Genomic DNA, 54,992 nt, shown 5'->3' with positions numbered 1-54,992 from the left:
CCGGCTTCACGACGTGGCGCAGAACCGCAAACTGCGCCGGCAGCGCGACCAAGAGGTGCAGGCCGGCATAGGCAAAGCATGCGTCGCGCCAGCCGATATGCGCGATCATGTATGCGCTGAGCGGCCAGCAGATCGTACTCGCGAAGCCGCCGAACAACGTCAAATTGGTGATCGGGCCGCGCGCGGCTGCGCCATACATGCGGCCGAGGGCGGCGAAAACCGCATCATAGAGTCCGGTGCCCATGCCGAGGCCGATCAGCACCCAGGCGCAAAGGTAGAAAGGCAGCGACGGCGCGAGGCCGACGCCGATCAGCCCGGCGGCGTAGAGCAGCGAACTCGACAGCAGCACCGGCTTGCCGCCATGCACGTCGATGATGCGGCCGACCTGCGGCGAGATCAGCCCGGCGATAAGCAGGCCGATCGAGGTGCCGCCGACAATGAAGCCGAGCGGCCAGCCGGTGTCATTGAGGATCGGCTCGGCGAAGACAGCGGGAAAATAAAACGAGGTGCCCCAGGCGAGGATCTGGGCAATGCCGAGCGCGGTGATGACGATCCGGCGGTCAGGGAGCCCGGATTGCACGTCTGACGTCACTGAACTCAGCTCCCCGGCGACGGCATCAAATATAGCCGATGTGACGGGCCGACAGGAACAGAGGCGTCGGCCATCCCGTTGCCATGCCGAGGGACCTTCGGTGGGTCATCAAAATCAAGGAGTTGGAACCATGGCACAAGCCACGGGTAAAAAGGTGCTCATCCTCGCAGCGCAAGGCTTCGAGCAGTCGGAGCTCGAAGTTCCGCGCGACAAGCTCAAAGCCGCCGGAGCGACGGTCGTGATCGCCTCGCCCGAGAAGGGCGAGATCAAAGGCTGGGACAAGAAAGACTGGGGCCGAGCGGTGAAGGTCGACAAGACGCTGGATGAGGTGAAAGCCGACGACTTCGACGCCATCGTGCTCCCCGGCGGCCAGATCAATCCAGACCTGCTGCGCGCGAACCCCAAGGCGCTGAAACTGATCAAGGACTTCTACAATCAGAAGAAGGTCGTGGCGGCCGTCTGCCATGCGCCTTGGCTTCTGGTGGAGACCGGCATCGCCAAGGGCAAGAAGATGACCTCGTACCATTCGATGAAGACCGACGTGATCAATGCAGGCGCTGCATGGGAGGATTCGCCGGTGGTCGTCGACCAAGGGGTCATTACCTCGCGAAATCCGGGCGATTTGGACGCCTTCTCGGCAAAAATCATCGAGGAAATGGCCGAAGGCAGCCATTCTCACCGGTCCGCTGCATAATTCTCTCGCATACGCAGCAAAAACGGCGGGCAGTTTGCCCGCCGTTTTTCGTCAAACAGGCCTTTATTGTTTTATTTCAGAGGCTTGAGCCATGCATTTTTCGCTTAGCTGCGGCGCAACATTGGCGCTTTTCAGGGCAGCGCAAATCCCTATTTTCCGGGCAGCGAATTCGACCGGCCCCGGGCCGGGACTAGACCGAAGAGGAACTGCCATGTTTGCCGCACTTGTCCGTCTGATCCGCGAATGGAAGCGCTATAACCGCAGTGTTCTGGAACTCAGCCGCCTTGGCGACCGCGAACTCGCCGATATCGGCATCAGCCGCTCGGACATCCAGCGCGTCGCCTGGAACGCCGCCCACCAGGGCTAAGCGCTCCCCGCAACTGTTTCGATGAACCGCCCGTGCGATCCGCGCGGGCGGTTTTGCTTTTACGGGGACGTTGCCCGCCTGCCCCTGTCCTCCTAGTTTGCCGCCCATGACCCTGAAACCTGTCCACGTCGTTGGCGGCGGCCTCGCCGGTTCCGAAGCTGCCTGGCAGCTGGGAGAGGCCGGCGTGCCGGTCGTGCTGCACGAAATGCGGCCGCTGCGCGCAACCGATGCGCACAAGACCGACGGCTATGCCGAGCTCGTCTGCTCCAACTCCTTCCGCTCCGACGACGCCGAGCACAACGCGGTCGGCCTGCTGCATGAGGAGATGCGCCGGCTCAGCTCGCTGATCATGCGCTGCGGCGATACCAATCAGGTGCCCGCGGGCGGCGCGCTCGCCGTCGATCGCGACGGCTTCTCGCACGCCGTGACGGCGGCGCTGGAAGCGCATCCTCTGATCGCGCGCGAGCGCGGCGAGATCGCCGTGCCGCCGGCCGACTGGGACAGCGTCGTCATTGCGACCGGCCCGCTCACCTCGCCGGCGCTGGCCGAGACGATCCGCGCGCTCACCGGCGAGACCCAGCTCGCCTTCTTCGACGCCATCGCACCGATCGTGCACCGCGAGTCGATCGACATGGGGACCGCCTGGTTCCAGTCGCGCTACGACAAGGCCGGGCCCGGCGGCTCCGGCGCCGACTACATCAATTGTCCGCTGACGCGCGAGCAATACGAAGCCTTCGTCGCCGCGCTGATTGCCGGCGACAAGACCGAGTTCAAGGACTGGGAAGCGGCAACGCCCTATTTCAACGGCTGCCTGCCGATCGAGGTGATGGCCGAGCGCGGCGTCGAGACGCTGCGGCATGGGCCGATGAAGCCGTTCGGGCTGACCGATCCGCGCGCGCCGGGCGTGAAGCCCTACGCGGTGGTGCAGCTGCGGCAGGACAACAAGCTCGGCACGCTCTTCAACATGGTCGGCTTCCAGACCAAGCTGAAGCACGGTGAGCAGGTGCGCGTCTTCCGCACCATTCCCGGGCTGCAGAACGCGGAGTTCGCGCGCCTCGGCGGCCTGCATCGCAACACCTTCCTCAACTCGCCGGTGTTGCTCGACGAGACGTTGCGGCTGAAGAAGAACCCGGCCTGGCGTTTCGCCGGCCAGATCACCGGCTGCGAAGGCTATGTCGAAAGCGCCGCGGTCGGTCTCATGGCCGGGCGCTTCGCCGCCGCCGAGCGCCGCGGCGAGCCGATCGTCGCGCCGCCGCCGAGCACCGCGCACGGCGCCATTCTCGCGCACATCACCGGCGGCCATATCGAGACGATCGACAACGGGCCGTCGTCGTTTCAGCCGATGAATATCAATTTCGGTCTGTTTCCGCCGCTGGCGCAGGCGCCCGACTTCGACCGCAAGAGCCCGCTCGGCCGCGGTACCGCCAAGGCGCTGGCGAAGAAGAGCGCGATCACGCGCCGCGCGCTCGCCGATCTCGACGCGTGGCGCAGCGCGCAGGCGCAGGCGGCGGAGTAGTCAGATTGCGAAGATGCGGCGCGAATCCCGCGCCGCGCGCCAAATAAGCCATTGCCGCCCGAGGCGCGACAACGGCTCCGGCGCGAACGGCTCGTAGCCGCGGCGGTCCATGCGCTTGAGCAGCGGCCCGATCAGCGCGACCGGCAACAGCGCCGGCATGATGCCGGCCGGCACCTCGCTCGCCTCCAGTCTCGCCGCCTGCAATTGCCGCCGCGCATGGCGCCGCAATTCGGCGAGCGCCGCGCGCAGTTTGTCGCTGTCCTGCCCGGCGAACAGCGTTTCACGCTCGACGCCGTGCCGCTCGAGCACCTCCAGCGGAATGTAGAGCTGGTGGCGCGCCGCATGCGTCGGCAGCGCCAGCAGCAGGCGCTCGATCGTCAGCGCGATGCCGGCGTGACGCGTGACCGCCTCGATGGCGTAGTCCTCATGGCCGAGGATCTTCGCCGCCGCGCTCAGGAGCAGGCCCTCGGTCAGTGCCGCGTGATTGTCGAGGTCATCCAGCGTGTTGAACGGCTCGTCGTAGAGATCGAAGGTGTGCGCGTCGATGAAGGCGGTCAGCCGGGCGACATCGAGCTTGTGTCGCGCGACGGTTGCGACAAGCGCCGCGGCGACCGGATGCGCGGCCGCCTCGCCATCGCGCTTGCCCTCCAGCACCTCGCGCCACCATTGCAGGCGGATCTCGCCCGGCATCGGCTCGCGCGCCAGGTCGCGCACGCGGCCGATCTCCAGCGCGAAGGCATAAAGGGCATTCAGCGCGTCACGTTTGGGCGCCGGCGCGAACAAGGTCGCGATATAGCGGTCGCGGTCGTGCTCGCGCACCAGCGCCGCACAGTGCTCGAAGCTGTTCATGCGGTCGCTATCAGCGCCGCACCGACGCGGCGGTTCTCGGCGAGCAGCACGTTCCAGGTGCGCACCGCCGCGCCTGTCGCCATCGCGTCGACGGAGAGCGACGCGTCGCGGAATCGCTGCCGCAGCAGCTCAGGCAGCACGAAGGGATCGCGCCCGCCGCCGATGAGGAAGAAGTCGAGCGCATCGGCACGGGCGAAAGCCGGCGCCAGCGCCGCCGGTGTCAGTTCGGCAATGCTTGTCACCGGCCAGGCCCAGATGCCGTCGGGGAAACACAGCAGCGAGCCGCGATGCGACAGGCCGCCGAAGCGGAAGCCGCCATTGCCATAGGCCTCGATCGGGGCCGGCTGCGGCAGATGCCGGCCAGTGTCGCTCTCGCTGTCCACCATCTGGCTAGGGAATTCCGTGCCCCAAACTCCGTTCACTCCCACGAAAGCGGGAATCCAGAAACCCAAGCGCTAACGTTCAATTCGTTCTCTGGGTCCCCGCCTTCGCGGGGACGACCGGGTGAGCTCACGGCTTCTCGTCTTTCGGCTCCCTGCGCGACAGCGCATCGGAGCCGCGGCCGACGCCGAGATAAATGAGGATCGGCGAAGCGATGAACACCGAGGTGTAGGTGCCGACCAGCACGACGCCGAACATCATGGTCGCCGTGAACGAGTGGATCGCCTGGCCGCCGAACAGGAGCAGCGCCAGCAGCGCCAGCGACACGGTCAAGTGCGTGATCACCGACCGCGACAGCGTCTGGTTGACCGAGGCGTTGAGCAGGTCCGGCATCGACAGCTTTTTGTAGCGCCGCAGCATCTCGCGGATACGGTCGTAGATGACAACCGTATCGTTGAGCGAATAGCCGAGGATGGTCAGCAGCGCCGCGATGCTGGTCAGGTCGAAGTCGACGCGCGACAGCGACATGAAGCCGATGGTCAGCACCAGATCGTGCACGTTGGCGATCATGGCGCCGAGCGCGAACTGCCATTCGAACCTGAACCAGAGATAGATCAGGATGCAGAAGATCGCGAGCATCAGTCCAACGACGCCGTAGGACAACAGCTCGCCCGACACGCGCGGACCGACCACCTCGACGCGGCGATAGGTGATGTCCTTGCCGAGCGACCCGCGCACCTTGTTGACGGCAGCCTGCTGCGCCTCGTCGCCGCCCGGCTGCTCGCCGATGCGGATGAGGACGTCGTTCGGCGCGCCGAACTGCTGCAACTGCACGTCGCCGAGGCCGAGGCCGCCGAGCGTCGCGCGCATCTTGGCGAGGTCGGCGGGGCCAGCCGTGGTCTGCACTTCCAGCAGCAGGCCGCCCTTGAAGTCGATGCCGAAATTCAGGCCGTGCGTGAAATACAGCGTGATGGCCAGGATCGACATGATGGCGGACAGCGGAAAGCTGATCCGCCGGAAGCGCATGAAGTCGAATTTGGTGTCGTCGGGGACGATGCGAAGCAGGCGCATGATCAATTTTCCTGGCGCATGATCTTACCCGAAAACCGGTACCCACTTTTCAGGATCACGCGCGCGCCCCTCAGATCGGAACGCGTTGGGGACGACGCCACCGCACCCAGGTCGCGACGATGAGCCGCGTCATGGTGAAGGCGGTGAACACCGTGGTGATGATGCCGACCCCGAGCGTCACGGCGAAGCCGCGCACCGGGCCGGTGCCGATGTAGAACAGCACCGCGGCGGCGATGAACGTCGTGATGTTGGAGTCGAGAATGGTCGCCAGCGCGCGCGAGAAGCCGGCGTCGATGGCGTTGATCGGCGTGCGCCCGCCCCTCACCTCTTCGCGGATGCGTTCGTAGATCAACACGTTGCTGTCGACCGCGATGCCGACGGTGAGCACGATGCCGGCGATGCCGGGCAGCGTCAGCGTCGCGCCGAGGAGCGACAGCACGCCGAAGATCATGGCGACGTTGATCGCCACCGCGACGTTCGCGAACAGGCCGAACAGGCCGTAGGTGACCATCATGAACAGCACGACCATGGCCGCGCCGACATAGGACGACAACTTGCCGCTGGCGATCGAGTCGGCGCCGAGGCCGGGGCCGACGGTGCGCTCCTCGATGATGGTCAGCGGCGCCGGCAGCGCGCCTGCGCGCAGCAGGATCGCGAGGTCGTTGGCGCTCTGCACCGTGAAGTTACCGGAGATCTGGCCGGAGCCGCCGAGGATCGGCTCGCGGATCACCGGCGCCGAGATCACCTCGTTGTCGAGCACGATGGCAAAAGGCTTGCCGACGTTCTGCTGCGTCGCCTCGGCGAAGCGGCGCGAGCCGGCGGTGTTGAAGCGGAACGAAACGATCGGCTCGTTGGTGCGCGGGTCGAAGCCCGGCTGCGCATCGGTCAGATCGCCACCTGAGACCAGCACCCGCTTCTCGATCACGTATTGCTGGCCGGCATCCTTGCCGGTGCCGTGCAGCAACTCGTCGTCTGACGGCATACCGCCCTGCTGCGCCTGCTCCGGCGATACGTTGCTATCGACCATGCGGAAGTCGAGCTTGGCGGTCTTGCCGAGCAGTTGCTTGAGATGCGTCGGATCCTGCAGGCCGGGCACCTGCACCAGGATGCGGTCGGTGCCTTCGCGCGCGATCAGCGGCTCGACCGTGCCGAGTTCGTTGATGCGGCGCTCGATGATCTGCATCGACTGGTCGACCGACTGGCGCACGCGCTCGAGAATCGCCGGATCGGTCAGCGTCAGCCGATAGAGATTGTTGGGCTCGGCGGTGATGTTGATGTTGCGATCGCCGGTGGTGCCGAGCAGGCCGCCAAGCGGCTGCGACAGCGTGTTGAGCTTCTCCTGCGCCTGGCCGGAATTGGCGCCTTCGCGGACCCGCACCTCGACGCTGTTGTTGCCGCGCACGACGAGCCCGGTGTAGCCGATGCGCGCGTCGCGCAGCACACGGCGGACGTCGTCGCGCAGCGCCTCGAGCATGTCCTTGCGCACCGACTTGGTGTCGATCTCGAGCAGCAGGTACGAGCCGCCCTGCAGGTCGAGGCCGAGCACGACGTGCCGCTGCGCCCATTTCGGCAGCGCGTCGAAGACAGAGGCGGGCAAGAAGTTCGGAACCGCGCACAGGCAGACGACGAGCGCCGTGAGGATGATCGCCGCCGCCTTCCAACGCGTGAAATAGAGCATGACGTCCTGACTGAAAGTGTGGAACCGGCTCGCGCGATCAGCTCGCGGCGTCGTCCTTGACCGGCTCGCCCTTGGCTCGCACGTCGGTAATCATCGACCTAACCTGGCGGATGCGCACGCCGTCGCCGATCTCGACCTCGATCTGGTCGTCATCGATGACCTTGGTCACCTTGCCGATCAGGCCGCCATTGGTGATGACGGTATCGCCGCGCCGCACCGCCTTGATGAGCGCCTGGTGCTGCTTCACCCGCTTCTGCTGCGGGCGCAGGATCAGGAAGTACATGATGACGAAAATAAGCGCGAACGGCAGCAGCGACATTAGCATGCCACCCTCGCCGCCTGCTCCGCCGCCGAAAATCCCTTGCGCAAACGCAGACGTGCTGAACATCCAATGGTCCTCTTGCGTCACCGGCGGCCTCGAGCCAAGGAGACCTAAAGCCCCTCGCCGGCACCGTAAATTCGCGCGGACTATAACCGCCGCCGCCCCAATTGCAACGCCGCGGGACGCCCGAAAACCCGTCCTTTCGGGGCTTTTCCGGGGCCGCGCGCTTGCCGGGGGACCCTTGCCCCGCTAAGAGCAGCCGCACCATCCGAAAGCCAAGCAAACGACCCATGGCCAAGCCGAAATCCAAGAAGAAATCCGCGGCCCGGCCGCGCGCTCCTCTCGCCCCCGACGTCCTGGAACGGATCGCCGTCGCGCTGGAGCGCCTGGCGCCGCCGTCCAAGGCCGCGCCCGACCTTGAGGCGGCCGACGCCTTCATCTGGCACCCGGACGGCCGGCTCGCGCCGGTGCCGCACGTCAACCGCGTCGAGATGTCGCTCTTGAAGGGCGTCGACCGCGTGCGCGACATGCTGGTCGAGAACACCGAGCGGTTCGCCCGGGGCCTGCCCGCCAACAACGCGCTGCTCTGGGGCGCGCGCGGCATGGGCAAGTCGTCACTGGTGAAGGCCTCGCACGCCGCGGTCAACGCCGCCTTCGCGCGCAAGAGCGAGCGCGGGCCCTTGAAGCTCGTCGAGATCCACCGCGAGGACATCGAGAGCCTGCCCGAACTGATGGCGGTGACGCGCGCCTCGCGCTACCGCTTCATCGTCTTCTGCGACGACCTCTCCTTCGACGCCGACGACACCAGCTACAAGTCGCTCAAGGCCGTGCTCGAAGGCGGCATCGAAGGCCGGCCGGAGAACGTCATCTTCTACGCCACCTCGAACCGGCGCCACCTGCTCTCGCGCGACATGATCGAGAACGAGCGCTCGACCGGCATCAATCCCGGCGAGGCGGTCGAGGAGAAGGTGTCGCTGTCGGACCGCTTCGGCCTCTGGCTCGGCTTCCACCGCTGCAGCCAGGACGAATATCTGGCGATGATCGACGGCTACGTCAGCCATTACGGCATCAAGGCCGAGGCCGACGATCTGCATCGCGACGCGCTGGAATGGTCGACGACGCGCGGCTCGCGCTCCGGCCGCGTCGCCTGGCAGTTCATCCAGGATCTCGCCGGCCGCCTCGGCGTGGCGCTGAAGGATTAGCCTCGTGCCCCGGATGCGGCGCAGCACGTAGCGAAGCGAAGTGTTGCGCTGCTGATCCGGGGCCCCGGTTCACAATCAGGAAAAGCGGGGTCCCGGGTCTGCAGCGCGCCACTGCGTGCTGCGCTGCGCCCGGGACACATCCCGAAATTCGGTCGCTCAATTGCTGGCGAGATATTTGCGCGGATCGACCGGGGTCGAACCCTTGCGGATTTCGAAGTGCAATTGCGGCGAGGACACGTTGCCGGTCTGGCCGGCGCGCGCGATCACTTGCCCGCGCTTGACCGTATCGCCGCGCTTGACCAGCAACTCGCTGGCGTTGGCGTAGGCCGAGACGAAATTGTCGGCGTGGCGGATGAGCACGAGATTGCCATAGCCCTTGAGCTCGTTGCCGGCATAGGCGACGACGCCGTCCTCGGCCGCCTTGATCGGCGTACCTTCCGGCACCGCGAGGTTGATGCCGTCATTGGTCGTGCCGTTCGGGCGCGACCCGAACGCTTCGATGATGTGGCCGGTCACCGGCCAGCGGAATTGCGGCATCTTGTTCGCCGCAACCGCCTCCGCCTTCTTCACCGGGTTCTCAGCCGCAGCAGCGGGCGCCGGCTCCGGCGTCGCGACGCGGGCGTTCTCGACCGGCACCGAGCCGACATTCTCGACCGGCGGCGCGCCGCGCGGACGTTCGACGCGCGCGGTCTGCATGCGCGGGGCCGACTGCTGCACCGGCACCTGCCGCTCTGCGACCCGCGGCTGACCGCGCACCGGAATGGTGATGCGATCGCCAATACTGACCTTGGTCGTGACCTGCATGTGATTGGCGCGCGCGATCTCGGCGAGCGTCAGGCCGTGGCGGCGCGCGATGCCGATCAGGCTTTCGCCCGGCTGCACGACGTGAATGTCTCCCGAAGCCTGGGCGCGCGGCGCCTCGGCGACACGCTGCGGCTCGATACGCGGCGCCGCGATGCGCGGCGGCTCGACCCGCGCGACCTGATTGCGCGGCGCCTCGGACGGGCCCGCGCCGACGACGTAGCGGGGAATGACCAGCCGCTGGCCGGCATGGATCGCCACGCCCTCGCGGATGCCGTTGGTCTGCAGGATCGCCAGGGCCGGCACGCCATAGCGGCGGGCGACGCTGTCGATAGTGTCGCCGCGGCCGACCACGACCGGCATGCCGCCGTTCCAGGTCCAGTGTCCGGCCGCCTTCGCGGCCTCATGAGCGACCGGCACGGAACCGGTGTATTCCGGAGCGCGCTGCTGGGCCGGACGATAGGCGGCAAGCCCGCCCGCCCCGCCGGAGACGCCCGCCGGCACGCTGTAGGGGCGAACCGGGGTCGGCGGCGGCAGGGTCTGCGCCTGCACGTGGCCGCTCGGCCTCGACGAGATCGACCCGGTGACGTCCGCCGGCGGCGTGCGGTTGGAAGAGGTGGTGAACCGACCGGAGTCGGCACAACCGGCGGCGGTCACGCCGACGACGGCAAGGATGGCGAAGCGCGGCCAGTGACGAGACCGGGACGGCACGGTGAGACGCGGCATAGGCTTACTCACTCACACGCATGAAACGGAGAGTTTGAATAAACACGCCGCAGGTAAAAAAGGCTTTAAGTTTACCGGATCGTTATCCGGAGGGCCGCGGTCACAATTCGCGCGCCTGCCCCGGCAGGAGCGGCACGAAGCGCACAGGGATCAGGTCCTCGCGCGAAAGGCCCGTAGAGGTCTTGGTAAGCTTGACGATGTGTTGCGTACCGCCCTGGGGGCCGAGCGGAAGCAGCATCACACCGCCTTCCGCCAGCTGGTCGACCAGCGTTTCCGGCATCCGTTCGGCCGCCGCGGTGACCATGATGCGGTCGTAGGGCGCCCGCTCCGGCCAGCCGGCCAGGCCGTCGCCGACGACGATTTCGACATTGTCGTAGCCGAGCTTCGCCAGCCGCGCCCGCGCCGCTTCGGCCAGCGTGCGATAGCGCTCGATGCTGACCACCTCGCCGGCCAGCCGCGACAGCACCGCCGCCTGATAGCCGGAGCCGGTGCCGACCTCGAGCACACGATTGTCCCGCGCGACGCCGAGCTTTTCCGTCATGTAGGCGACAACATACGGCTGGCTGATGGTCTGGCCGCAGGCGATCGGCAGCGCCCGGTCCTCATGCGCGGCGGCGCTGAATTCGTCCGCGACGAAGACAGCGCGCGGCACCTCGTCCATCGCCCGCAGCACCGCCTGATCGGCGATGCCCCGGCGCCGCAGCGTCAGCAGGAACTCCATGCGGCCGACGTCCTCAGTCGCTCCCGATGTCACGACATCAGCCCCCTTGCGCCCCACTTTTAGCATGTTTGGGCCGGATGGATTATAGGTACCGCTGCATCTACCATGGAACCCGATGGCGGGTGTCGGACTTGTGGTGGGACTTTGGGGAGACGGCGATGACGCAATCCTCGGCGGGGTCACCACGCGTTCTGGTGGTCGAGGACGAATACCTGATCCGGATGTTGCTGGAGGACATGCTCGACGACCTGGGCTACCGGGTCGTCGCGGCCGTCGGCACCATTGCGGAGGCGCGCGAGGCCGCCGCCACCGGCGACTTCCACGCCGCGATCCTCGACGTCAATGTCGACGGCGAACAGATTTTCCCGGTCGCCGAGATCCTCGCCAAGCGCGGCCTGCCCTTCGTCTTCGTCACCGGCTATGGCGAAGGCTCTCTGCCCGAGACCTATCGCAACCGTCCGGCGCTGCAGAAGCCGTTCCAGGCCGACCGCCTCAAGAGCACGCTCGACGGCCTCGTGCCGAGCGCCTGAGATCAATCAAACACGTCCGCCAGCTTGGTCATGAACGGCTCGTCGGTGAGATCGAGCCTGAGCGGCGTCACCGATATGCGGTTCTGATTGAGCGCGGCGAGGTCGCTGCCGGGCGCCGCGCCGGCGATGCCGCCGCGGCCGAAGGCGATCCAGTAATAGGGATTGCCGCGGCCGTCGTGGCGCGCGTCGATGCGCAACAGTTCCTGGTCGCGCTTGCCCTGCACCGCCACCGAAATGCCGGCGACCTCGTTCGGCGCGCAATCGGGGAAATTGATATTCACCAGCACGTCCTTCGGCATGCCGGTCTCGAGAATGCGGCGGATGACGCCGGGCGCGTGCGCGATCGCCGTCGGCCACGGCGGCAGGCGCTTGGTCGAGAACGAATAGGCCTGCGACAGCGCGAACGACGGAACGCCGAGCACCGTGCCTTCCATGGCGCCGGCAATGGTGCCCGAATAAGTGACGTCCTCGGCGCAGTTGCGGCCGCGATTGACACCCGACAGCACCAGGTCCGGCTTCTCCGCCATGATGTGCCGCACGCCCATGATGACGCAGTCGGTCGGCGTGCCCTTCACCGCGAAGCGCCGCTCGCCGGCCTCGCGCAGACGCAACGGATCGTTGAGCGACAGCGAATGCGACACGCCGGACTGATCGATCTCCGGCGCCACGACCCAGATTTCGCCGCCGAGCGCCTCGCCGATCTCGATACAGGCGTCGAGCCCGGCTGCGTGAATGCCGTCGTCGTTGGTGACTAAAATGCGCATCTCGCTCCTTCGTGCCCCGGGCGCCGCGCACGACGAAGTGGTGCGCTGCAGACCCGGGACCCCGGTTAGTTCAAAAGAAAGCTGGGTCCCGGATCAGCGGTGCACCGCTGCGCGCTGCACCGCATCCGGGACACGAGGCCTACTTCTTCTCGATCTTGTTCACGCCGCCCATGTATGGCTTGAGCGCGTCCGGCACCGCGATGGCGCCGTTCTCGTCCTGATAGTTCTCCATCACCGCGATCAGCGCGCGGCCGACGGCGACGCCGGAGCCGTTGAGCGTATGCACGTAGGCCGGCTTGCCGTCCTTGCCCCGGAAGCGCGCGTTCATGCGCCGCGCCTGGAAGTCGCCGCACACCGAGCACGACGAAATCTCGCGGTACATGCCCTGCCCCGGCAGCCAGACCTCGATGTCGTAGGTCTTCTGCGAGGCAAAGCCCATGTCGCCGGTGCAGAGCGTGACGACGCGGTAGTGCAGGTCGAGCTTCTTCAGCACCGCCTCGGCGCAGGCGAGCATGCGCTCGTGCTCTTCGCGCGACTTGTCCGGCGTGGTGATCGACACGAGCTCGACCTTGGTGAACTGGTGCTGGCGGATCATGCCGCGCGTATCCTTGCCGGCGGCGCCGGCCTCCGCGCGGAAGCACGGCGTGCAGGCGGTCAGCCGCAGCGGCAGTTCGTCCTCGGAGACGATGGACTCGCGCACGAGATTGGTGAGCGGCACTTCGGCGGTGGGGATGAGCCAGCGGCGACTGAATTCTTCGTATCGAGCAAGGCCTTCGGAATTCAGATGGTACCTCGTTTCCGTGGTGCCAGATTCTGTTTTCTTAGGCGCAGACGGCACCCAAAATCTCTCTTCTGGCTCAAGCTGCTCAATGAACTGTTCGGTCTCTTCGTAAGTCAGTGGGGCTCGAGTCAAAAATTGATCCTGAGAAAATTTTGGTAGCTGCGCAGTGCCGAACATGACGTCGTCGCGCACCATCAATGGCGGGCTGACTTCCGTATAGCCGTGCTCGCCCGTATGCGTGTCGAGGAAGAACTGGCCCAGCGCGCGCTCGAGCCGCGCCAGCCCCTTCTGCAAGACGACGAAGCGTGCACCCGAGAGCTTGGCCGCGAGCTCGAAGTCCATTTGACCGAGCGCCTCGCCCAGTTCGAAGTGCTGCTTCGGCTTGAACGTATAGTCGCGTTTCGTGCCGCTCGTGTGATGCTCGACATTACCGTGCTCGTCGGCGCCGTCCGGCACGTCGGGCAGCGGCGTGTTCGGGATCTGCGCCAGTTCCTTGTCGAGCGCCTCGGCAAGCGTCTTCTGCTCCTGCTCGAGCGCCGGCAGCGTGGTCTTGAGCTCGCCGACCTCGGCCATCAGCCCCGACGCGCGCGCCTCGTCCTTCGCCTTCTTCGCCTCGCCGATCTCCTTCGACGCCGCGTTGCGCCGCGCCTGCGCCTGCTCGAAGGCGGTGATCGCCGCGCGCCGCTTCTCGTCGAGCGCCAGCAGTGTGGCCGACAGCGGCGCCAGCCCGCGCCGCTTCAGGCCGGCGTCGAAAGCCTGCGGGTTCTCGCGGATCGATTTGATGTCGTACATGGGCAATCACTCGGGGGTCGGAATCGGCGGTCTTATATAGCAAGGCGTCGCCGCGCGTGACCCTCTCCCCTCGTGGGAGAGGGTGGCGAGCAGCGCAGCTGCGAGCCGGGTGAGGGGGTGTCGCAGTGAGGGAAAAGCCCCCTCACCCGCCCTCGCTCGGCTTCGCCTCGCGAGGGCACCCTCTCCCACAGGGGGAGAGGGAAAGCGAGTCCGCGGCGGCGCTCTGCCCTACTCCGCCGGCTTGGCGTCCGCCGCCGCCTTTGCAGCGGCCTTCTCCGCCGCCTCGCGCGCCGCGCGTTTTTCGACCATGCGCACCGACCAGATCGAACCCTCGAACAGCAACAGCAGCGGCACGGCGAGCGACATCTGGCTGATGACGTCGGGCGGCGTCAGCACCGCGGCGAGGATGAAGGCGCCGACCATGAAATAGCGCCGCTTCGCCTTGAGCTGCGCCGAGGTGATCAGCCCGATGCGGCCGAGCAGTGTCAGGATGACAGGCAACTGGAACGCCGCGCCGAAGGCGAGCACGAGGGTCATCATCAGCGACAGGTACTCGCCGACCTTCGGCATCAGCGCGATCGAGGCTTCCGTGCTCGTGCCCGGCTGCTGCATGTGCAGAGAGAAGCGGATCAGCATCGGCAGGACGAGAAAATAGACGACCATCGCGCCGAGGGTGAAGAAGATCGGCGTGGCGATCAGATAAGGCCGGAACGCCTTGCGCTCGTGCTTGTAGAGGCCGGGCGCGACGAACATGTAGATCTGCGCCGCCACGATCGGGAACGACAGGAAGGCGGCACCGAACATCGCCAGCTTGATCTGCGTGATGAAATATTCAAGCAGCGCCGTGTAGATGAATTTGGAATTCTCCGGCCCCGCCACCCAGACGAAGGGCCAGACCAGCACGTTGTAGATGTCTTTCGCGAAAATGAAGCAGATCGCGAACATCACGCCGAAAGCGAGCAGCGCCTTGATCAGGCGCGACCGCAGTTCGATCAGATGCTCCATCAACGGGGCCTTGGTGGCCTCGATGTCCTCGTGGCTCATGCGCCGTCCCCGGCGCGCTTCGGCGCCTCGGCGGCGGGCAGCTCGGCCGCGGCTGCGGCCGGCTCGGCAACGGGAGCCGGCGCGGCCGGCGCGAAATCGGCGTTGGTGACCGGCGGCAGCGGCTCCGGCATCGGCAGGTCGATCGAGGTCGCGGCCACTTCAGGCGCGTGCGTCTCGGCCGCGTGCATCTCGCCCGTGGCCGTTCCCGCCGTCGCCATGTCGGCCGCGGCTGCCGCAGCGACCGCTTCGGCGGTCCCGCCCTCCGCCGGCGGCGTATGCACCGTCGTGTCGGCCATCGGATCGAATGACGTGAAGTCGCTGACCGTGCTCTTGAGGTCTTCGGCGTGCTTCGTCAGGTCGCTCAGCTCCGCCTCGCGCAGCGCCTCCTGGAACTGGCCCTGGAATTCGGCGGACATGCGCTTGATCTTGCCCATGTAGCGGCCGACCGTGCGCAGCACGGCTGGCAGCTCCTTGGGCCCGATCGCGACCAGCGCGACGATGCCGATGACGACGAGCTCGCCCCCGCCAATATCGAACATGGGTGAACCAACTCCCCGGCGCCGGCACGCCTTACATGCGGCCGGCCGCCGTCTCCCCCGCCGCGCAGCCTATCAGGAGCGGACGCTCTCGGCGCGGTTCTCGGTCGGCGCCTTTGGCGCGGCCGAGGTCTCGATGCTCTTGGGCGGCTCGGTCTTTGCGGGCGCCGAATCGTCCTCGGCCATGCCCTTCTTGAAGGCCTTGATGCCGCCGGCGACGTCGCCCATCAGGTCGGAGATTTTGCCCCGCCCGAACAGCAGCATCACCACGACGATGACGATCAGCCAGTGCCAAATGCTCAACGAACCCATCGGGCAAATCCTCTCCAGGGACGGGTTTAAAGCAACCGCTCTTCCCGCCTGTGTTTCCCATTCAAGCTAGGCTCCGGAAGCGGCAAAAACAAGGACCTCGGCCGCGGCATCGCCGCGCGCGCCCTTTCCCGAGGCCGGCAAGTTAACCTTTGCGCTGAAGCGCTTAGCCGGCGTCCTTGTCGCCTTCGGCCGTGTCCGATGCGGCCGCCGCCGGCTCAGCGGCAGCATCCGCCGGTTCCGCCGCGGGGGCCAGCGCCAGATCGAGATCGCCCGGATCGAGCGGATCTTCGTCGTCCCGCAGCGTGCTGTCGTCGGACGGCACCGGTACGCCGAAGCCGGTCGGCAGGCTGCCTTCGATGAGGCCTGCGCCCTTCAGCTCCTCCAGCCCCGGCAGGTCGCCGACTTCCTCGAGCCCGAAGTTCGACAGGAACGCTTCGGTGGTGCCGTAGGTGATCGGCCGGCCCGGCGCCTTGCGGCGGCCGCGCGGGCGGATCCATCCCGTCTTCAGGAGCACGTCGAGCGTGCCGGCCGCCGTCTGCACGCCGCGGATGTCCTCGATCTCGGCGCGCGTCACCGGCTGGTGATAGGCGATGATGGCGAGCGTCTCGATCGCGGCGCGCGAGAGCTTGCGCGTTTCGGTCGTCTCCTTGGTCAAGAGCCAGGCGAGATCGGGAGCGGTGCGGAAGGTCCACTTCTTGCCGACGCGCATCAGGTTGACGCCGCGCGAAGCGTATTCGGCGCGCAGCAGCGCCAGCGCCTGCTTGATGTCGACGCCGTCCGGCAGCGGACGCGCCAAAGTCGCCTCGTCGAGCGGTTCGGAGGCGGCGAACAGCATCGCTTCGAGAAGACGCAATTCGTCCGGACGCGCGGACGGCTCCGTGCTCTGGTCGTCGTTCATCGGCGCCGGCTCGTCACTGCTGACGATCTCAAGCTTGGGGGCCACGCTCGGCATCGACTTGGTCTCCTTGTCCGTTTTTTATCCGCGCTGTCGCGCATCGTCATGCGGGGCGCCGGCAGTCGCGTTGACACGCTTGCGCATGTAGAGCGGCGCAAACGAATCTTTCTGATGGAGCTCGGCCACGCCCTCGCGCACCAGCTCGAGCGCGGACGCGAAGGACGAGGCAAACACCGTCGTCGCCTGCGACGGCTCGACGACGTACTGGATGAGAAACTGGTCGATGCGCGACCAGTCCGCGGATTCCCCGATCAGCCGTTCCAGCGTGGCGCGCGCCTCGGCGAGCGACCAGACGGTGCGCTTCTTGAAGCGCACGCGCGACAGCGCCGTGCGCTGGCGCTGCTGCGAATAGGCGGTGAGCAGATCGTAGAGCGTGGCGGTCCATTCCGGCCGCTTGATCTCGGCGATCGGCTCCGGATCGCCGCGCCCGAAGATGTCGCGGCCGAACTGCGGCCGGTCCATCAGCTTGCCGGCCGCTTCGCGGATCGCCTCGAGGCGGCGCAGGCGGTTGGCGAGCGCCAGCGCCATGTCCTCGGCCGACGGCCCTTCCGCCGGCGCCGCTTCCGGCAGCAGCAGACGCGATTTGAGATAAGCGAGCCACGCCGCCATCACCAGATAGTCGGCCGCAAGTTCGAGGCGCAGCTTGCGCGCTTCCTCGATGAAGCCGAGATACTGGTCGGCCAGCGCGAGGATCGAGATTTTGGCGAGATCGACCTTCTGCTGCCGCGCCAGCATCAGCAGCAGATCGAGCGGCCCTTCGAACCCCTCGACGTCGACGATCATCGCCGGCTCGGTCGAGGCGCGATCGGCTTCGAGTGAGTTGTCGAACGCTTCGCTCATGATCTCGCCATCGCTTGCGTCGCGGCCGAGCCGACGAGCGCGTTGAACATGCGCCGCGCCTCGGCGACGTCGAACTCTTCAGGTGCAGCGCGCTGCGCCAGCGCCGCATCGGCGCGTTTTGCCGCCTCGCCGGCAAGCGCCGGCGACGCGGAGGCGACCTGCATCATCTCGTCGAGCTTGCCGTTGCAGTGGAGCACCACGTCGCAACCGGCGGCGAGCGCGGCGCGGCTGCGCTCCGCGATCGTGCCCGACAATGCGCCCATGGAAACGTCGTCGCTCATCAAGAGGCCCCGGAAGCCAATGAAGCCGCGAATCACCTGATCGACTATTGTGACCGAAGTTGTCGCCGGTTGGACCGGGTCGATGGCGCTAAACACAACATGTGCGGTCATGCCGAGCGGCAGTCCGGCCAGGGGCCGGAAGGCGGCGAAGTCGGTCTTTTCGAGCGTTTGGCGGTTGGTATCGACCACGGGAAGTTTGAGATGGCTGTCGGCGGTGGCGCGGCCATGGCCCGGGAGGTGCTTGAGCACCGGCAGGACGCCGCCCGCGAGCAGCCCCGCCGCCACCGCGCCGGCGATCGCCGCGACCTTGCCCGGTTCATGACCGTAGGCCCGGTCTCCGATGACATTGTCGCTCCCCGGCACCGGCACATCGGCCAGCGGCAGGCAGTCGGTGTCGACGCCGACCGCCCGCAGGTCCGAGGCGATCAAATGGGCGCCAAGGCGGGCCGCGGTCAGGCCCGAGGCCGGGTCGCGGTCATAGAGCGCGCTGTAGACCGCCCCGGGCGGATAGGCCGGCCAGTGCGGCGGGCCCAGCCGCTGCACGCGGCCACCCTCCTGATCGACCAGGACCGGCGCCTCGCGGCTGACGATATCGCGGAAAGAGCGAACCAGCGCAGCAACTTGTTCCGGCGTATCGATGTTCCGCTTGAAGATGATGAGGCCCCACGGCTCGGCCTCCCGCAGGAAGGCGCGCTCGTTGGCCGAGATTTCGCGTCCGGCCAGCCCGGTAATGAATGCGCGCACCGCCATCGGCGCGGATTAGCCCGCGCCGAACGGCAGGGTCAAGGCGCGGGGCGCTAATTCCTCTGGACGAGGCAGCTTCCGCCGGCGGATTTCAGGCTGGAGCAGAGCTTGATCGCGTCCGCCTGCGCCGTGAAGGGACCGACCATGGCGCGGTAGTAGGTGCCCTTGGCGCCGAGCTCAACCTTGTGCACGAACATGCTGCGGCCACTGAGCACGCTGCTGTATTTGCCCTGCAAAGCGCGGTAGGCCGTCTGCGCCTCGGCCTCGCTCCGCTGCGAGGTGACCTGCACGGCGTAGCCGCCGCGCGCCGCGCTTGCCGGATTTGCCGACGGTGCGGCCGCCAGCGACACCGGCGCGGCGTTGGCGACGCGGGTCGGCGCCCGAGGGGCCGGCGCCGGCGCTGCATTAGGATTGAGGGACAGCGGCGCATTGGCGGCCTGAGGCTGCGGCCGTGGCGCCTCCTGCCGCACCGTGGTTTCGCGCGGCGCAGGCGCGGCGGCGCGGGCGGGCATCAGCGGCGGTGCGGGCCTCGTCGGCTGCGGCTCAGGCATTGACACCGGCGACGGCGCCGCCTGCGGCATGGAGGGAGCCGGGGCCGCGTCCGCGACCATCGGCTGGTCCGGACGGATGACGATGGTGTGGACCTTGTGCGGCTCGGTATCGATCACGCCGCTGCCCTGCGCCGGCATCGCCGAGGCGGACTGCGTCCCGGCCGCGCCCGGCGGCGGGAACACCGGCGTGGCGATCTTGTCCTGGATGTCGACCGGCCTCTCCTCGCGCGAAACGACCTTTTCGCCGGCGCCGTTGACGCGCTCGGTCATGACCTTGCTCGCGTCCTTGGCGGACTTCTCCGGCACGATCTTGCTTGGCGCGGTGTCGGCCTTGATCACCGGCGGCGGCATGTGTGTGCCGCTGCCGAACACGGCGCGATAACCGAACGCGCCCGCGGCGCCGACGACCGCCAAAGCGAGCACGCCGGCGATGGCGAGCACGCCCAGACGCCGCCGCTGCGGCGGCAGGTCGTCGTACAAATCCTGGTCCTGCGCTCCGATCTGCGGAGCACCCGGATAGGCCTGCTGCGCGTAGGATTCCTGGTCATAGGCCGGCTGCTGCGCGTAGCTCTGCGCGGCGCCGCGCTGCATCAAATAGGCGGGAATCTCCGGCTCGCTTTGATAGGCAGCCGGGCCGGCTTGCGGCGGCAGTGCGCCGGCATTGGCGTGATAGCTCGGCTGCGGCTGTGCATAGGCTTCGGCCGGCGGCGCATTCCAGTCCATCGCCGGCTCGGGCGCGGGCTGCGCAGCGCGGCGCGACGGCTCACGGCCGAAGTCGCCGAAGGGATCCTCTTGTCCGATCAGCCGCGCCAGTTCGGCGAGCGGATCGCTGGCGGGTTGCGACGATCCCCTCGCCTGTCCACTACGGGCGATGGTTTCATTTGATCGGTATGATCGCGGGCTGTGCTCGTCGGCCATTCGGTTCCCGGTTCGTGATCGCGCCGCTCACAAGCGGGGCGGCGACTGGCGCCCCGCGCGGGGCGGTCCGGCGGGCGGGGCCTAACGCATTTCGTCGGGCGCCCCGACCCCCAATAGCGCGAGCCCGGAAGAAAGGACGGTGACGATCCCCTGCACCAGAGCGAGCCGCGCCGCGGTCGTTTGTGGATCATTCTGGATAATGAAGCGTAAATGAGGCAAGTCCTTTCCCCGCGTCCATTGCGCGTGGAACTCGCTGGCCAATTCATAAAGGTAAAAGGCCACCCGGTGCGGCTCGTGCGCCGCAGCCGCGGCCTCGATCAGGCGCGGATAGAGCGCAATCCGGCGCAGAATTGACAGCTCGCCCGCGTCGTCAAGTCGCTCCACCGGCGCCTTGGCGAGCCAAGCGCGGCGCTCGGCGTCGCCCGCCGGCAGCTCCGGCACCTCCTCGCGCGCATTGCGGAAGATCGAGGCGCCGCGCGCGTGGCCGTACTGCACATAGAAAACGGGATTGTCGCGCGAGGCTTCGATCACCTTGGCGAGATCGAAATCGAGCGCCGCGTCGTTCTTGCGATAGAGCATGTCGAAGCGCACGGCGTCGCGGCCGACCTCGTCCACCACCTCGCGCAGGGTGACGAACTCGCCGGCCCGCTTCGACATCTTCACCGGTTCGCCGTTGCGCAGCAGGCGCACGAGCTGCACCAGCTTGACGTCAAGCGTCGCCTTGCCGGCGCTCACCGCCTTCACCGCCGCCTGCATGCGCTTGATGTAGCCGCCGTGATCGGCGCCCCAAACGTCGATAAGGTTGAGGAAGCCGCGCGCGACCTTCGATTTGTGATAGGCGATGTCGGAAGCAAAATAAGTGTAGCTGCCGTCCGATTTCTTCAGCGGCCGGTCGACATCGTCGCCGAAGGCGGACGAGCGGAACAATGTCTGCTCGCGGTCCTCCCAGTCCTCAAGATTGCCGCCCTTCGGCGGCGGCAGCCGGCCCTCGTAGACCTCGTCCTTGCCGCGCAAGGCTTCGATCGTGGCGCCGACCTGATCGCTGCCCTCGATCAGCGAGCGCTCGGAGAAATAGACGTCGAAGCGGATGTTGAGCGCGGCGAGATCGCCGCGGATCATCTCCATCATCATGGCGATGGCCGTTGCGCGCACGACCGGCAGCCATTGCGCCTCGGGCATGGTCGTCAGCTTTGGCCCGTGATCGGCCGCAAGCTGCGCGCCCACCGGCTTGAGGTAATCGCCGGGATAAAGGCCTTCGGGTACGTCGCCGATCTCCTCGCCGAGCGCCTCGCGGTAACGCAGATAGGCCGAGCGCGCGAGCACGTCGACCTGCGCACCGGCATCGTTGATGTAGTACTCACGCGTGACGTCATAGCCGGCGAAGGCGAGCAGGTTGGCGAGCGCGTCGCCAAACACGGCGCCGCGGCAATGGCCGACATGCATCGGTCCGGTCGGATTGGCCGAGACGTACTCGACGTTCACCTTCTCACGCCCGCCCAATTGGCTGCGGCCGTATTTGCCGCCTGCGGCCAGTACGGTGCACAGCTCCTCGCCCCACACCGCGGTCTTCAGCGTCAGATTGATGAAGCCCGGGCCGGCGACGTCGACCTTCACGATTTTGTCGTCGTTGCGCAGCACGGCGGCGATCGCCTCGGCGAGGTCGCGCGGCTTCTTGCCCGCCTCCTTGGCCAGCACCATCGCGGCGTTGGTAGCCATGTCGCCGTGCGTCGGGTCTTTCGGCGGCTCGACGACGACGCGCGCAAGGTCGGCGCCGGGCGCGAGCGGCGCGGCCGCGGCGCGCACGCGCGAGAGCATGTCGGAGAAGAGATGTTGGGGGGCACTTGCAGCGGTCATGACGGGCTGCGGGTAGTGGATTTTCCCCGCCAAGTCAAAACGCCGGCCGGCTCACACCTTGCCAGGCGAGACGATGCCGGGCGACCGTTGCGTGAGGGGCGCCTCGATCACGCAAACGAGCCCCTCGCGGTGGAAGTCGGTCGTCACCTTGCCGTCGAGGTCGTGCGCCAGGCTCCGCTCGAGCAGGATCGAGCCGAAGCCGCGCCGCTGCGGCGGCTCGACCGGCGGACCGCCCTCCTCCCGCCATTCGAGGCGCAGGAGCGGCGGATCGCCGGCCTGCACCGACCAGGCCAGCGACACGCGGCCTCCCTCGTTCGACAGCGCACCGTACTTGACGGCATTGGTGCCCAACTCGTGCAGCGCCATCGCCACGGCGAGCGCCGCGCGCGGCGTCAGCAGCACGCGCGGGCCGGCAAGGTGCACGCGGCCGGCATTGGCGTCGTCCGGCTGCAGGCTGTCGCGGGCGATGTCGTTGACCGCCGCGCTTTCCCAGTTGGACTGGGTCAAGAGATTGTGCGCGGCGGCGAGCGCGAACAGGCGGCCTTCGAAGGCCGCCTTGGCCTCATCCGCATCGACGTTGCGGAAGGTCTGGTGTGCAAGGCTTTGCACGACGGCTAACGTGTTCTTCACCCGGTGATTGAGCTCGGCAAGCAGCAGTTCGCGCTGCGCCAACGCCCGCCGCTGCTCGCTCACGTCGATGTTGACGCCGATCATGCCGAGAAATTCGCCGTCCGCCGAATGGCGCGGCCGCGCATGCGTCTCCAGGACGTGGTATTCGCCGTCGGTGCTGGTGTAGCGGCCGAGGATCGTCGCGCTTTTGCGCGCGACAAGCGCACCGCCAATCTGCCGCACGATCTCGTCGGCATCGTCCGGATGCATCGTCTCCCGCCAATTGAACCCGGCGATCTTGTCCTCGGCGACGCCCCAGAACTCGCGCAGCATGCGGTTGAGATGCAGACAGCCGCCTTGCGGGTCGCTCATCCAGATCATCACCGGGGCGTGCTCCGACATCAGGCGGAAGCGCGCTTCCGACTCGCGCAACTCCGCCTCGGCGGCGCGGCGCGCCGCATCGGCGCGCATGCGCTCGAGGCTGAAGCCGACCTGGCGCGCGATGGTGACCGCAAGCTCTGTCTCGTGCGCGGCGAAGTCGCGCCGCTGCGGATAGTAGCTCATGAACTTGCCGACGACGACGCCGTCCGCCACCAGCGGAATGAAGCCGAGCGCGCGGATGCCTTCGGAGGCGATCATCGCCTTGACCGCATCGCTCTCGTCGGTGTCCTCGATGTCGGAGACGAAGATCGGGTTGGGATCGTGGTCGCCCGGCTTCCATGGCGAGTGCCCGCGCAAGGCCGTCCGATAATGCTCCGACAGGCCGCGCCAGGCGACGAAGCTCATGACGCCCTGATCGTCGAACAGGAGAATTGATGCGCGCTCGCAGCCGAGCGTGCCGACGATGGCGTCGAGCGCCGCGTCGTACACATCCTCGGCAGATCGGGCGCGATAGAGGCGATCGGTCAACCGATACAGCGCCGTCAACTCGTCCACCCGCCCGGCGGCCACCAGTTCGATCGCACCCGCGATCGCCGCGTTTTGCATCCCAACCCCTTTGCTCGCCTCGCGCCGAGATTACGCGAGCGCCCCGCCGCCCGGAAGCCGCTTATGAAAAGCCGCACCGCGCTGGCATACGTCCCGCTGTGCCGAAAGTTCCACGGTCGGATTTGCGACAAAGGGCGTCAATGGCCGTTGCGCAGCACGACACAGGCCGCGCCGGCGCGGCGGATCGTGCCGCAGAGGTCGTTGGCCGCCAGCCGTGTCTCGGCGCCGATACGCGCCTGATAGAGCGGCCGCGTGCCACGGCTGCGCAGCACGTGCGCCGCGATGATCGGATCGTGCGCGCCGATCAGTCGCGACAGCCGGTGCATCAGCCGCGCGTAGACGTCCAGCACGCGCGCGCGCGAGAAGCCGGCCGCCAATTCGACGCCCCACGGCTTGCCCATCGCGGACGCCACGCGCTGTTCGAGCTCATAGAAGAAGCGGCTCGGCCCCTTCTGCAACGAAGCGACCAGCGTCGGGCAATCCTCTTTCGCGGCGAGCATGTCGACCCCGCCGGCCTGCTTCCAGTCGTCGACGGTGCGGCCGGTGATGGCGGCGACATAGGCGCGCGTCTCGCCCGGAATGGTGCGGGTGCCATCGAGCCAGCCCTGCACGCGCGCCGGCCCGGCATTGTACGCCGCCGCCGCCAGCCCGAGATTACCGAAGCGGTCGCGCAACGACGCCAGATAAGCGGCGGCCTTCGGCAAGGCCTGCACCGGATCGAACGGATCGGCGAGATCCTGCTCCGCCGCGGTGCCGGGCATGAACTGGGCGATGCCCTGTGCGTGCGCGCCGCTGCGCGTCTTTGGCCCGACCGCGTCCGGATCGAAGCGGCTCTCACGCCAGATGACGCGGGCGAGAAACGGCAGCGGCAGTCGGTTGGCGGTCGCCGCCGACTGCAGCATCAGACACAGCGAGGTCCGCACCGGCCCCTCGGCGGCATGGCTCACCCCGCCGGCAGCGAGAATTACGATGAGCGTGATCGCGAAGGCGCGCATGGCTCAGGGCACAAGCCCGGCGCCGGCTCACTCGTTCCGCGGTGCGGCGGTATTGCGGGCGATGCGCTTGGGACTGGCAGGCGGCACGGTCGCCGGGTCGGTGCGCGTCTGCAAGGCGTCGATGCCGGACTGGAACATCGGCGGCAGCGGCGGGCGGTCCGCTTCCCAGAACAGCCAGCCGAGCAGCAGCGGCGTCGCGACGAGGAGGTAGATCAAATATTGCATGGGCGGAATAACGCGGGAGAGACTCTGCCGTTCCGAAAGATCAGCGCAATTCGGGCGTCGCTGGAAACAGCCGCGCGTGCTCGATCAGCGCGTAGCGATCGGTCATCCCGGCAATATAGTCGGCAATCCGGCGCGCGCGCGTCGCCGCGTCGTTTAGTCCTTCGCCCCATTCGGCCGGCAGGTCGGCCGGGTTTGCGGCAAAATGTCCGTAGAGGTCGCGCACCACCTGCTCGGCGTCGTCCATCACACGCATGACCCGTTCGTGCCGGTACATGCGCGGATAGAGGAAGCCCTTGATCGCCTTGTCGCCCGCCTGCATCGCCGGCGAGAACGCGATCACCTGCTCGGAGGCGGCGCGGATGTCGGCCACCGACTGCGGCATCAGCGCCGCGAGGCGGCGCAGGCTCTCCGCCGTCACCTCCTCGATCATGCGCGTGATGAGGCGGCGGATGAGTTCGTGCACGCGCCGGGCCGGATCGAGGCGCGGCGCCTGACGGTCGATCTCGACGACGATGGCGCCGACGAGCGGCACCGCGGCGATGTCCTCGAGCGTGAACAGATCGGCACGGAGACCGTCGTCGATGTCGTGCGCGTCGTAGGCGACGTCGTCGGCAATCGCCGCCACCTGCGCCTCGGCGCTGGCGAAGGAGGCAAGCTCCAGCGGCTGCACCCTGTCGTAGGCGAGGATCGGCGCCGGCACGCCGCGCGCCGCATAACGCGCCGTCGGCCTCCCGTCGCGGGTCAAGAGCGGGCCGTTGTGCTTGACCAGGCCCTCCAGTGTCTCCCAGGTCAGATTGAGCCCGTCGAAATGCGCGTAGCGGCGCTCGAGATCGGTGACGAGACGCAAGGCCTGGGCATTGTGGTCGAAGCCGCCGTAGTCGTGCACGCAGGCGTCGAGCGCGCGCTCGCCGGCGTGGCCGAAAGGCGAATGACCGAGGTCGTGCGCCAGCGCCAGGCATTCGGCGAGGTCCTCGTCGAGGCCGAGCGCGCGGGCCAGCGACCGCGCAATCTGGACCACTTCCAGAGTATGGGTCAGCCGGGTGCGGTAATGGTCGCCTTCGTGATAGACGAAGACCTGCGTCTTGTGCGCAAGGCGGCGGAAGGCGGCGGAATGGATGATGCGGTCGCAATCGCGGCGGAAGTCGTTGCGCGAGCGGCTTTCCGGCTCCGCGAACCGGCGGCCGCGGCTCGCCAGCGGATCGGCGGCGAACGGCGCCCGCGCGATGGGGGTGGAAATGGCCATCCTGAGCCCTGCCCGGCCGGTTACGTTGATTTTGCCGGCCGGCGCACTTAACTAATTGCGTGGGTGAATGCCAATAGGATGCCTGCGGAAATGACCGAGAACGTCACAGTCAGCGACCGGGCGCTACGGCGCATCGGCGAGATCCTCGGGAACGAACCCGCCGGCACCATGCTGCGCGTCTCGGTCGAGGGCGGCGGCTGCTCCGGCTTCCAGTACAAGTTCGACATGGAGCGCGCGAAGGCGGACGACGACCTCGTCATCGCCCGCGACGGCGCCGTGGTGCTGATCGATCCGGTGTCTGTCGGCTTCATGGCCGGCTCCGAGATCGACTTCGTCGAGGACCTGATCGGCGCCTCGTTCAAGGTGAAGAACCCGCAGGCGAAAGCCTCCTGCGGCTGCGGCACCAGCTTCGCGCTGTAGGCGCCACGCGCGGGCTCAGGCCCGCGCATGGCGACGACACCTCACCACGTCTTGCTGCCGGCCGCCTGACGCGTCGTGACGTTGACGCGATTGAAGAGGTTGGTCAGCCCGATCCACATCACCAGGCCGCCGAGCTTCCTCTCGTCATAGTGCTTCGCCGCCGCGTCCCAGATCTCGTCCGAAACGGACTCCGGATTGTCGGCCATCCGCGTCGCCGCTTCGGCGAGCGCGAGCGCCGCGCATTCGGCGTCATCGAAATGCGGCGACTCGCGCCAGGCGGCGACCGCATGCAGCCGCTCGTCGCTCTCGCCGGCCTGCTTGGCGTGCGTAACGCCGCTGTCGACGCAGAAGGCGCAGCCGTTGATCTGGCTGGCGCGCAGGTGCACGAGGCCGAGCGTCTTCGGCGGCACGCCGCTCGCCTGCACAATGCCATACAAGGTCTGCAGCGGCCGTACCGCCTCGGGCAGTATGTCGGCCGGATTTTTCATACGTGCGGGTAACATAGGCCAGTCTCCTCTGTTGGAACTTGCGGATGGCCTCGCCCGCCCGGCTTCTGTCACACCGGCGGGGTGTCATCCGTCATCCCCTATGACGAGGCCGAATGCGGAGATGTGACCGATGCAGGACAAGGATTTTCTGGCGCGCCAATTCGAGAGCCACCGGGCCCACCTAGGCGCCGTCGCCTATCGCATGCTCGGTTCGCGCGCGGAGGCCGAGGATGCCGTGCAGGAAGCCTGGCTGCGGCTCGCGCGCAGCGACTCCGCCACGATCGGCAATCTCGGCGGCTGGCTGACCACCGTCGTTGCCCGCATCTGCCTTGACATGCTGCGCGCGCGCAAATCGCGCCGCGAGGAACCGCTGGCGCCCGGCACGCCGGAGCCGGCGGCCGAGGCGACCGATCAGGAGGCGATGCTCGCGGACACGATCGGCGTCGCGCTGCTGGTCGTGCTCGACTCACTCAAGCCGGCCGAGCGCGTCGCCTTTGTCCTCCATGACATGTTCGACCTGCCCTTCGAGGACATCGCTGCGATTGTCGGCCGCACGCCGGCCGCGGCACGGCAACTGGCGAGCCGGGCGCGGCGGCGCGTCAAAGGCGCGCAGCCGGATCAGGAAGCCGACGCGGCGCGCCGGCGCGGCATCGTCGAGGCCTTTCTCACCGCCGCGAGGGACGGCGATCTCGCCGGCCTCCTGCGCGTGCTGGATCCCGAGGTGGTGTTCAGCCCCGATGCCGCCGCCGAGCGCATGGGCAATGTCGGTGAAGTGCGTGGCGCGGACCATGTCGCGGCTCTGTTCAAGGGCCGCGCGCAGGCGGCGAAGCCGGCGCTCATCGATGGTGTGGTCGGAATCGCCGTCGCGTTCGGCGGTCAACTGCGTATCGCGATGCGCGTGACCTTTGCCGGCGACCGCATTGCCGGCCTCGAGGCGATCGCCGATCCCGGCCGGCTGGCGGCGCTGTCGATGACGCCGCTCGAGACGTGACGCCTACTCCGCCGCCACCGCGGGCTTGTCCGGATAGGTCTCCACCTCCTCGAGCTGCGGCTCGAGCTTGCGCTTGATCATGCGGTCGACGCGGTCGAGATAGAGATAGATCACCGGCGTGATGTACAGTGTCAAAAGCTGCGACATGCACAGACCGCCGACCACCGCGACGCCGAGCGGCTGGCGCAGTTCGGCGCCGGCGCCGGTGCCGAGCGCGATCGGCAGCGTGCCGAAGATGGCGGCGAAGGTCGTCATCATGATCGGCCGGAAGCGCAGCACCGCCGCCTCGCGGATCGCCACCTCCGCCGACAGACCGACGCGCCGGCGCTCGATGGCGAAGTCGATCATCATGATCGCGTTCTTCTTCACGATGCCGACCAGCATGACGATGCCGATCATGGCGATGACCGACAGATCGAGGTGGAACAACATCAGCGTCAGGATGGCGCCGATGCCGGCCGACGGCAGGCCGGAGATGATCGTGATCGGGTGGATGAAGCTCTCGTAGAGGATGCCGAGCACGACGTAAGCGGCGAAAATCGCCGCCAGAATCAGAATGCCCTGCCCGCGCAACGAGTCCTGGAAGACCTGCGCCGTGCCCTGGAAGCCGGTGGTGATCGAGGCCGGCAGCCGCTCGTCACGTTCGAGCTTCTGGATCGCATCGACCGCCTGGCCGAGGGAAAAGCCGGGCCGCAGGTTGAACGAGATCGTGACCGAGGGCTGTTGGCCCTGATGGTTGACCTGCAGCGGACCGACCGTGCGCACGAATTTCGCGACCGCCGAAAGCGGCACCACCGTGCCGCTCGAGGTCTTCAGGTAGATCGTGTTGAGGTCGTTCGGGTTCTGCTGGTACTCCGGCAGCGTCTCGAGGATGACCTGGTAGTCGTTGGCCGGCGTGTAGATCGTTGCCACCTGCCGCGAGCCGAACGCGTTGTAGAGTTGCTGGCGCACCTGATCGACCGTGACGCCGTAGACCGCCGACTTCTCGCGGTCGACCTCGATCGTGACCTGCGGGTTCTTGATATAGAGGTCGGTGGTGACGTCGAGCAGGCCTGCGATCTTTGCTATTTTGTCGCGCATCTCGGGCGCGGTCTTGTAGAGTGCGTCGGTGTCGTTGGATCGCAACGTGTACTGGTACTGGCTCTTCGCCAGCTTGCCGCCGAGATTGATGTTCTGGATCGGCTGGAAGAAGATCTCGATGCCCGGAACGACGTTGGCCTTCTGCCGCAGCCGCGCCAGAATCGCCGGCAGACTGTCCCGCTCCTCGCGCGCCTTGAGCGCCACAAGCATGCGGCCGCTATTGAGCAACGGGTTCGGGCCGCCGGAACCGACCGTCGAATTGACGTAGGCGACCGCCGGATCCTTGCGCACGATATCGGCCACCTGCCGCTGCAGATTGGTCATGGCCGGGAAGGCCACGTCAGTATTGGCCTCGGTGATGCCGATGACATAACCGGTGTCTTCGGTCGGGAAGAAGCCCTTCGGCACGATGATGTACAGCCAGATCGTGGCGACGAAGGTGGCGAGCGTCACCATCAGCATGATGAATTTCACCTTCAGCACGCGGTCGAGCGAATACGTGTATGCCGCGAGCATGCGCTCGAACAGCCATTCAAACGTGCGCAGGACGACGTTCTGTTTTTCCTCCTCGCCGGGATGATGACCCTTGAGCACGCGCGCGCACAGCATCGGGGTGAGTGTCAGCGACACGAAGCCGGAGACGACAATCGCGACCGAGACCGAGACCGCGAATTCCCGGAACACGCGGCCGACCATGCCGCCCATCAACAGCACGGGGATGAAGACGGCGATCAGCGAGAAGGTGATCGACAGGATTGTGAAGCCGATCTCGCGCGAACCCTTCAGCGCCGCCTCGTATGGGCGCATGCCGCCTTCGATGTGACGAACGATGTTCTCCAGCATGACGATGGCGTCGTCGACCACGAATCCGACCGACAAAGTCAGCGCCAGGAGCGTCATGTTGTTGATGGAAAATCCAAACATGTACATCGCCGCGAAAGTGCCGACGAGCGACACGGGCACGGCGAGCGCCGGGATGATCGTCGCCGAAACCTTCCGCAGGAACAGGAAGATGACCATGATCACGAGAGAGACGGCGATCGCCAAAGTCCACTGCACGTCGGAGACGGCGTCGCGGATAGAGGTCGACCGGTCGAACAGCGGATGCATTTCGATCGCCGGAGGCACCTGCGCGCGCATCGCCGGCAGCGAATTGCGCACCTCGTCGACCACGGCGACTGTATTGGCGTCGGGCTGGCGCTGGATGGCCAGCACGATGGCGCGGGCATCGTTGAACCAGGAGGCGACCTTGTCGTTTTCAACGCTATCGATGACGCGGCCGATCTGATCGAGCTTGACCGGCGCGCCGTTGCGATAGGCGACGACAACGTCGCGGTAATCGGCCGCATGCCGCATGGCGCTGGTGGCGGTCAGCGTCACCGACTGCTTCTGGCCCTGCAGCGTACCGACCGGCGCTGAGGAATTTGCAGCAGCGACGACGTTCTTCACGTCGTCGAGGGAGATGTTGCGCGCGGCCGCGGCGCGCGGATCGATCTGGACCCGCACGGCGAATTTCTGCGCGCCGTAGACCAGCACCTGGGCGATGCCCGGCATCTGCGAAATCTGCGGCGCCAGTACCGTCTCGGCATAATCGTCGATCGCCGACAGCGGCATCGTGTCGGAGCGCATCGATACGTAGAGCACCGGGAAGTCGCCCGGGTTCACCTTGCGGAAGAACGGCGGCGTCGTCATTTCGACGGGCAACCTGCGCTGCGCCGTCGCCAGCGCCGTCTGCACGTCGAGCGACGCGCCGTCGATGTTGCGGCCGAGGTCGAACTGGATGGTGATCTGTGTCGTGCCGAGCGAGGACGACGATGTCATCGACGAGATGCCGGCGATGGTCGAAAGCTGCCGCTCGATCGGCGAGGCGACCGACGCCGCCATCGTCTCAGGCGACGCGCCCGGCAGCGTCGCGGTAATCTGGATGGTCGGGAAGTCCACCGCCGGCAGCGCCGCCACCGGCAACAGCCGGTAGCCGAAAATTCCGAACACAATCAGCGACGCCGTCAGCAGCGTCGTGAGGACGGGACGGCGGATGCAGAGCTCGGAGAGATTCATAGGGTCAGGTCCCGGCGGCCTGACCGGAGCTATTGTCGGAGCGCGGCGGCCGCGGATTGACGCGCGCGCCCTCCGACAGCAGCAACTGGCCTTCGGTGACCACCGTCTCGCCACCGTTGAGGCCCTGGGTGACGACGGTCTGGCCGCCGACCTGACGTTCCACGGTGACACGCTGCACGTGGGCGGCGCCGTCCTTGACCACGAAGACGAAATTGCCGGTCTGGCTCACCTGCACCGCGGTCGACGGCACCGTCACCGCCTCTTCCTCGCGCAGGGTCATCTCGACATTGACCAGGGTGCCCGGCCACAACAACTCGTCGGTGTTCGGCATCGTGGCGCGGATCATCGCCATGCCGGTCGCAGTGTCGACCGTGTTCTCGATCATGCTGACCGCGCCTGAGGCCTGTTTGCCGATGCCGGCGCCGGGAACGGTCGCCTCGACGGTCGCCGTCTTGTTGGCAATCGCCTGACGGATGTCGGGCAGATTTTTCTGCGGCACGGTGAAGCTGACATAGACCGGCGCCATCTGGTTGATGGTCGCCATCGGCGCGGTGTCGGCCTGACGTACGAAATTGCCGATCTTGACCGCGGCGGCGCTGATGCGCCCGGAGATCGGCGCGGTGACGGTGCAATAGCTCAACTGCACCTTGAGGTTCTGCAGCACGCCCTGGTCCGCCTGGATGGCGGCCTTGTAGACGTCGGACTGCGTCTTGGCGTTGTCGAGGTTGGTGACCGGCGTCGCACCCTTGCCGACGAGGTCGGTGTAGCGCCGCACGTCACGCTCGGCGCCTTCGAGTTGCGCCTTGTCGCGCGCGATCTGCCCTTCGGTGGCGGCGATCTGCGCCTGGATGGCGCGGCCGTCGAGGGTGAACAGGACCTCGCCCTTGCTCACATGCGCGCCGTCGGCGAAGTGCACTTCGGTGATGTTGGTGTCGACCCGCGCCTTGAGCGCCACGCTGGCGATCGGGGTTACCGTGCCCAGCGCCTGGAGTTGCACCGGCACCTGCTTGCGCTCCGCCTTGGCGACTTCGACCGCCACCACCCGGCCGGGCGCCTGCCCGCGCGCGGAGCGGGCGGCGACGCCGTCGGCGGTCCAGAATCCACGGATAAGCACGGCGACGCCGATCAGGGCCAGCACCGCTACCCCAAAGAGCCACTTTCGTCTGTTCATTAGCTGTGTTTTTGTCCGGACCTGTATCGGGCCCTGCCCGGACTCTCCCTTTTCCGCGGAATTCGCCGTAATTCGACCGGTTTGGGACCGCGCGCGCAGCGATCCTAGCATATAAACGGTGAACGACGCAGGTCCCTGCGCCCGGAGACGGTAAATACCGCACCGTCCCGCATATCTTCGGAATAGCCCATGCGCATTGCCACCTGGAACGTCAATTCCGTCCGCCAGCGCCTCGACCACCTCCAGGCCTGGCTGAAGGAGCGGCAGCCGGACATGGTCTGCCTGCAGGAGATCAAGTGCACCGACGAGGCCTTCCCGCGCGAGCCGCTGGAGGCGCTCGGCTACAACGTCGCGGTCCACGGGCAGAAGACCTTCAACGGCGTCGCTTTGCTCTCAAAGTGTCCGTTCGACGAGGTGGCACCCGGGCTGATCGGCGACGACGGCGACGTCCAGGCCCGTTTCCTCGAGGCGCTGGTCTCGACCCGTACCGGCGTGCTGCGTGTGGTCAGCCTCTATCTGCCCAACGGCAACCCGGTCAGCACTGAAAAATACACCTATAAGCTCAATTGGATGGATCGGCTTCTTCGCTTCACGCACGAACGCCTGAAGCTGGAAGAGCCGCTGCTTCTGTGCGGCGACTACAACGTCATCCCCGCCCCCGTCGATGCCAGGCGGCCGGAGGCCTGGGTCAATGACGCGCTGTTCCTGCCGCAGACGCGGCAGCGCTTCCGTTCGCTGATCGGTCTGGGCCTGACGGACGCCGTCCGCGCCACAAGCGACGCCACCGACCTCTACTCGTTCTGGGACTATCAGGCCGGCGCCTTCCAGAAGAACGACGGCATCCGCATCGACCACGTGCTGATGTCGCCGCAGGCGACCGACCGCTTCGTCACCGCCGGTATCGACAAGCACGTGCGCGGCTGGGAAAAGCCGTCCGACCACGTGCCGGTTTGGGTCGACCTCGACCTCGAACCGCGCTGACCGGCCGCCCAATATGAAAATGCCCGCGGCGAACGCGGGCACGATGGCAGCGGGTGCTGGCGAGGGCGGCCTAGTCGCGCCGGTGGGCGAGCCAGCGCTCGAGATAGACGGCACCCATGGCGCGCTCGTCCTCGCTCGCCTGCCGCATGGCGCTGTCGTAGAGGTTGCTGACCCAGGCCTGCTCGTGTGGCGCGCATTCCTTGGCAAGCGCCAGCCACATCAGGCCGCGCGCCGCCTGCCGCGGCACATGATCGCCGGCGAACAGCATGGCGCCCAGCATCGCCTGCGCCTCGCATTTGCCCTTGTGCGCCGACAGCCCGAACCAGCGGATCGCCTGGCGCGGATCGTGCGGCGCGCCGGTGCCGTCAAGATAGAGGCGCGCCAGATAGTACTGCGCATCCGGGTCGCGGAAATACGACGCCGCATAGGCGAACACCTCGCGCGCCCGATCCGGATCGCGCTTGATGTCGCTGTTGGGAATGCCGGTCAGATAATAGTGCCCGAGCGCGACGAAGGCGTTGGCGACAAAGCGCGACTGCGGCAGGTCGGGATTGTCGTCGGCGTGATCGTCGGCGATGCGGCGGAAATACTGGAACGCCTTGAGGTCGTTCTGCGCGACGCCGTCGCCGTCGGCATACATGCGGCCGAGCTTCCACTGCGCCAGCGGATGCCCCTGCTCGGCCGCGTATTCGAGCGAGTGGATTGCCTTGGCGGTGTCGCCCTGCTTCAGCCACTTGGCGCCGGAACGGAACGCATCCATTGCCGACACCGGCGCCGCCGAGGCCAACGCATCCTTGGGCTGCGTGGTCCCGTCGAAAGCGCCGGCCGGCGCGGCCAGGAGGCCGGCGCCGATCACCAACGTGCTGAGAAGGGACTTAGCTGTCCGCATAGCACTCCTTCTCGGCGGCGCCGCCCGGGTGCGTGACCGCACCGTTGACGGCCGGACCGACCTGTTGGGAGTACTTCCAGAGATAGCCGGAGGCGGCCGCGTCGTTGCCGCGCGGCTTCCAGGCGGCCTTGCGCTTGGCCAGTTCCTCGTCGGAGAGCTTGACGTTGAGCGTGCCGGCAACGGCGTCGAGCTCGATGATGTCGCCGTCCTTCAAGAGCCCGATCGGGCCGCCGATCGCCGCTTCCGGACCGACATGGCCAACACAGAAGCCGCGCGTCGCGCCGGAGAAGCGGCCGTCGGTGATGAGCGCGACCTTCTCGCCCATGCCCTGGCCATAGAGCGCCGCCGTGGTCGACAGCATCTCGCGCATGCCCGGACCGCCGCGCGGACCCTCGTAGCGGATGACGAGCACGTCGCCTTCCTTGTAGGTGCGGTTCTTGACCGCCTCGAAGCAGGCTTCCTCGCCGTCGAAGCAGCGCGCCGGACCCGAGAACTTCAGCGTCTTCATGCCGGCGACCTTCACGATGCCGCCCTCGGGCGCGAGATTGCCCTTGAGGCCCACGACGCCGCCGGTCGCGAGCAGCGGCTTGTCGGCCGGACGCACGACGTCCTGGTCCGGATTCCACTTCACGTTCTTGAGGTTCTCGGCGATCGTCCGGCCGGTGACGGTGAGACAGTCGCCGTGCAGGAAGCCGTGGTCGAGCAGGGTTTTCATGAGGAGCGGCACGCCACCAGCCTCGAACATGTCCTTGGCGACATAACGGCCGCCCGGTTTCAAATCCGCGATATATGGTGTCTTTTTGAAGACCTCGGCGACGTCGAACAAATTGAACTCGATGCCGCATTCGTGCGCGATCGCCGGCAGATGCAGCGCCGCGTTGGTCGAGCCGCCGGTGGCGGCGACGACGGCCGCCGCGTTTTCCAGCGCCTTGCGGGTGACGATGTCGCGCGGACGGATGTTCTTGACGATCAGGTCCATGATCATCTCGCCGGCGAGCATGCAGAACTTGTCGCGCATCTCGTAGGGAGCCGGCGCGCCGGACGAATAGGGCAGCGCCAGACCGATGGCTTCGGAGATGGTCGCCATCGTGTTCGCGGTGAACTGCGCGCCGCAGGCGCCGGCCGACGGGCAGGCGTTCTGCTCGAGCGTCAGAAGGTCCTCGTCCGACATTTCGCCGACCGAGTGGCGGCCGACCGCCTCGTACACGTCCTGTACGGTGACTTCCCGGCCCTTGAATTTGCCGGGCAGGATCGAGCCGCCGTAGATGTAGATCGACGGCACGTTGAGGCGGCACATCGACATCATCATGCCGGGCTGCGACTTGTCGCAGCCCGCGATGCCGATCAGGGCGTCGTAGGCATGCCCGCGCATGGTCAGTTCGACCGAGTCGGCGATGACTTCGCGCGACGGCAGCGACGCCCTCATCCCGGCATGGCCCATGGCGATGCCGTCGGTGACGGTGATCGTGCAGAACTCGCGCGGGGTGGCGCCGCAACTGGCGACGCCCTTCTTGACCGCCTGCGCCTGGCGCATCAGGGCGATGTTGCAGGGCGCGGCTTCATTCCAGCAGGTGGCGACGCCGACGAACGGCGCGTGGATCTGCTCCGCGGTCAGGCCCATCGCGTAATAGAAGGCACGGTGGGGAGCCCGCTCGGGCCCTTCCGTGGCGTGACGGCTCGGCAGCTTCGATTTCAGATTGGTTTTAGCGTCCATAATCACTCGGGCCCCCGCCCCTTACAACGTCCGCCGGTTGAGGCCGGCTCCAGTTTTCTTCAAGCCTGTCTGGCAGCGAAAAGCTTAAAATCCACCAACGCCTTGCAATGCCGTACGGGCCATTGATGTCGCGGCAGCCTATGGCCAAATCGCGGCGTGGCCAGAGCTAGGCTGTGGCAGAGATTTGAATGTCGCCAGACTGTTGCGTCGGGGACACAGAAATTGCCCCGGAAGCCGGGCAAGGAGAAGGCATGGCCCGCCCGCCCCGTCTCCGCCGCTCGTTTTTCGACCGTTCCGTGCATGTTGTCGCACCCGAACTGATCGGCGCGACGCTGCTCATCGACGGAATCGGCGGCGTGATCGTCGAGGTCGAGGCCTATCACCACACCGATCCCGCAGCGCACAGCTACATCGGCATGACGGCGCGCAACGCCGTGATGTTCGGCCCGCCCGGCTTTGTCTACGTCTACCGGTCCTACGGCATCCACTGGTGTCTGAATTTCGTCTGCGAGGAGGCCGGCTCGGCCAGCGCCGTGCTGGTGCGCGCGATCGAGCCGGTCGCCGGCATTGCTGCAATGCAGCGACGGCGCGGCCTCAAGGAGCCGCGCGCGCTCTGTTCGGGACCGGGCAAATTGTGCGAGGCGCTCGCTGTTTCGATCCGGCACAACGGCCTAGCGCTCGACCGGCCGCCGTTCGAGCTCCGGGCGCGGGCGGCCGCGCCCGAGATCGTCACCGGCCCGCGCATCGGCATCACCAAGGCGGTCGCGCGGCCCTGGCGCTACGGGCTCAAGGGCTCGCCCTACCTCAGCAAGCCGTTCAAAGCGTGAGGCGAAAATCCGGATCGAAGCCGAGGAGCCGCCTGGCTTTTTCGCTCGACAGGGTCGGATCGTCCTCGCCGACATTGTAGACGCCCGGCTCACCGCGGCTGAGCGCGTTGGCCGCGGCGAGCGCCGCCGCGTCGACATGCACGCAAGGACGCCGCCCCGGCCCATCCGGCGACCAGGTGCCCGGCCCGTAGAAATAGGCGTAGCGCAGGACGATGCCCTCCGGCAGCGCCAGCACGGCATCCTCGAGCGCCTGTACCGCCGGGATCGTACCGGCCATCACGCCCTCGGCCGGCGCCATCGGATCGGTTTCGACCCGGGCGCCGGGTCTCTCCGCGTAGATGAAGGCGATGCTCTGGGCGATCAGACGGCGAACGCCGGCGGCGCGGGCCGCGGCGGCGAGGTTGGGCGTGCCCTCGATGCGGATGCGGGCGTTGCGTCTGAGCGCCTCGGCGTATTGCGGTGTTCCCGGAGCGAAGGCGAGATCGGTGAGCTGGTGGATAACCGCGTCGGGTTTCGTCGCGGCGACGGCGCGCTTCAAGGCCTCGGCATCGAACACATCGACCACCACCGGCTCGGCGCCCATGGCGCGGAGCGCGCCGGCCTTGTCGGCCGAGCGCGTTGTCCCCGTCACCTGATGGCCCGCTTTGACCAGCAGCGGCGTCAGCCGCCGCCCGATCGCCCCGCCTGCCCCGGCCAGAAACACGCGCATCTCGAACCTCCTCCGCTCCAGTACCATCTGCTGCCGAGCAGATGACGAAGCGGACCTTACCGGTGTGACAGGCGGGCGGCGATGCCGCCCTACTCCGCGCCCTTGAGCCGCTCCAGCGCCTCGGCGATCCTGGCCTTGCGGGTGACGGCCTCGGCGCGCTTCTCCTTCTCTTCCTCGACCACCTCTTCCGCCGCGCGCTCCATGAACTTCGGATTGTTGAGCTTGCCGTCGCAGCGCGCGATGTCGGCCTCGGCCTTCTGCATTTCCTTGGCGAGCCGCGCGCGCTCGGCGCCGAGATCGATGACGCCCTTGAGCGGCAGCGCCGCCACCTCGCCGCGCACGACGAGCTGTACCGAGCCGGCCGGCGCGCTCGCCCCGGCAGAGATCTCCGACACGCGCGCCAGCCGCTTGATGACGTCCGACCAGCGCTGCGCGAGCGCCTGCGTCGCCGCCGACGCGCCGGCGAGCACAACCGGGATGACGACGTTGAGATTCATCTCGGCGCGGATCGAGCGGATCGCGGTGATGAGATCGATGACCCAGCCAATCTCGGCCTCGGCCTTGTCGTCGGTGAGGCCCTCGAGCTTCGGCCAGTTGCTGAGCGCCAGCAGCGCGTCGCGTTTCGGCCCCTCTTCTGCGGTGACTGCCCACAGCTCTTCGGTGATGAAGGGCATGAACGGATGCAGCAGCGCGAGGATCTGGTCGAGCACCCACGCCGCCATGGCGCGCGTTTCGTCCTTGGCCGGACCGTCGGCGCCGGTGAGCAGCGGCTTCGACAGCTCGACATACCAATCGCAATAGACGTTCCAGACGAAGCGATAGGCGGCGCCGGCGGCCTCGCTGAAGGCATAGGTCTCGATCGCCGCGGTGATTTCTGCCGCCGCCTTCTGTGTCTCGTGCGCGATCCAGCGGTTGAGCACTTCCTTCGCCGATTTCGGATCGAAGCCCGCGACGCGCCTGGCGCCGTTGAATTCGACGAAGCGCGCCGCATTCCACAGCTTGGTCGCGAAGTTGCGGTTGTTCTCGACGTCCTGCGGCCCGAGGCGGATGTCGTGGCTCGGCGCCACCGCGCGCATCAAGGTGAAGCGCAGCGCGTCGGCGCCGTATTCGTCGATGATGCCGAGCGGGTCGACGACATTGCCTTTCGACTTCGACATCTTCTGCCCGCGCTCGTCGCGCACCAGGCGATGGATGTAGACGTCCTTGAACGGCACCGCTTGTTCCAAGGGAGCGCCGGGGCGCTCCTTTTGCATGAAATGCAGGCCCATCATCATCATGCGCGCGACCCAGAAGAAGATGATGTCGAAGCCGGTGACCAGCGCCGAGGTCGGATAGAAGCGCTTGAGCTCTTTCGTCTCCTCTGGCCAGCCGAGCGTCGAGAACGGCCACAGCGCCGAGGAGAACCAGGTGTCGAGCACGTCCTCGTCGCGCCAGATCGGCTCCCATCGCGGCTTACCAGCCAACTCATCATCGATAAGCTGTTGGAATAAGGGATCGAGATCATCGACCGGCCGCGGAACTATTCTAACATCACAGTTAAAGTGAGCCTTTGCCGCCGCTATCGCCTCATCCTCGGTGGCAGCAACGAAGATCTCTGGATGATCCTCAATAGAGAGCCAGCTTTTGATCTCGCCTTCGACTCGAGGACCTTCCTTGCGACCATACCATGCTGGAATTTGATGGCCCCACCAAAGCTGGCGCGAAATGCACCACGGCTGGATGTTCTCCATCCAGTTGAAGTAGGTCGCCTCCCAGTTCTTCGGCACGAAATTGGTCTTGCCTTCGCGCACCGCGGCGAGCGCCGGCTTCGCCAGTTCGTGCGCGTTGACGTACCATTGATTTGTCAGAAACGGTTCAATGATAACGTTTGACCGATCCCCACGTGGTACAGCATGTGTATGTGGCTCAATTTTTTCGACGTAACCTTTGCTTTCAAGCAGCGACACAATAATTTTTCGTGCTTCCTCGACGTGCCTGCGATCGAGCGCCGCTAGAGTTTCTGCAGTTTCAGATGAATTTGAAATCCCAGTCAAAAATTCCAAATTACCCTGAAAAGTGAGGCGAGCCTCCCGCGTTAGGATGTTTATCTGCGGCAGCGCGTGCCTTTTGCCGACCTCGAAATCGTTGAAGTCGTGCGCCGGCGTGATCTTCACCGCGCCCGAGCCCTTCTCCGGATCGGAGTATTCGTCGGCAATGATCGGAATCTTGCGGCCGACCAGCGGCAGGATCACGTTCTTGCCGACGACGCCCTTGTAGCGCTCGTCGTCGGGATGCACCGCCACTGCAGTGTCGCCGAGCATCGTCTCGGGACGTGTCGTCGCCACGACGATGAAGCTCGACGGGTCTTCCGGATTGAAGGTCTTGCCCTCGATCGGATAGCGCAGGTGCCAGAGATGGCCCTTGGTCTCGACCGGCATCACCTCGAGATCGGAGATGGCGGTCAACAGCTTCGGGTCCCAGTTGACCAGCCGCTTGTCCTTGTAGATGAGCCCTTCGCGATAGAGCGCGACGAAGACCTTCAGCACGGCCTTCGACAGGCCCTCGTCCATGGTGAAGCGTTCGCGCGACCAGTCGCACGAGGCGCCGAGGCGCTTGAGCTGCTTGACGATCGTGCCGCCCGACTCCGCCTTCCACGCCCAGACGCGCTCGAGGAATTTCTCGCGGCCCATCTCGCGGCGGCCCGGCTCCTGCCGTTCCATCAACTGCCGCTCGACCACCATCTGCGTGGCGATGCCGGCATGGTCCGTTCCCGGCTGCCACAGCACGTCCTTACCGCGCATGCGCTCGAAGCGGGCGAGCACGTCCTGCAACGTGTTGTTGAGCGCATGGCCCATATGCAGCGAGCCGGTGACGTTCGGCGGCGGGATGACGATAGAGTACGTCTCGGCCTGGGCGCGCTCGGGCCGGCCGGCACGAAAGGCGCCCGCCTCTTCCCATGCCCGGTAAATGCGGCCCTCGACGTCCGAGGGCTGGTAGGTCTTGTCGATCATTGTGGTCTTGTCTGCCAAACGGGACGGGCTAGAAAGCCCGCCGCGCCATCGAGAGTCAACGTGTCACCGCCCGAGTCCGGAACCGAAAAGCAGCTCCGCCGCGTCATCCTGCTGATGTCGCTTGCCGCGTTCGCCAGCGGCTTTTCGCTGCGTATTTCCGATCCTTTGCTGCCGCAACTGGCGGTCGGCTTCGGCGTCAGCATCGGCAGCGCGTCGGCCATCGTCACCGCCTATGCGATTCCCTACGGGCTGTCGCAGGCCTTCACCGGCATGTTCGGCGACCGTTTCGGCAAATGCCAGTGGGTGACCGTGGTCTGCCTTGCATCGGCGGTGCTGGTCCTCCTCTGTGCGCTGTCGCAGTCGATCACGCAACTCACGCTGGCGCGTCTCATCTGCGCGCCCGGCGCCGCCAGCATCGTCCCCCTCGGGATCGCCTTCGTCGGCGACACGGTCCCGTACGAACGGCGTCAGACCGTGCTGGCGCGGTTCCTCGCCGGGCAGATGATCGGCATGATCGCCGGTCAGGTGGCCGGCGGCATCATCGGCGATCATTTCGGCTGGCGGACGACCTTCTACGTGCTCGCCGGCGTCTTCGCATTTGCCGGCGGCTCGCTGCTGACGCAGTTGCGCAGCAATCCGTGGACCGTGCCCATGCGCCGGACCCACGGAGCGACGGGCAGCTTCCTGTCCGACTATCGCAAGCTCCTCTTCGGCTCGTGGCCGCGCTTCGTCATCCTTGCGGTGTTCTTCGAAGGCGCGATCTTCTTCGGCGGATTCACCTACGTCGCGGCCTTCCTGCACCTCCATTTCGATCTCAGCTTCACGCTGATCGGGCTGGCGGTCGCGGGGTTCGGGCTCGGCTGCGTGCTCTACGTGATCAGCGTGCAGCGGCTGGTGCGCCTCGGTGACCGAGGCCTCGTCCTTGCCGGCGGCGCCGTGGTGATGCTCGGCTTCCTCATGCTCGCCATCGCGCCGGTGTGGGAGCTCGCGCCGTTCGCCTGCGCCGTGCTCGGCTTCGGTTACTACATGGTGCACAACACGCTGCAGACGCACGCGACGCAGATGCTGCCGGAAGCGCGCGGCAACGCGGTGGCCGGCTTTTCCTCGGCGCTCTATCTGGGGCAGAGCATCGGCGTGGCGCTGGCGGCGCCGGTCATCGACCGAGCCGGCGCGGCGCCGGTGTTCGTCGGCGCGGCGGCGCTGTGGCCGCTGCTGGCGATCTGGATCAACTGGCGGCTGCGCCGCCACGTCAAGCGCTGATCAACGACCGCGCGAGACGCGTTCGATCTCGGCGCGCACGATGCGCTCGACCATGCCCGGCAGGTTGTCGTCCAGCCAGTTCTTGAGCATCGGCCGCAGCATTTCCTTGACCAGGTCCTCAAGCGTGCGGGCGTTGTTGCCGAGCACGGTGTTGGCCAGCGAATTGAAGGCACTGTCGACGGCGGCGCGCGTGGCGCCCGAGATCAACCCGCGGTCCATCGCCGAGGCCGGCGGCGCAGCCGGCGGCGGTTGTCTGACCGGCTCCGGCAGGTCCGGCGTGCGCTCGGTGAAGACGACGTCGGAGGCGCCGTCGATGGTGCGGAACGCGGGCGCTGCCGTCATCGCTTCCGTCAAATCGAGGACATCGGACGGCGCCGGCGCGGGCTTGGGCGCGGGCGGCTTCGGCGCCGGCTTGGGCTGGTCGAGGCCGAGCATCGCGTCGATGTCGTCCTGCTTGTTCGCCGGGGCCGGCGGCGGCGACGGACGCGGCGGCGCTGGCGGCGGCACCGGACGCGTGGCGGCCGACGCCACCGGCGTCGGTGCCGGCTTGGGCGCCGGTGGCGCTTCCGCCGGCTTCACAGCCTTGCCCGTCTCGTCGTCGGCAATGATGCGACGGATGGAGGCGAGAATTTCCTCCATCGAGGGCTCTTGCGCCTTCGCCGATTGACTCATTGCGTTGGTCCCGCCCGCAAGCGCTGCACGTCGACCGCAAATACGGACGGCCGCAGCATGCGTCCGAATCGAATCGCGGTCGGAATCTAGTTATACGCCAGAGCACTGCGTCGAGGGCAGATGGCGTTTCCGCTTCAACGATGAAGTTGTGGACATGGTTGTGGCCGTTGCGCGCGGCCGGCAGCGGCCGGGCGGTCAGCGGCCGTCGGGATTGCGCGTGCCCGCCCAGGCGTCGCGCACCTGCTCGTAATGGACCTGCGGCCGGTAGACCGGCACGTGCAGACCGAGCACATCGGGGCTCAGGCGGCCGACTGCAGCCAGCAAGGTATAGGACGCGACGACGCGGTCGTGCTGCGCGGTCACGACCGCCACGCGCGCATTCACCAGGGTCTGCTGCGCGGTCAACACGTCGAAGGTCGTGCGCTGCCCGACACGGGCCTCCTCGCGGATACCGTTGAGCGCAATCTCCGCCGCCTGCACCTGCGCCTGCGTCGCCTCGATATTGGCCTTGGCGGCCTGGAGCTGGCCCCAGGCCTGCACCACGTTCTGCCGCACCGTGTCGCGGCTGACGTCGAGGTTCAGCCGCTGCTGCCCGAGCGTCTCCTTGGCCTGCCGGATGAGCGAGTATTCGGCGCCGCCCTGGTAGACCGGAACCGTCAGCGTGCCGAGCACCGAGGCGTTGTAGCTCTCCATGGTGGAGAGCACGCCGACGCCGAGCCAGCTCTTCTGCACGCTGCCCTGCACCGACAGGTTCGGCAGCAGCGCGCCTTCCGCGACCTTCACCTGGCGCAGCGCGACGTCAACGTTGTACTGCGCGGCCGCCACCGAAGGATTTGTGCCGATGCCGACCGCCACCGCGCCCGGCAGCGTCTTCGGCGAGAAGCGATCGACCGGCGTGCCCGGCGCGAGCTTGCCCGGATTGATGCCGATCACCTGGCGGTAGGTCGCCTGCGATGCTTCGAAATTGGCCTCCGCCGTCAGAACCTGCGAGCGGCCGGCCGCAAGGCTCGATTCGGACTGCGCCACGTCGGTGCGCGTCACCTCGCCGACATTGAAGCGGTCGCGCGTCTGCCGCAGCTGTTCCTGCAGCACTTCGACGTTGCGCTTCTGCAAATCGAGAATTGCGGAATCGCGCAACAGGTTCATGTAGGCCGTGACCGCGTTGAGCAGCACGTTCTGCACGGTGGTGGCCAAAGTCGCGCGCGCGGAGAGAACCTGCGCCTCGGCCTGGCGCGTCTTGTTGGCCGTCTGAAAGCCGTTGAACAGCGTCTGCGTCATGGTCAGGCCGACCGACAACGGCGAATTGTAGCCGCTCGAGGTTGACCAGACCGACGTCCCCGGCGCCGAGGACGACGCTGACTTGCTGGTGGTCGACAGCGACTGCTCGCCGCCGGTCGCGGTGATGTTGACCTTCGGGCGGTAGCCGGCGAGCGCCTGCGGCACGTTCTCGTCGGTCGCGCGGGTGCCGGCGCGCTGGGCGTTCAGGCTGGGATTGTTCCGGTAGGCGAGCGCCAAGGCGCCGTCGAGCGTGTCGGCGCGGGCTGCGCCCATCGCCAACGACGAAACGGCCCCCAAAAGGGCCGCCGAGATCACCGCCAGAAGATTTTTCGCACCGAAACGCAACATACCTGATCCAGACGACTCCGAATAAGCCACCGACTGCGCATCGAAGGTTGCGACGCAAGGAACATTAATCGGACCCGCGCGGGCTGGAAACCCCCTGCCCGCCCGGCGGCCCTAGATAACTGTGACTACGCGGCATTTTGGCCACGTAATGAACTCTGTATGTGCGGGAGTTCTCAGAAAGCGAAGGCGAGCGGCCGCGTGAAACCGGGCAGGACGGGAGCGGCGGCATCGAATACCGCACGGCCGCCGACGTCGCCGCCGCTGCGCAGATACAGCATGGCCTTGGCCGCGGCATCGCCGCCGAGGACGCAGAGCAGACGACCGCCATCGCTCAGTTGCCGCAGCAGCGTCTCCGGGACGATCTCGGTCGCGCCTTCGACCACGATGACGTCGAAGGGAGCCGACGCCGTGCAGCCTGCCGCCAGCGATCCGCTCACGACCTCGACGTTCGTCCGATCCGCGAGAGCCTCGCGCGCCGCCCGCGCAAGCTCGGCGTCCTCTTCCAGCGCCACCACCTGCGCGGCGATCCGCGACAGGATGGCCGCGCCGTAGCCCGTGGCGCAGCCGACGACGAGCACGCGGTCGGTCGCCTTGATGTCGGCCACCTGCAGCATCTTCGACAGCAGGCGCGGCTGCATGAGGAAGCGGTGCGCCGCCACCGGCAGGTCGAAATCGACATAGGCGAGTTCGGCCGACTTCGCGGGGACGAAGCGCTCGCGCGGGGTCTCCTGGAACGCCCGCAGCAGCCGCAGGTCGGTGACGTCGGCGGTGCGGATCGTGCCATCCACCATGTTGCGGCGAGCGGCGGCAAAATCGGTCATCGCGGTTCTCGGCGGCTCAACGTATGGGAATGCGCGGCATATCTGCGGCAAGCGACCGCAAAAGGCAAGCGACCAACACGTTGTGAAGGCCGCGCGTCTCCTATATAGGCAGGCGCGCGGGGCGCCTGCGACTCAAGGCTCGGGCGCCCGGCAAAAGGCCTCGTGGCGGAGTGGTTACGCAGAGGACTGCAAATCCTTGCACCCCGGTTCGATTCCGGGCGAGGCCTCCACTTCCCCCTCCCGGCGCCCGCACCCCCGTTGCCGAGACCATGGCGAACCCGCCGGACGCCTTGGATTTTCGTTGACCACCCGCCGTCATCGGGCTTTGCAAAGCGGGCGGGCTTTGTTATGAGGCCCCCCGCAACAGGCGCGAGCCCTGTTCCCGAGTAGCTCAGCGGTAGAGCATTCGACTGTTAATCGAATGGTCGCTGGTTCGATCCCAGCCTCGGGAGCCACCACTAAACCTTTGATCCGTCAGACATATTGTCCTTTGGCGCTACCGCACGAGCGCCTCACATTTTTCTTTGGGGACACACCGGGGGCACAGATTGCAATCAGAGCCAAAGTGTCGCTCCGGAGGAATCTTCGCAACTCATTTTGGGTGAATACCCGCGTGTGCCGGGTCACGAGGCTGGAATGTGCAAGCGCGGGCGTAGCCTGAAGGTGAAAAACTGCGCAGATACACGTCGGCGAGCGGCGCGCTCCCTGTCCTTTTGGAGCCCGCGGCTGCCTCGGCTTGGCGAATTGCGTCATGGTCGCCGTCGAGGAGTTGAAGGTCGATCTCACGATCGGCGCCGACGATGGCTGCTTCGATCCGCGCCAATTCGGCGCGGGCCTCGCTCAGTCGCGCCTCGGTCGTTTGATCGGGTTTCGCTTTCGGTCGGATAACGCCCATGTGCTCGGTCTCCATTGCGGCGGGAGACCGTCACGAGGACCTGGAGCGAGGGCGGCAGCAACGCACTCAGTACGGAGCTCGTCTTCAGCGCATCAACCGCCACCCCGCAGCTAGTGCAAAGACGGCGAATATCGCGAGCGCAACATATTCCGCGTCCGACCACATGCGCCGGAAAAGACAACAGGTCCTTAGTGGTTCGCGTGACAAAAAGCCGCCCAAGTTGACGGCTTGTTTCGCGAAGGTTGCGGCCGTCCCGGGGCTCCGTGCTCTCAACCCCGTGCCTGAGCCAATGACCGACCAAAAACCCCGCCTCGCCCTTCGCCGAACACAATTGCCCGATGCCGGCGCGGATGATTGGTCCGTGATCCTCGACCAAGGAGATCATTGGCCGCATCTACATGGCGCCGAACCGGGCCGGCGATCCTTAGTTCTGGGGCTTGAACAGGTTTCCAAGCTCGGCAGCCAACAGCGGATATGGGCCCAGTCTCGACGAGGCAAAGGCCAGATTCCGGGCGAGATGGGAGGCGCTAGCGCGCGACGTATAGAACCCTGCGCCCCTCACGCCATTGTGGTTCAGGCCCCGCTTGATTTGCTGCCGGTGGGCGGGCCGCGCCTCGGTCGGCGAGCGACGCGGGGCCCGACCGTTTTAGCCGTTCCATCAGATGGGTCGTTTCTATTTGGCGAACAAACAACGCGGCATCTTGTTTCCCAAGTTGGTTCCAAGGAGAGGCACATGTCTAACATCTTCGTTGAGCCGAGGCCGAAGAGTCGGGATGAGCACGCACCGATTTCTGGATACGTCGTTGAAACCGCGACTGCCATCATGGGCGGACCGTTCTCGACCCAGGCGGAGGCGATCGCTTGGGCTAAAAAGACGGGCCATAAGCCTCTGGTGGCCCGCGTGCGGCACCTGACGGACAAGAACAAGCCAGATCACTGGCGCGAGGCGTGATCGAAGAACCGTTCCCTGCAGGGAAGTGTGAGGGCGAAGGTCAGGAGCGAGCATGACCGAACGGCGTGAGCTTTACCGAAGTCCAAACGGGGATAGCTGGTACCTAGGGCGAGAACCGCAAAGCGGAAATGTATTTATCATCCACCAGCCTAATGCGCCGTCGGGTGGTCGATTGTCCCACATCGAGCTAGGCGAATTTCTGAGCCGTGGGGATGGTCCAGAGCAAAAAGCGCTTCTCCGACTGATCGCGAGGTTGGTCGATCTTCCGCCCTTTGGCGCACGTGGCGATTGAGTTTAGTTGCTCAAAAGTCGGGGTCGGTTGTGGCGTTACCCCTCTCGAAAGAAAACGGCCTCGGCGCATTGGAACGCCGAAGCCGCGGAGGTGAAGGTTAGATGTAAGACGTGCGTCCCGATAACGCGGACCTAAGCAAACGGTTCGAAAGGCAAAAATCACCTTTTTCGGAGCCGAGTTTTGGAACTTGGCGCGTGCCAGAGACCGGATCACCGCGCCAGTTAGAAGGCCGCCCCGCGTTTCGCGCTGTTCTGTGCTTGTTTCAAGTCCACCCGCAACCTGGTACCTCTTCAGAAGTTGCAATCACAGACTAGCAGCGCTTTCAGGCCCCCAAACCCCCGGCGTCTGCTGGTCGGGGCTGCGCTGTGTGAGGACGCAGCGCGGCCCTTCATTGGCCGGTTTGTTACAAATCAATCTATGTCCACACCCATGTGAGACAGTTCCACATGGGATCGTTCGTGTTTGTTTGCCCCACCACGGGCCCGAAGGTCCAGTCTTGGGCGTCCGACGAGACGTTGTCGTTCGACCATTTCGAGGCCGTGGAGTGCGCGGCCTGTAAGCATGCATCTGGTGAATCCTCGGACGAGCAAAGTACTCGGCAACCGAAATGTGACGCCGCTCGGTTCGCGGCATCGGCCAAAATGAAGCAGCGAGCAAAAGGACCGCAACTGGTGCAGACGATCGAGGATTGCGCTGCCGCCGGGAACGGTGCGGCCATTACAGAATTGATTCGGCGGCGACCCCGCGAGCGCTCCTGGTTCGCCCCGGCTTAACGCTAGCCGCAAGCTCGCGCGGGTAGCCGCCATTCCAGCCCCGCTATGAACAGGGCCACTCTGCTCAGAGCGGCCCTGTTGCACAGTCCTCAGCCGCAGATCCGCACGCGGCGGACGTGTCGATCGCCAAATCGATCATACCAAACCTGACGACGCCAATAGCAATCACTGCCATACACCGCAGGCGGTCCGATCCTGACACCGAAGCCAGGGAAGAAGCCGTGGTGATGGTGGTGGTGGTGGTGGTGGTGGTGGTGATACTGCACCAATTGCAGCAGCGGCTGGGGCCGCTGAGCTTGTGCAACGTCGTCCGCCATCAAGATTGCCTGAGCATCCTGAACCGGCTCAAGCAGATCGGAATAGGAGCTTGCTGCAGGGACAGGACTCTGGGCCGGCGCCGCCTGTGCCGCCCCCATCAGGCACAATCCGGCGACTGTGCCCAGGAGGAAGGTTGCGTATGTCTTCATTCGTTTCTCCGGTTGTCTAGGTCGAGCGACCATTGTCGACGCGAGCTGCTGAACCATCCGTGGAGTTCATCTTGGTCCCGCATGCACGCCCGCCAATGTGAAACGGCGCAACGGGTGCATAGTTGCGGGCATCTTGATTAATGGGTGACTGCGCCGTTACCGCAACACCTACGACTTGTGCCCGGTTGCATCCGAGCCGTTCGAATGAGTTTTGGAAACTCCCGCGCGCCAGAAGGCCAATCGCGGCGGAAACTGAGCGAGCTTGTAGGAGCCGCCGCGATTGCCAGCGGACGACCGAGGCGTCTGAAAAATGGCAGCGGTCTTCCAGGAACCAGCGACCTTCAGCCGAATTGATTCGCCAGCGACCCCCGCGAGCACCCGAATCCCCCCGGCTTACCCCCGACTCGCGCGGGTCGCCCCTCGGGTGTCGCCATGTACAAAGTTCTTGAACCGCTGGCTCAGGTGCTTTCCGCGCTGGCCATTCCCGCGGCATTGCTACTCGCGTTCGAGGTGATCCACTTTCCATTCGGGATCTGGTGATTAGCCGGCTTCCGCCAGCACGCCACTGATCGACCATCGCCCCGAATGATGGCTGAGCCAGCCTTCGAGAATAACCTCTTTGCCATTGGCGGCTTGTATAGCCTTCAACGCGACCGCGCTGAAGTCCGCGCGCTTTCGATATTGCAGGCCCCGTCCAGAGGCATCGGTTACGCGGTAACAGTTCTCGCCAACATTGCGGACACGGAGGGGCACGCGTTTATGCCGAATGTCACCGGATGTCGCTGATCGTCCATCATCTTTCATGATGCCCGCGCCATCTTGACGGAAGGAAAGCAACCCCAGCGATGGACCGCCGAGATCGCTCCAAGGATATTCAAGCGATCTTCCGATTTAGTGCTTGTAACGCGCATCATCGCAAATGGTTCGGCCACCGCTCCCGGGGGCAAATTTGGTCTAGGTTTCAAAGTTATTTAACCCGGCGGGTCACTAAGCCCCTCTAAGTTGGAGGCTTCCTTGTTCGATGCCGTAGTCGTTCGCTATGGCCGCAGCGGAAATCGGAGTTGCTGTCGATGGACTCATCTGTCTCAGCAGACAGCAGATCATCACCCGAAGGCTGCAAATCCTCGCCTGTTCGGATTGGTGAGCAGCCGACGTCGCCCCGCAGTGGTGGGCGCTTGGAATTCTACGCCAGTGCATGGACGGACTCATAGGCGACGTTCTGAGAGTCACTGGGCGAGGGTTCTAAGGCCCCGACTGCCTGCCGTTCGGAGCAATAGCTGCCGGCAAATGACTGGCCTCGACTGGGAGGATGAAAGAACTGTCCGGTAGAAAACATGCCGATGCATTCCCGCTACTTTTAATTTATTTCGATTAAGCGCCACGGCGGGACCTAATGATTTATGCACCTTCGAGAGGAAGAGCCCGATGGCGGTATCGGCGAAAGCCGTGTACTCTTCTTCTGTCACTGAACTTCTGCGGTCCTTACGCAGCATGGGAGGCGGAAATGTCGTCTCACCCGGTTCGTGAGAAATATCGCGAATACCTTCTCCACGCTGAGGAGCGCCAAAAGCCGGCAGAGCATAACCGTGGCATGGTGTACGCCGTGCTCGCATCCATCTTCGGGGTGTGCGCCACTGCTGCGTTTCTGTCTCGGTTCTTCTAGCGCCTTTCTACCTATTGCGGCGTTAGTGGCGGGGATTTTGATTGCGACGCTGATCCTACAGCTACGAACACGTAGTGTCTGGATCACCCTAAGCTTCAATTCTAATAGAAAACCCGCCGCCATGGGCAGGCGACGGGTTTCGCCGCCGGTACATCCGCAGCGGCCGTGCTGTCAGCGCGGACGAATATTCTGCGCCACTGCGAGGCAGAGCACAATACCGCCTTATTAGGCCATTCGCCGGCGATGCCCAACAGAGAAACCAAGCGCATAGGCCTTCATGCGGATAGTCGCTTCAGTGCGCTTTAGGAGCTTCGAAAGCTGGGCAACTGGCGTCTTGGCGCGGGAGTGCTGGCGCAACGCCTTCAAATCATCCTTCGTCCAAGCCTTGTAGGAACGCTTCTTTCGCTTCTTAGCCATACTGATAATCCGAAGTTGTGAATTGACGCCGAGGCAATCGCATTTCCCGCTTCCAAACGCAACCCGCGGGACAGGCGCTCGCGGTTTAATATTCATGCGGCTGCTGCGCCGTTGAATATCGGGCGTAAATTACGGTGATTGCGGGACTACCTGCGGCACGGCATGTGCGCTTCGACACAACGATGAAATACATCCGCGCCGGCAGCCTCTTCAAAGAGAACGCGGCGGCGAAGGCGGGGCTTTAGAATAGTCGGTCGCACGTGTAGCGTGGCAGCGCCTAGATATCACCTGCACCGGCTTTAACGTGCGGTCCCGGTGACCACACCGGCCGCCGCCGAGGACGCGGATTGAAGGACGTTCGGCGGGCGCGCCTATAGAAGCTTCAAAAGGTGCTTTCGGCGACTTTCCGTTTTCTACGCCAGCTTAGAAGTCCAAGGGCCGCTATAGCGGAAGCGAAGAGTGGAAGAGTCGCCGGTTCGGGGACCACGTTAATGAAGAGCTGGCCCTCCAACTGTTGTGCCGCCGCTGCGAAATGCTCGTCATCGGCCCAAAACGAAGTCTGAGCTGCATCGGGTGCCCGCAGCAGTGCAGTCGTGCCGTACAGGGCCCAAGAGTTCGTGATCAGAGCTGGATCGGGATTTATGAGCGCCGTTCCGCCAGGAGCATCAGCATTCGAGATCGAAGTGAAACCATAGGCGCCGGGGTCGGCGAAGACCTGGTTTTCCAGCCCCTGTACATCGGCCAGTTTATAAAGCACTCCATCCGCGTTGAGATCTGCAAACAGATCGCTGACGTAAGTGGTGCGCAACAGGCCCGGCGTCCCAGTTCCCACGTTATATCCGTTTGATACGATGATTGTGCTTGCGCCTAGACTTTGAAGGTTCGTGATGGCGCCTGCTAGCGCGCTCGCTGCATTGGTGACCCAATTTAGTCGCGCCGCTCCACTCAGCGTTTGGGCATATTTGATGTCGTTGCCGCCCGAGCTTATGAGATAGATCGCATTGGGATCTGCGACGCCACCATGCGCGGTTAGGTAGCTCCCCATCTGGCTCACGGTCGACGGTGCGTTTGGATTGATGAAGCTCGCATTGTTCTGGGCGCCACTGGCGGCGTAGTTTGTGCCCCCGCCGGGCGCATCTGCTGGATTGGCAGACAACCCAAAATGAGTTGCAAGAACTTGAGCCGCGCCGACGCCGTACGGTGTATCGGGAATTCGTCCGCCATCGGCGAGGGAAGCTGCCGCAAGTGCATTCAATGTCGGATTGGCCGGCAACGGCTTGTATCGGAACCAGCCGGTATCAACCGTACTGTCACCAAACACGAAGACATTATCGACCGGTGTCGCTTGGGCAGAACCGGTTAACTGGGCAAGAGCTAAAATCAAAAATGATGTCAGGGCTAAAGTACGCAGCATGCCGGTCCTCCCGCTTGAACTATCCCACTCGCAACGAAAGCAAAACGCGGGCCAACCCTGAAATGTACGGTAGTGTATAGGGATAGACTATAACGGCTAAGGCGGCGACAGGAGCCTGTCAAAATGTTTGACACTTTGATCTGCAATCGAAGAGCACGCCGCCGTTGAAACACTGGTACGACTTGCCGCATTGTCAAAATACATAGACCGCGTCATTAGCGCCTCCCACTTACTGCGGTTGCCTGGAAATGTCGGAAGAACCTCACCAGGCACGAGAGTCCTATGCCCGATGTGGCACAGTCGGCGCTCGTAAGTTGATCGCGTTCTCGCGTTGCCCAGCTGAGCAGCGGAGGCCAAGTTAACGTCTTCCATTGTAAAGGCTGCGGCGCCATCAGTCACAACGAGGTGCCGCGCGAGGCTCCGAAGGAGCGAGGCCGCGTCAGTTGGCGGCCTCGCTCACTAAATCAGGTGTCGGCGGTTTTCGGGCCTGTTCTAGCGCATCAATTGCCATCCCGCCGCTAGTGCAAACGCCACGAAGGCGCCGATCGCGATGTATTCGAACCCCCACCACATGGCCAAGTAAATCGGCGAGGCCGTTTCGGTTCGCGTGACAAAAGGCCGCCGCTGCCGTGACCTTCGCCGTTCAGGCTAAACGCGACGTCCGCGACCGAACGGCGTTCGCAATCTCCTTCCCCGTCGCGACGGCCCGATTACTTGTCCTTTTCATCGCCCAGCACCTTCCCCGTGCTCACGTTGACGAAGTGCGCCTGTAAGCACGCCGTGCATGCGACCGTCACGAAGGCGTCGTCTTCGTCCGTCACGTCGTCAGCAGCCCAGCCTTGAACCTGAAGGTCCGTAACCGGGCAGCGGAACAAAAAGGGGCGCATCGTGGCATCCTCCGACACCGCAACGCGCCCGCTTTGAGTTGGATCAAAGGGCGCCCCCGTCGCGCAGCCCGTCGGTGGTCACATCGGTTCGCTACCCATTCGATGCGGCCGATCACGGCGTCGTCGAACTCGCGACGATCGAGCCTCCGGTTCAGCGAAGAGGCGCAGACCGGATTGTCGAAGAGCAGCGACGGGCCGCGCCCCCCTCGACAGACCGTATCGCCGCTCAGCTTCGGATCGCGGTGGACGCTCCGAAGAACGTAGAAACCTTCTCCTTCGTACCGATAGCCGCCCGGCATTCAAAGAGTTCCAAAATCGATGCCGGCGATTGCTGACCGGTACGTCAATATGGAAATAGGTATCCAGTAGCCGGCAGCGTTTAAAAGCCGTTTACTCGAAAGTCTAAATCCAAAATAAAATCTCCATATAGATATTCATGTCGCGTTCTCGGGTGGTCGTACATCATTGATTTGAAATGGAAATGGAGGTCCGGATGCTGACGAGGTGGAAGCCTGTGCTGATCGTTGACGACAGCAAGAGCATGTGCGCGATCATGAAACAGATTTTGTTGTCGCTTGACTTCGCAGATGTGCAAACGCGGCACACTGCCATTGAGGCGATGAATGAGATTAAGAGGCGGGACTACGGCTTCGTTATTTGCGACGTCGAAATGCAGCCCATCAACGGAATTCAATTCGTTAAGATGATGCGATGCGACAAATTTTTGCGTGATGTTCCTGTCATTCTTACGACCAGCAATCCGGCATCAGTGCTGGACCTATTCAAGAACGGCGCACCGTTCCTCGCCAACGGTTTTATCCTCAAGCCATTCAAAGCGAATGACTTAAAAGTTAAGCTGGCTGAAGTCCTTGAGGCGGCTTATCAGAGGAAGGACCTGCTGCCTGATCATCTTGCCCGCCTAAACGGATTTGAAATGGCTTGAAAGGCCCCGCTACGCCAGCGGCTGCGCTGTCGGAAGCCGCCCGACTTCTTCGACCGTGGGCGGCTTTTTTAGGACATTGCCGCGACGATCCAACTGTCGTTCCCAAATGCCGAGTTGGATCAGCTTTTCTAACCCGTCCAGCGTCCAGTGCGCGCGTTCATCACCGTCGGAAAACTCTTTGCCCGGCCGGAAGGTCGCCGAAGTGCTCCCGATTGTGATCTTGAATGCGCGCATCAGTCATCCTTGGCGAGCTCAACACCGCGATCTGCCTCAGGGCCTAACACCAACCCCCGGCGCCATCGCCGCGCTTTGGCTGCGAGCGCGACCCTACGGATCGAATTGATCGAAGACGGTTCCGCCACTTGAAGACGACTTAACCTGCGGAATAATTTGGTTGTAATACGATCCCGCATCGTTGAAATAGAGGGTGGTTTGATTCAACTGAGGGCTTCTATCCAGCCATTGGGGAGGCTGCGAGGCCTGGTATTGCTTCGCAAGCTGCTCCTGGAATCTTGCCTCATGCACGCCTGTTGTGGGTGAGCCACCGTATACATCGGCAGCGGATGGCAAGCTGAGCCCAAAACTGGCCGCAACAGTCGGCCCCGCAAAAGGCCCCGGAGAAGGCCCGATCCCTGGTGAAATGGATATCGGACTGGGCCGGAGCGTTTCGAGCGGATCGTTCCCGAGCGAACGATCGTCCTCGACGTTGGTCGATCTCCGGAATTTGCTCGTATCCATCAGCGCACACCGAACGCGCGTGGGTTAATTTTATACTTCTCTTGAAACTGCCGCACGATATCCGGGTAGTTTTTATTCTGCCGGAGATAGTCAACGGCAGCCGCAGGCACCGCCGCGTGAGCCGCCTTGATCGCGTCCACATGCTCTTGTGGCACGAACTGCTTGCTGTGCTGGTCGTAGTAGCGAACGCCGGTAGCCACGGCAGAGCGGCCGTACATATTGGCCAGTTTCCCCATGATGTTGGTTTCCTGCTTCGGCGTACTCGCCTTTGACAGAAGCACCTTGGCGCGCTCCGGATTGAGCAAGGCGTCGCGCACAATGGCATCGACGCTATCGAGCCCGGCTTGGCGCAACGAGCTGATTGCAACGCCGCCGACCGCACCAACTCCCGCACCGAGTGCCTGACCGATCGGGCCGAAGATTGAGCCTATTGCATGGCCAATGGCCCCACCCTCCACAGCTCCGCCAACCTTAGACCCAGATGCTGCAACAATGCGCTGAAGGATGCTGCGCGAATCCTGCGCCGTATTCGAGCCCGGCAATTTGACGGATGAATTCGACCTATTCGACCGTTGCAGATCGGCCGCAATGGCCTTCATCGTATTGATCTGCTCGTCGGAGAAGCCGGCCGCTTTCAGCGTCGCGCCGTGCTGCTTCATAAAGGTCTGGAACTGGTCGGACCGCATTGCGCCAACGCCGGACGTTCCGGCCTCGGTGTTGCCGATGAACTTTTGCGTGATGTAATCGGCAATCGACTTCTTCAAGCCATCCTGCGCATCGGGATTGTTGCCGATCTTGGCGCGCAGATTCGTGAACTGCTCGATGGCGTCTTTGCGGGAGAAGATGCCACCGACAGTGCTAGTCACGCTTTCCGGCGAGGTGACGCCCATCAACTGGCCGAGCACGCCTTTCTGCGCGTCATCCAAAGCCGCCTTGCGCTGTGTCGCGGCGTTGGCCATGGCCTCGGTCGCGG

Annotated in this window: 52 protein-coding genes, 2 tRNA genes and 2 pseudogenes (2 of these 56 running past the window's edge); 14 read left to right on the top strand and 42 right to left on the bottom strand. The window is 65.4% G+C overall.

The window, feature by feature from the left end:
* Positions 1-592 carry the 5' portion of an MFS transporter gene (locus VGV41_RS01535; RefSeq protein WP_326861885.1) on the bottom strand. Its footprint begins 614 nt before the window's first position, so 592 of the gene's 1,206 nt are visible here — the first part of the coding sequence; its start codon is at positions 590-592; its stop codon lies off the left edge, out of view.
* 130 nt (positions 593-722) lie between these two features.
* Between VGV41_RS01535 and VGV41_RS01530 the strand changes: the two genes are divergently transcribed.
* From VGV41_RS01530 to trmFO, 3 genes are all read left to right on the top strand, one after another.
* On the top strand, positions 723-1,286 hold the full coding sequence (locus VGV41_RS01530) for a type 1 glutamine amidotransferase domain-containing protein (protein ID WP_326861884.1): 564 nt from the start codon (positions 723-725) through the stop codon (positions 1,284-1,286).
* Positions 1,287-1,497: 211 nt separating this feature from the next.
* The gene (locus VGV41_RS01525; RefSeq protein WP_326861883.1) at positions 1,498-1,653 is read left to right on the top strand and encodes a DUF1127 domain-containing protein; all 156 of its coding nucleotides are present in this window, start codon (positions 1,498-1,500) and stop codon (positions 1,651-1,653) included.
* 106 nt (positions 1,654-1,759) lie between these two features.
* Positions 1,760-3,169 carry a methylenetetrahydrofolate--tRNA-(uracil(54)-C(5))-methyltransferase (FADH(2)-oxidizing) TrmFO gene (trmFO, locus tag VGV41_RS01520; protein WP_326861882.1) on the top strand — a complete coding sequence of 470 codons (1,410 nt, stop codon included), beginning with the start codon at positions 1,760-1,762 and terminating at the stop codon, positions 3,167-3,169.
* Here trmFO and VGV41_RS01515 read toward each other — a convergent pair whose 3' ends face one another.
* The 5 genes from VGV41_RS01515 to yajC all read right to left on the bottom strand — a co-directional run bounded on the left by VGV41_RS01515 (position 3,170) and on the right by yajC (position 7,536).
* Positions 3,170-4,018 carry a phytoene/squalene synthase family protein gene (locus VGV41_RS01515; protein WP_326861881.1) on the bottom strand — a complete coding sequence of 283 codons (849 nt, stop codon included), beginning with the start codon at positions 4,016-4,018 and terminating at the stop codon, positions 3,170-3,172.
* Positions 4,015-4,404, bottom strand: a complete 390-nt coding sequence (locus VGV41_RS01510) for an Mth938-like domain-containing protein (protein WP_326861880.1) — start codon at positions 4,402-4,404, stop codon at positions 4,015-4,017. Before VGV41_RS01510 ends, VGV41_RS01515 begins: the two co-directional genes overlap by 4 nt.
* A gap of 124 nt (positions 4,405-4,528) precedes the next feature.
* Positions 4,529-5,470: a protein translocase subunit SecF gene (gene secF, locus VGV41_RS01505; protein WP_326861879.1), complete on the bottom strand. Its 942-nt coding sequence runs from the start codon at positions 5,468-5,470 to the stop codon at positions 4,529-4,531.
* 70 nt (positions 5,471-5,540) lie between these two features.
* Positions 5,541-7,148, bottom strand: a complete 1,608-nt coding sequence (secD, locus tag VGV41_RS01500; protein ID WP_326861878.1) for a protein translocase subunit SecD — start codon at positions 7,146-7,148, stop codon at positions 5,541-5,543.
* A 37-nt stretch (positions 7,149-7,185) separates the two neighbouring features.
* A complete protein-coding gene (yajC, locus tag VGV41_RS01495; protein WP_326861877.1) occupies positions 7,186-7,536 on the bottom strand; it encodes a preprotein translocase subunit YajC in 351 nt (116 codons plus the stop codon).
* A 224-nt stretch (positions 7,537-7,760) separates the two neighbouring features.
* Here yajC and VGV41_RS01490 point away from each other — a divergent pair, with 224 nt between their 5' ends.
* The gene (locus VGV41_RS01490; protein WP_326861876.1) at positions 7,761-8,672 is read left to right on the top strand and encodes an ATP-binding protein; all 912 of its coding nucleotides are present in this window, start codon (positions 7,761-7,763) and stop codon (positions 8,670-8,672) included.
* Positions 8,673-8,828: 156 nt separating this feature from the next.
* Here the strand turns inward: VGV41_RS01490 and VGV41_RS01485 are convergent, their stop codons facing one another.
* Both VGV41_RS01485 and VGV41_RS01480 read right to left on the bottom strand, forming a co-directional pair.
* On the bottom strand, positions 8,829-10,199 hold the full coding sequence (locus VGV41_RS01485) for a LysM peptidoglycan-binding domain-containing M23 family metallopeptidase (RefSeq protein ID WP_326861875.1): 1,371 nt from the start codon (positions 10,197-10,199) through the stop codon (positions 8,829-8,831).
* Positions 10,200-10,299: 100 nt separating this feature from the next.
* On the bottom strand, positions 10,300-10,920 hold the full coding sequence (locus VGV41_RS01480) for a protein-L-isoaspartate(D-aspartate) O-methyltransferase (RefSeq protein ID WP_326861874.1): 621 nt from the start codon (positions 10,918-10,920) through the stop codon (positions 10,300-10,302).
* Between the two features lie 158 nt (positions 10,921-11,078).
* Between VGV41_RS01480 and VGV41_RS01475 the strand changes: the two genes are divergently transcribed.
* Positions 11,079-11,450, top strand: coding sequence for a response regulator (locus tag VGV41_RS01475; RefSeq protein WP_326861873.1), 372 nt, complete (start codon positions 11,079-11,081; stop codon positions 11,448-11,450).
* Positions 11,451-11,452: 2 nt separating this feature from the next.
* On the opposite strand, the gene surE is transcribed toward VGV41_RS01475, so the two are convergent.
* The 15 genes and pseudogenes from surE to VGV41_RS01405 all read right to left on the bottom strand — a co-directional run bounded on the left by surE (position 11,453) and on the right by VGV41_RS01405 (position 25,881).
* Positions 11,453-12,214, bottom strand: a complete 762-nt coding sequence (gene surE / locus VGV41_RS01470) for a 5'/3'-nucleotidase SurE (RefSeq protein ID WP_326861872.1) — start codon at positions 12,212-12,214, stop codon at positions 11,453-11,455.
* 139 nt (positions 12,215-12,353) lie between these two features.
* Positions 12,354-12,956, bottom strand: a pseudogene (gene serS / locus VGV41_RS22980) (serine--tRNA ligase); the annotation flags it as partial.
* A 159-nt stretch (positions 12,957-13,115) separates the two neighbouring features.
* A pseudogene (locus VGV41_RS22975) lies at positions 13,116-13,787 on the bottom strand (serine--tRNA ligase); the annotation flags it as partial.
* Between the two features lie 228 nt (positions 13,788-14,015).
* Complete coding sequence (gene tatC, locus VGV41_RS01460; protein ID WP_326861870.1) at positions 14,016-14,831, bottom strand: twin-arginine translocase subunit TatC; 816 nt, start codon at positions 14,829-14,831, stop codon at positions 14,016-14,018.
* Positions 14,828-15,370 (bottom strand): Sec-independent protein translocase protein TatB, encoded by a 543-nt coding sequence (tatB, locus tag VGV41_RS01455; protein WP_326861869.1) that lies wholly within the window; start codon positions 15,368-15,370, stop codon positions 14,828-14,830. The genes tatC and tatB overlap by 4 nt, the downstream gene beginning before the upstream one ends.
* A 72-nt stretch (positions 15,371-15,442) precedes the next feature.
* On the bottom strand, positions 15,443-15,679 hold the full coding sequence (locus tag VGV41_RS01450) for a twin-arginine translocase TatA/TatE family subunit (protein WP_326861868.1): 237 nt from the start codon (positions 15,677-15,679) through the stop codon (positions 15,443-15,445).
* Positions 15,680-15,842: 163 nt separating this feature from the next.
* On the bottom strand, positions 15,843-16,631 hold the full coding sequence (scpB, locus tag VGV41_RS01445; protein ID WP_326861867.1) for an SMC-Scp complex subunit ScpB: 789 nt from the start codon (positions 16,629-16,631) through the stop codon (positions 15,843-15,845).
* Positions 16,632-16,655: 24 nt separating this feature from the next.
* The gene (locus tag VGV41_RS01440; protein ID WP_326861866.1) at positions 16,656-17,474 is read right to left on the bottom strand and encodes a ScpA family protein; all 819 of its coding nucleotides are present in this window, start codon (positions 17,472-17,474) and stop codon (positions 16,656-16,658) included.
* Complete coding sequence (gene nagZ, locus VGV41_RS01435) at positions 17,471-18,505, bottom strand: beta-N-acetylhexosaminidase (protein ID WP_326861865.1); 1,035 nt, start codon at positions 18,503-18,505, stop codon at positions 17,471-17,473. Before nagZ ends, VGV41_RS01440 begins: the two co-directional genes overlap by 4 nt.
* 47 nt (positions 18,506-18,552) lie before the next feature.
* Positions 18,553-19,968 (bottom strand): SPOR domain-containing protein, encoded by a 1,416-nt coding sequence (locus VGV41_RS01430; RefSeq protein ID WP_326861864.1) that lies wholly within the window; start codon positions 19,966-19,968, stop codon positions 18,553-18,555.
* A gap of 81 nt (positions 19,969-20,049) precedes the next feature.
* Positions 20,050-21,822 (bottom strand): arginine--tRNA ligase, encoded by a 1,773-nt coding sequence (gene argS, locus VGV41_RS01425; protein ID WP_326861863.1) that lies wholly within the window; start codon positions 21,820-21,822, stop codon positions 20,050-20,052.
* Positions 21,823-21,873: 51 nt separating this feature from the next.
* Positions 21,874-23,418 (bottom strand): sensor histidine kinase, encoded by a 1,545-nt coding sequence (locus tag VGV41_RS01420; RefSeq protein WP_326861862.1) that lies wholly within the window; start codon positions 23,416-23,418, stop codon positions 21,874-21,876.
* A 137-nt stretch (positions 23,419-23,555) separates the two neighbouring features.
* Positions 23,556-24,413 (bottom strand): lytic transglycosylase domain-containing protein, encoded by an 858-nt coding sequence (locus VGV41_RS01415; protein WP_326861861.1) that lies wholly within the window; start codon positions 24,411-24,413, stop codon positions 23,556-23,558.
* A 27-nt stretch (positions 24,414-24,440) separates the two neighbouring features.
* Entirely contained in the window at positions 24,441-24,638 is a 198-nt protein-coding gene (locus tag VGV41_RS01410) for a hypothetical protein (protein WP_326861860.1), read from the bottom strand.
* Between the two features lie 40 nt (positions 24,639-24,678).
* Complete coding sequence (locus VGV41_RS01405) at positions 24,679-25,881, bottom strand: deoxyguanosinetriphosphate triphosphohydrolase (protein ID WP_326861859.1); 1,203 nt, start codon at positions 25,879-25,881, stop codon at positions 24,679-24,681.
* Positions 25,882-25,971: 90 nt separating this feature from the next.
* On the opposite strand from VGV41_RS01405, the gene VGV41_RS01400 reads away from it, so the two are divergent.
* Positions 25,972-26,301: an iron-sulfur cluster assembly accessory protein gene (locus VGV41_RS01400; protein ID WP_326861858.1), complete on the top strand. Its 330-nt coding sequence runs from the start codon at positions 25,972-25,974 to the stop codon at positions 26,299-26,301.
* Positions 26,302-26,342: 41 nt separating this feature from the next.
* Here VGV41_RS01400 and VGV41_RS01395 read toward each other — a convergent pair whose 3' ends face one another.
* Positions 26,343-26,804 carry a carboxymuconolactone decarboxylase family protein gene (locus tag VGV41_RS01395; protein ID WP_326861857.1) on the bottom strand — a complete coding sequence of 154 codons (462 nt, stop codon included), beginning with the start codon at positions 26,802-26,804 and terminating at the stop codon, positions 26,343-26,345.
* Positions 26,805-26,919: 115 nt separating this feature from the next.
* On the opposite strand from VGV41_RS01395, the gene VGV41_RS01390 reads away from it, so the two are divergent.
* Positions 26,920-27,780: a sigma-70 family RNA polymerase sigma factor gene (locus VGV41_RS01390; RefSeq protein WP_326861856.1), complete on the top strand. Its 861-nt coding sequence runs from the start codon at positions 26,920-26,922 to the stop codon at positions 27,778-27,780.
* 3 nt (positions 27,781-27,783) lie between these two features.
* On the opposite strand, the gene VGV41_RS01385 is transcribed toward VGV41_RS01390, so the two are convergent.
* Both VGV41_RS01385 and VGV41_RS01380 read right to left on the bottom strand, forming a co-directional pair.
* Positions 27,784-30,918 carry an efflux RND transporter permease subunit gene (locus tag VGV41_RS01385; protein WP_326861855.1) on the bottom strand — a complete coding sequence of 1,045 codons (3,135 nt, stop codon included), beginning with the start codon at positions 30,916-30,918 and terminating at the stop codon, positions 27,784-27,786.
* Positions 30,919-30,922: 4 nt separating this feature from the next.
* Positions 30,923-32,089 (bottom strand): efflux RND transporter periplasmic adaptor subunit, encoded by a 1,167-nt coding sequence (locus tag VGV41_RS01380; protein WP_326861854.1) that lies wholly within the window; start codon positions 32,087-32,089, stop codon positions 30,923-30,925.
* A gap of 189 nt (positions 32,090-32,278) precedes the next feature.
* Here VGV41_RS01380 and xth point away from each other — a divergent pair, with 189 nt between their 5' ends.
* The gene (gene xth / locus VGV41_RS01375; protein WP_326861853.1) at positions 32,279-33,070 is read left to right on the top strand and encodes an exodeoxyribonuclease III; all 792 of its coding nucleotides are present in this window, start codon (positions 32,279-32,281) and stop codon (positions 33,068-33,070) included.
* A gap of 70 nt (positions 33,071-33,140) precedes the next feature.
* Here xth and VGV41_RS01370 read toward each other — a convergent pair whose 3' ends face one another.
* Positions 33,141-33,959 (bottom strand): tetratricopeptide repeat protein, encoded by an 819-nt coding sequence (locus VGV41_RS01370; protein ID WP_326861852.1) that lies wholly within the window; start codon positions 33,957-33,959, stop codon positions 33,141-33,143.
* Positions 33,946-35,673: a dihydroxy-acid dehydratase gene (gene ilvD / locus VGV41_RS01365; RefSeq protein ID WP_326861851.1), complete on the bottom strand. Its 1,728-nt coding sequence runs from the start codon at positions 35,671-35,673 to the stop codon at positions 33,946-33,948. Before ilvD ends, VGV41_RS01370 begins: the two co-directional genes overlap by 14 nt.
* A gap of 251 nt (positions 35,674-35,924) precedes the next feature.
* On the opposite strand from ilvD, the gene VGV41_RS01360 reads away from it, so the two are divergent.
* Entirely contained in the window at positions 35,925-36,500 is a 576-nt protein-coding gene (locus VGV41_RS01360) for a DNA-3-methyladenine glycosylase (protein ID WP_326861850.1), read from the top strand.
* Here the strand turns inward: VGV41_RS01360 and VGV41_RS01355 are convergent.
* Both VGV41_RS01355 and VGV41_RS01350 read right to left on the bottom strand, forming a co-directional pair.
* Positions 36,490-37,209: an NAD-dependent epimerase/dehydratase family protein gene (locus VGV41_RS01355; protein WP_326861849.1), complete on the bottom strand. Its 720-nt coding sequence runs from the start codon at positions 37,207-37,209 to the stop codon at positions 36,490-36,492. The two genes, VGV41_RS01360 and VGV41_RS01355, sit on opposite strands and share 11 nt — an antisense overlap.
* Before the next feature lie 89 nt (positions 37,210-37,298).
* Entirely contained in the window at positions 37,299-40,199 is a 2,901-nt protein-coding gene (locus tag VGV41_RS01350) for a valine--tRNA ligase (RefSeq protein ID WP_326861848.1), read from the bottom strand.
* A 60-nt stretch (positions 40,200-40,259) separates the two neighbouring features.
* Here VGV41_RS01350 and VGV41_RS01345 point away from each other — a divergent pair, with 60 nt between their 5' ends.
* Entirely contained in the window at positions 40,260-41,459 is a 1,200-nt protein-coding gene (locus VGV41_RS01345; RefSeq protein ID WP_326861847.1) for an MFS transporter, read from the top strand.
* On the opposite strand, the gene VGV41_RS01340 is transcribed toward VGV41_RS01345, so the two are convergent.
* The 3 genes from VGV41_RS01340 to VGV41_RS01330 form a co-directional block, all read right to left on the bottom strand.
* Positions 41,460-42,131: a DUF2497 domain-containing protein gene (locus tag VGV41_RS01340; protein WP_326861846.1), complete on the bottom strand. Its 672-nt coding sequence runs from the start codon at positions 42,129-42,131 to the stop codon at positions 41,460-41,462.
* 195 nt (positions 42,132-42,326) lie between these two features.
* A complete protein-coding gene (locus tag VGV41_RS01335) occupies positions 42,327-43,757 on the bottom strand; it encodes a TolC family outer membrane protein (protein WP_326861845.1) in 1,431 nt (476 codons plus the stop codon).
* Positions 43,758-43,930: 173 nt separating this feature from the next.
* Positions 43,931-44,578, bottom strand: coding sequence for a protein-L-isoaspartate O-methyltransferase (locus tag VGV41_RS01330; RefSeq protein WP_326861844.1), 648 nt, complete (start codon positions 44,576-44,578; stop codon positions 43,931-43,933).
* Positions 44,579-44,734: 156 nt separating this feature from the next.
* Here VGV41_RS01330 and VGV41_RS01325 point away from each other — a divergent pair.
* Together VGV41_RS01325 and VGV41_RS01320 are read left to right on the top strand one after the other, a co-directional pair.
* Positions 44,735-44,808: transfer RNA gene (locus tag VGV41_RS01325), tRNA-Cys, on the top strand.
* Positions 44,809-44,958: 150 nt separating this feature from the next.
* Positions 44,959-45,033: transfer RNA gene (locus VGV41_RS01320), tRNA-Asn, on the top strand.
* Positions 45,034-45,170: 137 nt separating this feature from the next.
* Here the strand turns inward: VGV41_RS01320 and VGV41_RS01315 are convergent.
* Positions 45,171-45,473 carry a hypothetical protein gene (locus VGV41_RS01315; RefSeq protein ID WP_326861843.1) on the bottom strand — a complete coding sequence of 101 codons (303 nt, stop codon included), beginning with the start codon at positions 45,471-45,473 and terminating at the stop codon, positions 45,171-45,173.
* Between the two features lie 733 nt (positions 45,474-46,206).
* Here VGV41_RS01315 and VGV41_RS01310 point away from each other — a divergent pair.
* Positions 46,207-46,425, top strand: a complete 219-nt coding sequence (locus VGV41_RS01310) for a hypothetical protein (RefSeq protein WP_326861842.1) — start codon at positions 46,207-46,209, stop codon at positions 46,423-46,425.
* Between the two features lie 1,154 nt (positions 46,426-47,579).
* On the opposite strand, the gene VGV41_RS01305 is transcribed toward VGV41_RS01310, so the two are convergent.
* The 5 genes from VGV41_RS01305 to VGV41_RS01285 all read right to left on the bottom strand — a co-directional run bounded on the left by VGV41_RS01305 (position 47,580) and on the right by VGV41_RS01285 (position 52,338).
* Complete coding sequence (locus VGV41_RS01305; protein WP_326861841.1) at positions 47,580-47,957, bottom strand: hypothetical protein; 378 nt, start codon at positions 47,955-47,957, stop codon at positions 47,580-47,582.
* 540 nt (positions 47,958-48,497) lie between these two features.
* On the bottom strand, positions 48,498-48,761 hold the full coding sequence (locus VGV41_RS01300) for a hypothetical protein (protein WP_326861840.1): 264 nt from the start codon (positions 48,759-48,761) through the stop codon (positions 48,498-48,500).
* Between the two features lie 1,084 nt (positions 48,762-49,845).
* On the bottom strand, positions 49,846-50,037 hold the full coding sequence (locus tag VGV41_RS01295; RefSeq protein WP_326861839.1) for a hypothetical protein: 192 nt from the start codon (positions 50,035-50,037) through the stop codon (positions 49,846-49,848).
* A gap of 382 nt (positions 50,038-50,419) precedes the next feature.
* Complete coding sequence (locus VGV41_RS01290) at positions 50,420-51,451, bottom strand: SGNH/GDSL hydrolase family protein (protein WP_326861838.1); 1,032 nt, start codon at positions 51,449-51,451, stop codon at positions 50,420-50,422.
* 710 nt (positions 51,452-52,161) lie between these two features.
* Entirely contained in the window at positions 52,162-52,338 is a 177-nt protein-coding gene (locus VGV41_RS01285) for a hypothetical protein (RefSeq protein WP_326861837.1), read from the bottom strand.
* A gap of 514 nt (positions 52,339-52,852) precedes the next feature.
* On the opposite strand from VGV41_RS01285, the gene VGV41_RS01280 reads away from it, so the two are divergent.
* On the top strand, positions 52,853-53,281 hold the full coding sequence (locus VGV41_RS01280) for a response regulator (protein WP_326861836.1): 429 nt from the start codon (positions 52,853-52,855) through the stop codon (positions 53,279-53,281).
* Positions 53,282-53,290: 9 nt separating this feature from the next.
* On the opposite strand, the gene VGV41_RS01275 is transcribed toward VGV41_RS01280, so the two are convergent.
* The 3 genes from VGV41_RS01275 to VGV41_RS01265 form a co-directional block, all read right to left on the bottom strand.
* The gene (locus VGV41_RS01275) at positions 53,291-53,515 is read right to left on the bottom strand and encodes a hypothetical protein (RefSeq protein ID WP_326861835.1); all 225 of its coding nucleotides are present in this window, start codon (positions 53,513-53,515) and stop codon (positions 53,291-53,293) included.
* A gap of 93 nt (positions 53,516-53,608) precedes the next feature.
* Positions 53,609-54,019, bottom strand: coding sequence for a hypothetical protein (locus VGV41_RS01270; RefSeq protein WP_326861834.1), 411 nt, complete (start codon positions 54,017-54,019; stop codon positions 53,609-53,611).
* Positions 54,019-54,992 carry the 3' end of a hypothetical protein gene (locus tag VGV41_RS01265; protein ID WP_326861833.1) on the bottom strand. It continues 2,515 nt past the right edge of the window, so 974 of the gene's 3,489 nt are visible here — the last part of the coding sequence; its start codon lies beyond the right edge, outside the window; it ends in the stop codon at positions 54,019-54,021. Before VGV41_RS01265 ends, VGV41_RS01270 begins: the two co-directional genes overlap by 1 nt.

It is taken from the genome of Pseudolabrys sp. (assembly GCF_035943735.1).
GTDB lineage: Bacteria > Pseudomonadota > Alphaproteobacteria > Rhizobiales > Xanthobacteraceae > Pseudolabrys.
The sequence above is the reverse complement of the archived record's forward strand: the minus strand, read 5'-3'. Positions and strand labels throughout refer to the sequence as shown.

What these genes read in the sequence shown, in the direction of transcription:
- ilvD (WP_326861851.1), bottom strand. Translation starts at nt 35,673, where the DNA reads ATGGACGCTAAAACCAATCTGAAATCGAAGCTGCCGAGCCGTCACGCC.
- VGV41_RS01285 (WP_326861837.1), bottom strand. Translation starts at nt 52,338, where the DNA reads ATGCGCCCCTTTTTGTTCCGCTGCCCGGTTACGGACCTTCAGGTTCAA.
- VGV41_RS01390 (WP_326861856.1), top strand. Translation starts at nt 26,920, where the DNA reads ATGCAGGACAAGGATTTTCTGGCGCGCCAATTCGAGAGCCACCGGGCC.
- VGV41_RS01370 (WP_326861852.1), bottom strand. Translation starts at nt 33,959, where the DNA reads ATGCGGACAGCTAAGTCCCTTCTCAGCACGTTGGTGATCGGCGCCGGC.
- VGV41_RS01295 (WP_326861839.1), bottom strand. Translation starts at nt 50,037, where the DNA reads ATGGCTAAGAAGCGAAAGAAGCGTTCCTACAAGGCTTGGACGAAGGAT.
- VGV41_RS01385 (WP_326861855.1), bottom strand. Translation starts at nt 30,918, where the DNA reads ATGAATCTCTCCGAGCTCTGCATCCGCCGTCCCGTCCTCACGACGCTG.
- VGV41_RS01395 (WP_326861857.1), bottom strand. Translation starts at nt 26,804, where the DNA reads ATGTTACCCGCACGTATGAAAAATCCGGCCGACATACTGCCCGAGGCG.
- VGV41_RS01335 (WP_326861845.1), bottom strand. Translation starts at nt 43,757, where the DNA reads ATGTTGCGTTTCGGTGCGAAAAATCTTCTGGCGGTGATCTCGGCGGCC.
- VGV41_RS01450 (WP_326861868.1), bottom strand. Translation starts at nt 15,679, where the DNA reads ATGGGTTCGTTGAGCATTTGGCACTGGCTGATCGTCATCGTCGTGGTG.
- VGV41_RS01515 (WP_326861881.1), bottom strand. Translation starts at nt 4,018, where the DNA reads ATGAACAGCTTCGAGCACTGTGCGGCGCTGGTGCGCGAGCACGACCGC.
- VGV41_RS01270 (WP_326861834.1), bottom strand. Translation starts at nt 54,019, where the DNA reads ATGGATACGAGCAAATTCCGGAGATCGACCAACGTCGAGGACGATCGT.
- yajC (WP_326861877.1), bottom strand. Translation starts at nt 7,536, where the DNA reads ATGTTCAGCACGTCTGCGTTTGCGCAAGGGATTTTCGGCGGCGGAGCA.
- VGV41_RS01405 (WP_326861859.1), bottom strand. Translation starts at nt 25,881, where the DNA reads ATGGCCATTTCCACCCCCATCGCGCGGGCGCCGTTCGCCGCCGATCCG.
- VGV41_RS01530 (WP_326861884.1), top strand. Translation starts at nt 723, where the DNA reads ATGGCACAAGCCACGGGTAAAAAGGTGCTCATCCTCGCAGCGCAAGGC.
- VGV41_RS01340 (WP_326861846.1), bottom strand. Translation starts at nt 42,131, where the DNA reads ATGAGTCAATCGGCGAAGGCGCAAGAGCCCTCGATGGAGGAAATTCTC.
- VGV41_RS01410 (WP_326861860.1), bottom strand. Translation starts at nt 24,638, where the DNA reads ATGCAATATTTGATCTACCTCCTCGTCGCGACGCCGCTGCTGCTCGGC.
- VGV41_RS01290 (WP_326861838.1), bottom strand. Translation starts at nt 51,451, where the DNA reads ATGCTGCGTACTTTAGCCCTGACATCATTTTTGATTTTAGCTCTTGCC.
- VGV41_RS01330 (WP_326861844.1), bottom strand. Translation starts at nt 44,578, where the DNA reads ATGACCGATTTTGCCGCCGCTCGCCGCAACATGGTGGATGGCACGATC.
- VGV41_RS01510 (WP_326861880.1), bottom strand. Translation starts at nt 4,404, where the DNA reads ATGGTGGACAGCGAGAGCGACACTGGCCGGCATCTGCCGCAGCCGGCC.
- VGV41_RS01275 (WP_326861835.1), bottom strand. Translation starts at nt 53,515, where the DNA reads ATGCGCGCATTCAAGATCACAATCGGGAGCACTTCGGCGACCTTCCGG.
- trmFO (WP_326861882.1), top strand. Translation starts at nt 1,760, where the DNA reads ATGACCCTGAAACCTGTCCACGTCGTTGGCGGCGGCCTCGCCGGTTCC.
- VGV41_RS01350 (WP_326861848.1), bottom strand. Translation starts at nt 40,199, where the DNA reads ATGATCGACAAGACCTACCAGCCCTCGGACGTCGAGGGCCGCATTTAC.
- VGV41_RS01440 (WP_326861866.1), bottom strand. Translation starts at nt 17,474, where the DNA reads ATGAGCGAAGCGTTCGACAACTCACTCGAAGCCGATCGCGCCTCGACC.
- VGV41_RS01430 (WP_326861864.1), bottom strand. Translation starts at nt 19,968, where the DNA reads ATGGCCGACGAGCACAGCCCGCGATCATACCGATCAAATGAAACCATC.
- surE (WP_326861872.1), bottom strand. Translation starts at nt 12,214, where the DNA reads ATGCGCATTTTAGTCACCAACGACGACGGCATTCACGCAGCCGGGCTC.
- VGV41_RS01490 (WP_326861876.1), top strand. Translation starts at nt 7,761, where the DNA reads ATGGCCAAGCCGAAATCCAAGAAGAAATCCGCGGCCCGGCCGCGCGCT.
- VGV41_RS01485 (WP_326861875.1), bottom strand. Translation starts at nt 10,199, where the DNA reads ATGCCGCGTCTCACCGTGCCGTCCCGGTCTCGTCACTGGCCGCGCTTC.
- VGV41_RS01355 (WP_326861849.1), bottom strand. Translation starts at nt 37,209, where the DNA reads ATGCGCGTGTTTCTGGCCGGGGCAGGCGGGGCGATCGGGCGGCGGCTG.
- VGV41_RS01480 (WP_326861874.1), bottom strand. Translation starts at nt 10,920, where the DNA reads ATGGAGTTCCTGCTGACGCTGCGGCGCCGGGGCATCGCCGATCAGGCG.
- VGV41_RS01420 (WP_326861862.1), bottom strand. Translation starts at nt 23,418, where the DNA reads ATGCAAAACGCGGCGATCGCGGGTGCGATCGAACTGGTGGCCGCCGGG.
- VGV41_RS01400 (WP_326861858.1), top strand. Translation starts at nt 25,972, where the DNA reads ATGACCGAGAACGTCACAGTCAGCGACCGGGCGCTACGGCGCATCGGC.
- VGV41_RS01415 (WP_326861861.1), bottom strand. Translation starts at nt 24,413, where the DNA reads ATGCGCGCCTTCGCGATCACGCTCATCGTAATTCTCGCTGCCGGCGGG.
- scpB (WP_326861867.1), bottom strand. Translation starts at nt 16,631, where the DNA reads ATGCCGAGCGTGGCCCCCAAGCTTGAGATCGTCAGCAGTGACGAGCCG.
- argS (WP_326861863.1), bottom strand. Translation starts at nt 21,822, where the DNA reads ATGACCGCTGCAAGTGCCCCCCAACATCTCTTCTCCGACATGCTCTCG.
- VGV41_RS01315 (WP_326861843.1), bottom strand. Translation starts at nt 45,473, where the DNA reads ATGGGCGTTATCCGACCGAAAGCGAAACCCGATCAAACGACCGAGGCG.
- tatC (WP_326861870.1), bottom strand. Translation starts at nt 14,831, where the DNA reads ATGAGCCACGAGGACATCGAGGCCACCAAGGCCCCGTTGATGGAGCAT.
- tatB (WP_326861869.1), bottom strand. Translation starts at nt 15,370, where the DNA reads ATGTTCGATATTGGCGGGGGCGAGCTCGTCGTCATCGGCATCGTCGCG.
- secD (WP_326861878.1), bottom strand. Translation starts at nt 7,148, where the DNA reads ATGCTCTATTTCACGCGTTGGAAGGCGGCGGCGATCATCCTCACGGCG.
- VGV41_RS01310 (WP_326861842.1), top strand. Translation starts at nt 46,207, where the DNA reads ATGTCTAACATCTTCGTTGAGCCGAGGCCGAAGAGTCGGGATGAGCAC.
- VGV41_RS01360 (WP_326861850.1), top strand. Translation starts at nt 35,925, where the DNA reads ATGGCCCGCCCGCCCCGTCTCCGCCGCTCGTTTTTCGACCGTTCCGTG.
- nagZ (WP_326861865.1), bottom strand. Translation starts at nt 18,505, where the DNA reads ATGGCGGTGCGCGCATTCATTACCGGGCTGGCCGGACGCGAAATCTCG.
- VGV41_RS01475 (WP_326861873.1), top strand. Translation starts at nt 11,079, where the DNA reads ATGACGCAATCCTCGGCGGGGTCACCACGCGTTCTGGTGGTCGAGGAC.
- VGV41_RS01305 (WP_326861841.1), bottom strand. Translation starts at nt 47,957, where the DNA reads ATGAAGACATACGCAACCTTCCTCCTGGGCACAGTCGCCGGATTGTGC.
- VGV41_RS01380 (WP_326861854.1), bottom strand. Translation starts at nt 32,089, where the DNA reads ATGAACAGACGAAAGTGGCTCTTTGGGGTAGCGGTGCTGGCCCTGATC.
- VGV41_RS01300 (WP_326861840.1), bottom strand. Translation starts at nt 48,761, where the DNA reads ATGAAAGATGATGGACGATCAGCGACATCCGGTGACATTCGGCATAAA.
- VGV41_RS01525 (WP_326861883.1), top strand. Translation starts at nt 1,498, where the DNA reads ATGTTTGCCGCACTTGTCCGTCTGATCCGCGAATGGAAGCGCTATAAC.
- xth (WP_326861853.1), top strand. Translation starts at nt 32,279, where the DNA reads ATGCGCATTGCCACCTGGAACGTCAATTCCGTCCGCCAGCGCCTCGAC.
- secF (WP_326861879.1), bottom strand. Translation starts at nt 5,470, where the DNA reads ATGCGCCTGCTTCGCATCGTCCCCGACGACACCAAATTCGACTTCATG.